The following is a 57,671-nucleotide window of genomic DNA, read 5'->3' on the forward strand; positions in this document are numbered from 1 at the left end:
CGTCACCCCGATCGTGAGGCCGCGGCAGCGCGGGCGGCCGCGCTCGAGATCGTGGACCTGCGCACCGCTCGCTGCCGGATGGAGTTCTTCGACATCGGCGCGGTCGTCTACACCCTGCGCAAATGCGTCTGGTGGGTGCCCGACTTTACCGTGGAGCGGTACCGGGACACCCTCGAGCGACTGGACGCCCACATTCGCAACCACGGCGCCTTCGTGGCCCACTCGACTCGGACCCTCATCGAGGCCAGACGTGCACCCCGCTGAAACGCTCACCGAACGGCTTCCCTGAGGCTGCCGCTCGTGCCGCCGGGCGAGCGCACTGGGCAGACGCGGCTCCGAAGGCTTCTTCGCCCGGCTCGACAAGGACCGCAACCTGATGTGGATCGCGGCGCTGACCGACTCCAACCTGTTTGAGAGGGTGGAGGTGCACGGCTGGCCGGTCGCGTTCATCAACAACTGGGGGCAACTCGGTGACGGTCGACCTCAACCATCCCGACTTCGCCTGAGCCTCTGGCGCATCGGCAACTGGCGGGAGCAGGGCCGCGGGTCCGGCGGCGCCACCTCGTACCTGCTGCACATCGGCTGGTCGGCGCCGGGTGCTGCTGGACGTGGAAGGCGTCGCGAACTGTTACGCCGTCTCCTTGAGCAAAGTGGCGCGGCTCGGTTGGCGCGGTTGGGTCGAGCACCCATCGGCTGCGGTCCGGGGGCCGCGGACCGTTACGACGGCTTGACTACGGGCATCCGGACTTGCCGAGGAGAGTAGGGGTGCTCGCAGGATTTTTACTTGATGTTCGTGTGTGCTCTGGCGGGTATTGTCGTCGGGTGCCCGAGTTGATCGCATCTACCTTCCGCCTGCACGGTGCCTTGGCTTGAGGCTCATGCGGAGTGGGGTCCCGGGTTACACGAGGACGGCTTCGGGCTGGGCCCCTCCGACGAGGTGGATTCGCCGGCCGGGTTCGCGGCCTGGGTGGCGCGGCTGGCGGACCAGTCGGATCCGGCGAAGACGATCGACGTTCGCAAACGCCGTTGCACGCATCGATGGATCGTCGAGAGCGATCGCGTGCTCGGCGGGATTGCACTGCGGCACGGTAGCGACGACTACGTGCGGTGGGCCGGTCATCAGATACGGCATCCGGCCGTCCGCGCGTCGGCGCGGACTTGCCGCCTGGGCGCTGGGCCGGATACTCGTTGGGGCAGGCGGCCGACAGCCCACGGTTCATCCCGGTGCTGGGGAGGATCCGGATCCGTGGCCCAGTGGGGCGGCCTCGCACCAGGCCGGACGCGGTCGCCGGGGACAAGGCGTACTCGTCCCGCGGCAACCGCGCCCACCTGCGCAGGCGCGGCATCAAGGCCGTCATCCCGGAGAAACGGGACCAGGCCGCCAACCGGAAGACGAAGGGTCGCAAAGGGGGACGCCCCGTCGACCACGACGCCGAGTTCTACAAGGAGAGGAACACCGTCGAGCGCCTGATCAACAAGCTCAAGGCGTGGCGGGGGCATCGCGACCCGCTACGACAAGACCCCGGAAAGCTACCTCGCCGGGCTTCGGCTACGTGCCTCGGTCATCTGGATCAAAGACGTCATCCGAGTCAGAGCCGGGAGCCGCGCAGGTCATCGAGGGGCGCAGTTGTCGGGATCGCAGTTGTGGCCCTGAGCGGCAGCTGCATTCCGGGATGTCGGGATTTCCATGGCCCGCTGCCGCCCGGGGAGTGGGGATTGTGCGCCACCGGCGCGGTGCCGGCCCGCGAGTCAGATGAGGGCGGCGACCAGCAGGGCGAAGGCGGCGATGATGACGGCGACGCGGACGTAGTGGAAGCGGTCCCAGCGGTTCATCTGCTGCTTCCAGTCGGCGGGCCGGTTGTCAGGGGTCCACGTCTTGCCCCGGTTGTTGATCGGGACGAGCAGCAGGATCGACATGATCACGCTGAGGATCAGCAGCGCGCCGGCGGTGACGACGAGGCCGTTGCCGTGGTGGTGCCATCCGGCGATGGCCCAGACCGCGACGAGGATGAGCGAGGTGATGTACCAGACCGGCATCACGGCGCCGAGCATCCGGCCTCCGTGGGCGCGGCCGAGTTGGCCGCTGTCACCGGGGAGTGCGTTGAGGATCGGGTTGATGACGAAGGCGACGGAGAACTCCACCCCCACCATCAGGCCGACGACCACGATGGTGAAGACCTCGAGTGCGTTGAGCATGAAACCCTCCCGGTATCTAGTGTTGCTAGACGATAAGGCAACGCTAATACTGCTGCCGCTTGATTGTCTAGCGGTGCTAGGATCGAATCATGTCGGTACAGGAACGCAAGGAGCGCGAACGGGCGGCGCGCGAGCGCCTCATCGTGGCGACAGCCCGCGAACTCGCCGAGCAGCAGGGCTGGGACGCGGTCACGACCCGCCGGCTCGCAGAGCGCATCGAATACAGCCAGCCCGTCCTCTACAGCCACTTCCGCGGCAAACGCGAGATCATCGGCGCAGTCGCCCTCGACGGCGCCGCCGAGATGGCCGCGGCACTGCGGGCCGCGACCTCCACCGCGGACGGCCCACGCGCCCGGGTCACCGCCCTCGCCCGCACCTACCTCGACTTCGCCGCACGCAACCCGGCGGTCTATGACGCCATGTTCGAGCTCGACGGCGGCCTGGCCTTCGCGAGCGAGGACACCCCACAACCTCTTAAGGAGGCCTTCGCCGCCCTGCTGGAAAGCCTCGGCGAGGTCGCCGGGGACGGCGTCCACCCGGCACTGTTCACCGAGGTGTTCTGGGCGGCCGTGCATGGGCTGGCCACTCTGACCCGAGCGGGACGGCTGCCGCCGGAGGACACCGAGCCGAGGGTGGAGTTGCTGGTGGACCGGCTCGCCATGGTCTGACACACCATCCCGGCGGGCATGCAGCCGGGGCCCTCGGGCCCCGCCGCTGCCTGCCTGCGGCATCGCTTCCGGTCACTCGCGCCCACACGGCGCAGCCGCAAATCGCCGGGCCCCGTACTCCAGACGGGCACCGCCCCGGAAGCTGCGATGCTCATTGATCACGACCCGATACGCGCCCTTAAGTCGATCGAGCGGTGTGGCGGCGTCTTTGAGGGCATCCGGGACACCAAGTTCCGCCCCGCCCGGCGTTACTGGATCGAGATTTAGCGATAGGGCCAGGCGTGCGTATCTGCCACCAGTCGAGCGAGACCCGCCGTGACCGTACGTCGAGCCGGTGTGTGCGCGGACGTGCCGATCAGAGAACGAACGGCATCGGCCCCGGTGGCCGGGTATCGAGTACGTCTGATTCCTTCTGTGGCAGCATCGGGGCCGGGTGGCTGCCTTTTCGACACGTTGACGGTGTTTGGCGAACTCCTGCCCACGTATTGCGGCGCGGGGCTGGACCGTTCTGTGGGAGGTAGGAGGATGCATGGCACTGGGGCGAGTGCTGGTGGTCGGTCTCGATCCCGTCAGGATCCCGGGCTGGGATCCTGAGCCGGTTGCGGCGGCGATAGCGCGCGGTCAGGCCCGTTTCGGCGATCACGGCATCGAGGCCGACCTGTGTTTGGTGGCGCCCGACGAAGATCCCGAGGGAGCGATCATCGAGGCGTTGACCCGCAAGGACTACGCCTGCGTGGTGGTCGGTGGCGGCATCCGCAAGCACGAGCCGTTGCTCGAGCTTTTCGAGAAGGTGATCAACCTGGTCCGGCAGCATGCTCCCGGCGCGGCCATCGCCTTCAACAGCAGCCCCGAGGATACCGCCGACGCCGCGCTGCGGTGGCTGCGGTAGGCCGGCAAAGGCACCGCGTCCGGCCCGCGCCATCGATGCCGGTCGACGCCGTGCAAGGCGGGGATGCGATGCGCTCCCATGACCCGGAGGCCGGAATCTCGGCAGGCCTGGACGCAGGAGACTCGCGCCGGTTGGGCAGTGACCCGCGGCGGGGGTGAGGTGCTGGGCGGGGTGACACTGGAGCCAGCGGATTGAGTGCTCGACCGAGTCTTCCGGCCACGGCCTCCGTGCCGCATGGTGAGGTGCCGAGGAGCCGTCCAGGCTCGGATCGCACACGGCGGTCCTGACCACCCCGGGACTGGTCAGGACCGCCGTGTCGTGCGGTCGCTGCGCTAGGCAGCGGCGGCTCGCTCGGCCGCGTCGGAGGCGATGATGTAGCCGAACACCAGGCCCTGGCCGATGGTGGCGCCGGCGCCGGGGTAGACGGCTCCGAACACGTTGGCGGCGGTGTTGCCCTGGGCGTAGAGGCCCTCGATCGGCTCGCCGGCCTCGGTGAGCACCCGGCCGCGGCCGTCGGCGATCAGGCCGCCGCAGGTGCCGAGGTCGGAGAGCACGACCTTGACGGCATAGTAGAGGCGGCCGTCGAGGGGGCGCAGGTTGGGGTTCGGCACGACGGTGGGGTCACCGTAGTAGCGGTCGTACGCCGAGTTGCCCCGGCCGAAGTCCTCGTCGGTGCCGGCGCCGGCGTTCGCGTTGAAGCGGGCGACGGTCGCCTCGAAGGCGGACTCCGGGACGCCCATGGCGCGCGCGAGCTCGGCAGGGGTGGCGGCCTTGTGGGCGATGCCCGCCTCGTACCACTCCTTCGGGAGCGGCATCCGCGGGAAGGAGCCGCCCGCGAAGACGTAGCTGTTGCGGTAGGTCTGGTCGAAGACCAGCCACATCTCGCCGACCGGGTCGCCGTCGCGCTCGCGCTGCAGCACGGTCTGGCCGAAGGTCATGTAGTCGGTGGACTCGTTGATGAAGCGCTTGCCCTGGGAGTCGATCATGAAGGAGCCGGGCAGCGACCGCTCGGCCAGCAGGATCGAGGGCATCGCGCCGTCGGTGACCGGGTGCACGGCCGGGAACCACCACGACTGCTCCATGTTGCCGATCGCTGCGCCGCTCTCCTGGGCGATCCGGATCACCTCGCCGGTGTTGCCGACGGCGCCGAGGCTCACGTCCTCGACCAGCGAGGGCGACTGGTACTGCTGGCGCATCGCCATGTTGTGGTCGAAGCCGCCGGCGGCCAGCACTACGCCGAGACGGGCGGTCACGGTGACCTCGCGGCCTCGCTGGGTGAGTACGGCGCCGGTGACGCGGCCGTCCTCGACGACGAGACGGGTCAGTGCGGTCTCGGTCCAGATCGGTACGCCGGCCTCGATGAGTCCGGCGTACATGCCGCCGGCGATCGCCTGACCGCCGGCGACGTACTCACGACCAATGACCTTGCCGCCCACGCCCTGCAGGACCCGCCTGATCGCCTTCGGGAAGCCCTTGCCCGGCTTCTTCGCCATCAGGTTGAGCCACTTGTAGTCGGCGCCGGTGATCGGCATCGGCAGCGGCGCCTCCATCGTGGCCGGCTGGAAGCGGCCGCGCTCCTTGCCCAGCTTGTTCAGGTTGAACGCCCGCGACTCGACCGAGCGACCGGCGGCGCTGCCGCCTGGCTTCTCGGGGTGGTAGTCGGAGTAGCCCTTGGCCCAGAACAGCTTCAGTGGTGTGGTGCGCTCGAGCATCCGCACGGTCTCGGCGCCGTTGTCGATGAAGGGCTGCCAGCGCTCGCGCGGGCTGGAGCCGGCGACCACGGCCTCGACGTACTCGGCGCCGCGCTCCTCGGAGTCGATCGCGCCGTCGCGCTCGAGCACCGGGTTGGCAGGGATCCAGAAGGCGCCGCCGGAGCGGGCCGTCGAGCCGCCGACGTGCTCGGTCTTCTCGGCGATGGCGACCTTCAGGCCCCGCTCGTGGGCGGCCAGTGCGGTCGCCATGCCGGTGCCGGAGCCGATCACCAGCAGGTCGACGGTGGTGTCCTCGACTCGGAGAGGCTCGGAGGGGTGTGGAGCACCCATGACACGGGTTCCTTTCTCGGTGGGTCGTAGCCGTGGCGCGGCGCTCTTCCCGTGGTGCCTGCCGGAACGGTGGTTCCAGGGCGTCGTGGCGAACATCGCCATCCTAGCCGTTCGGCTAGCAGGTGCTTGCCGCTAGGCTGGGAGAATGGTCACATCGAAGCCGGCCGCGCCGGGCCGCGACGGAGTCCTCGCGGCGGCGCTCGAGCTCTTCGCCGATCGCGGGATCGGCGCCACCTCGCTGCAGATGATCGCGGACCGACTCGGGGTCACGAAGGCCGCCGTCTATCACCACTTCCGGACCAAGGCCGACATCGTCATCACGGCGTTGCGACCCGGCCTGGACCAGCTCGCCGCGGCGGTGCAGCTGGCCGAGAGCCACACCGACCAGCGGGCACGGGCCGGCACGGTCATCGCCGGCATGGCCGAGTGCCTGGTCACCAATCGCCTCGGCTACCAGGTGATGATGTCGGACCCGACCGCCACGCGACTGCTGGAGTCCGACCCCGAGCTCGCGGAGCTCTTCAAGCGGGTACGCCGTGCCCTGGGCGGCCCGAACCCCGACATGACCACCCGGATCGCGGTCGCCTGCTTCCTGAGCGCCTGCCTGGGGCCGGCCACCGACCCCGGCTGTGCCGACAGCACCGACGCCGAGCTGCGCGCGGCCGTGCTCGACGCGGGGGAGCGGCTGGTCCTTAGCCGCCTCTGAGGCGGATCCGTCCCGGAGGCAGGCTCGGGGCGCACGACAAGGATGGAATCGCCTGCGAGAAGGCCTGAACTCGGTCAACCTTGCGGCCAGGTCGCCCTGAGTGGCCGACCTGGCCGGGGCGGAGATCATTCGCACCTCCGACGGTGGCGGATGCGCCTATCCGTGGCGGTGACGGCCGCGGCCGAACCCTCATCGACTCATCATCCGGGAAGTCGAGGGGAAGCCTCCGGGCAATCTGCTCCGGACTCCACGCCCGCCCCCACCGCCGGTCGGCCCGCCGCCCGTGCCTGCGCCCGATCCACCGCACCGTCGGCCCGGCCGCCGCCCATCGATGTGGTGAAGACACCTTCACGTATGCCTCGGGCGAACGCCTTTCGCGGAACGCTTCGTCCGCAGCGTCCGCGCCGAGCGCACCGACCGGGTACTGATCTACAACGAACAGCACGCCCGCACCGTGCTCCGCGCCTACGAGGACCACTACGACCGCCACCGGCCGCACCAGAGTCTGGACCAGCATCCACCGACTACGACCCCGGCGCGGGTCATTGCGATCGACAAGCCGATCCGCCGGCGACGGGTCCTCGGGGGCGCGATCAACGAATACCGCCGAGCCGCTTGATCCACTCGCAAATCCCCAGCTCACGAATGCGACACACAATTTCGGCACGGTACAGGGGCTCCGCGCGGGCGCCGACGACTACGTGGTGAAGCCGTTCTCCATGGCGGAACTGCAGGCCCGGATCGAGGCGGTGCTGCGCCCGACCGCCCGCGCCGCGCGGGCCGAGGCGACGCTGTAGGTCGCCGACCTGCGGGCCGACCTCAACGCCCGGCAGGTCTGGCTCTCCGACCGGGAGGTGAACCTGACCCGCAAGGAGTTCGACCTGCTGATGGCGTTGGCCCGGCAGGCGGGCACGGTCGTGTCCCGCGAACGGTTGCTGATGGACGTATGGCAGACCACCCAGAAGGCCGGGCACACCCTCGACGTCCACGTCGCGGCTCTACGCGGCAAGCTCGACGACGTCGGCCTGGTGGAGACCGTACGCGGGGTGGGCTACCGGCTGCGGCCGAGCTGACGACACCGGCCGATTCTCAGATCATCCTCAAGAAATCGCGCCCCGTCGGCCGCTGGCGGCACGGCTGGCGTGTGCTGTCGCCACCGTGTCATCCCCCTGTTCTGGAGCTTCTATGAGAGACAGACGGACGGCCATCTTCTCCGTCCTGCTCGCCGCGGCCCTCGCGGCGACCGTTGCGCCCACACCCCACGCGTCCGCGGCCGGCCCCGGCGAGGAGCGCTTCCAGCCGAGTGTCACCTATGACCTGTCGGTGACCGACGCCGAGCGCGACGCGATCCACGCGGAAGTCGAGGCGTTGGCTGGACGCGTCAACAGCGCGCGGGCGGGAGACGGCAGCTACGACCCGCTCACTCTGGTCGGGGCGATGCTGGACGGGTCGAGCTACGACTCCATCTCCCGGGGCGGCACGGCCGCGACGGCGTACCCCTTCCCGGTCAGCAACACCGAAGCCAACCAGCACGAGTACGACCGCAAGGTCGCCAAGCTCGCCTGGGTGGTCAAGCTGGCCACCGACCTGGGTTTCCCGGTGGTCGTCCAACGCCAGCCCGACAAGTACGTCTACGCGGAGATCGGTGACCCGGACGCCCCGGAGATGGTCATGGCGTTGAGTCACCTCGACTCGCCGACGGCTTCCGTTTCGCCGGCCCAGCTGGCGCGCTGGCGGGACGCCGATGGCAACCTCGGCACTCCTGGCGCGTACCACTCGCCCTATGTCCAGGACGGTTGGGTCTACGGGGCGGGCATCCAGGACGACAGCGGCCCGACGCTGGCGACGCTGCTCGCGGCCAAGGCGCTACTCGAGGCGGGGTTGCCCCTCGACCGACGCATCCGCATCGTCATGGGAATCTACGAAGACGGCGGTCCCGGCACGCCCTCGACGACGAACACCGCCACCTTCCAGTCCATCCCGTACAACTCGAACCCGAGTTTCTACGACAACTGGGCCTACAAGAACCTGAACCGCGAGGAGATCCCGATCGCGGCCTACACCTCCGACTCGCGGTTCCCGGTCATCGTCGGCAACTCCGGATCGGTGACCCCGTCGGTGTCGATGAGCCTGTCCGCGGATAGCACCAAGGCCTTCCGGCTGACGGCTGCCACAGCTGGCGTCACCCTGCGCGAAGGCGACCCGACGCTCAAGGACATCGCCTACGGCAGCACCACGCAGATCGCCTCGCGGGCCATTTTCACCCTCGACGTGGCGGGGGCCGGCTCCGCCGAGCGCGGCCGGTTCGTGTCGGCGATCACCGCTGCCGCGACCACGAAGGGTTGGCTCCCGGCTGCTTCCGGCACCACCCCCAAGGTGCAGACCACGATCACCGGCGACTCGCTCACGCTGGAGATCAACACCGATGTGGCGATGGAGATGCCGACCCCGCAGTACGGCAAGAATGCCGTCGTGTGGGGGATGTTCCTCCTCTCCCAGGGCCTCGGCGCACTGGGAAGCACGGCCGCCGACCTGCAACTGAAGAAGGCCGCCGACGGCATCACCGACCTGTTCTTCCGCGACGGTGTCGAAGGCGAGGCCTATATCGGCAAGTACATGGGCATCCCGGCGAATCTGTTGCGCAACCCGAGCAACGGCACGCCGAACCTCACCTTCGCCCTCATGGGCGGCATCAATTCAGAGACCCCGACGAGCTTCTACACGGACGCCTCCGGCAGCCTCAGCATGCCGATGTACGTGCGCAGCATGCACGTCACCGCGGCTGACTCCGGCCAGGCGGCGGCGGCGGTCACGGCCGCCTTCCAGGCGAAGGGGTTCACCATCGGCAACCTCGGCTCGCCCGTCGGCGCCGGGTTGTACGTCACGCACGACAACCCGCTGACCGCTCTTCAGTTCGGGAGCTACCAAGCCTCGATCAACCGCAACCCGGGGGCGTTCCCCGATCCGTATTCCCTCCGGGACGTGGTCTATCCGCAGGGCACGACCGGTGGCACCCTGGCCAGCAGCTTCCGCAACAAGATGACCGCCTTCGGCGCCGTCATCCCGGGTAACGAGCGCTGGTGGCACACGGCCAACGAGCGGATGAAGGTCGACTCGGCAGTGCAGATGACCAAGATCATGGCCGATGGCATGCTGGAGATGGCCCGGTACTCCGGGCCCGCCGGTGCCAAGTTCATGTGGGCGGACATGCCGGGGCTGAACGCCGACCGGGCCGACCTCGACCTGCTCGACGTCACGATCGGAACCTACAAGGACGCGTCGGCCGCTGTCGGCACGAGCCAGTTGGGCAACCAGGCCCTGCTCGGCGCCACCTCGTTCAACATCCCGATGTGGAACGGACGCGGCAACTCGACCCCGACGGCGTCGGCTTTCGCACTGGGGCACGCCCCGGGAGGGGTCTACCTGCCCCTGACCGACCCCGAGTACCAGAACAGCACGTACGTGGCGCCGATGCGTCTGGAGTTCAAGGTGGAGCGCCCCGACTACATGTCGGACGCGGCTTGGGCGAAGTTCGTGGCCGGCGGCTACGGCGACTTCCAGTTCAACATTCTCGTCGGCGACAAGGTCGTGCCGCTGGCCGTTCCTGCGGGGCAGAGTGCGGACAAGTACTTCTCCTCGCGCATCTCGGCCAACAACCCCGACGCCATCTACCTGTCGGTCAACCTCGCGATCACCGATGCCCCGTACGCCGGGGTGCAGGCCGTCCTCGCGGATTCCAAGACGGACCTGTACACGGTCAATCCGACGTACTTGGCCTCAAACCCGGATCCGTTCCCGGGGCGCGGGGCCATCGAACAACGGGGCTTCTTCCTGTTCGGTGATGGGCAGAAGAACGCGGAGTTCTCTTCGCCCGACGCGGTCTACGTGACAGTCGCCAACGCGGTCATCGACGCGAAGCCGTCGGCGGTGGTGAAGAAGTTGAAGGGCGACACGAACGAGTTGACCATCACGGTGAAGCAGACCCACATCGACGGCAGCGAGTCTCCTGTGACGGCCACGTTCACCATCGACAACAACGCTGCTGGCACTTACACCGTCGGCGATTACAAGGTATACGTCGATACCAAGGGCAACACCCAGGTGCGGTCGATCTCCATCGTGTGACGCGTGTGAACAGGAAGTTCAGCGCGCGCACGAGGAGGTGCATACTACGGTAAAAGGCCCTCCGGCTGACGAAGTTTGTTCGCCCGTTTCTGGTGCAACGAGCCGTGGGTCAGGTGTGGAAACAGACGTGGTGGCTCCCCGTTCGGCGGGGAGTCACCACGTGTTTCTGCGAGCAAGAAACCGTACGTATGCAATTGGATCCCGACTCCTTGGCCGGCACGTCGTAAGCCGCGTGCCTAACGGCATGACCTCGTGGAAAGCCTGGTGTGGTGAAATTGTGCGCCGTTTCACTCGGCGCTGGATTGTCTGGCCTTCGGGCCTGCTGAGGCAATTCACCAACGGCCGCTTCGGGTACGTCCTGGCGTCGGAGCCGACCTGTGGTGCGCTGGAGGAGGTCGATCTGTTCGCTCCGGCCGACGCCAAGGAGATCGGCACGGTCGAGCAGCAGCGTGTCTCGGCTCTCCGGTTCTACGGACTGCGCCATCAGTGCAGCTGAAGAAGGTAGCGCGCCGGGCCATCCACGGGCCGGTAACCGTGGCGCGCAGCGGTCATGAGCGGCGGCAAACCCCTGGCCGAGCACCAGCTCGTCGCCCGACACGTGGCGCAGCTGCTGGCCGCGGAGCAGACCGCGACGAGGACGTGCGCACGCCAGCCACTGCTGGGACAGCCGGCCGCCTGAGATGGTGTCGGCGACGGTGCTGGCGAAGTACCTGAGCTCCCGGCACGCCGCGGCGGGCGCCGCGACCGCAGTCCAGGTGCTCGCCTCCGCGGGCGCGCGGGACAGCCACCCCGTCGCACGGGCGTACCGCGGCGCCAAGCTGATGGAGATCATCGAGGGCAGCAACTGAGGTCGAGCCAGGGGCAGGACACACGCCTCCACCAGGTCGTCGGTGTGGATGAGTTCGTGCACCTCGCGGATGGCGACGGTGTCCGGATCGTCGGCGGTCGGATCGATGACCCGACCGAAGAGCAACGTGTTGTCGATCGGGTGCCCGACCAGGCCCACCTCAGGCGTCGGGCACGTCGAGCTGACTCAGCCGGGCGGCGGGGTGGGAGGTCACCTGTTCCAGTAGGCGTTCCAGGCCGCCCGCGAGGCGTTCGACGGTTTCCCGGTGGAACAGGTCGACGCGGTACTCCACGGAGCCGAGCACCCCCTGCGGCCGGCCGTCCGCGTCGCGCCGTTCCGCGAACCGGTACGACAGATCGAACGCCGCGGTGTGGTTGCCGACCGGTTCCGCCTCCACGCCGAGCCCGGCTAGGGCGACGCCGGATGAGATCGCGGGTTGGGTCCCCGTCCTGACCTGGGCCAGCGGGTGCCGGCCGGCCGGGTGCACCGGGTCGAGCTGCTCGACCAGCCGTTCGAAGGGCAGATCCTGGTGCTGGTACGCGGCCAGGTCCGTGGTCCGTACCCGGACCAGCAGTTCCGCGAAGGTCGGGTCCCCGGCGGTGTCGACCCGAGTGACCAGCGTGTTGGCGAAGCGTCCGACGAGCCGTTCCAGGGCGGCCTCGGCCCGACCGGACCCCGTGACCGCGAACGGCAGATCGGTGCCCGCCCCGAACCGGGTCAGCAGTGCGGCCACCGCCGCCTTGAGCACCATGCTGACGGTCGTGCCGCTGGCCCCGGCCAGTCCGGCGAGCCGGACATGCAGGTCGGCGTCGATGTCGACCGGGACCAGGCCGACGTGTGACCGCGAGTCGGCCGGCCGGGCCCGGTCGAACGGCAGCACGAGTGCGTGCGGTATGCCGTCCAGGTATCCCTTCCAGAAGGTCAACTGCCGCGCCGTGACGCTGTCCGGGTCGTCGACGTCGCCCAGCAGATCCCGCTGCCACAGGACGTGGTCGGCGTACTCCACGGGCAACGGCTGCCAGCGCGGCGCAAGGCCGGCGAGCCGGGCACCGTACGCCTCGGTCAGGTCGCGCAGCAGTGGATGCCATGACCACTCGTCGGCGGCGATGTGGTGCAGGACGAGCACGAGCGCCGAGCGGTCCTCGTCCACGAGGAACAGCCTGGCCCGTATGGCGGGCTCCCGCTGGAGGTCGAAGGGCTCCAGGGCGACGGCCGTGACGGAGTCGGCCAGCTTCTCCGCGCTCACGTGTTCGACGACCAGGGGCGGCTGGACCGAGGTGGCGTCGACGATCCGCGCGACAGGTGCCCCCTGGTGCTGCGGGAACAGGGTGCGGAGCACGGCGTGCCGGCGTACGACATCGGTGAGCGCGGCGTCGAGCGCCGCCACGTCGACCCGACCGCTCAGGTGGAGAAGGTACGCCCCTTGATCGGCTGGGGAGGTGCCGGGCGCCTGATGCCGGAACCAGAGATGTCGCTGCGCGTGCGACAGGGGCACCACGTCACCGTCGGTACGTCGGGTCAGTGGCGGACGACCGGTCGCGGCGGTGATCTTCGCGGTGATCGCGGCGACGGTGGGCGACTCGAACAGCTCCTGGATGCTCACCTCCAGCCCGAGGACCGCTCTGATCCGCGTGACCAGGCGGACAGCGGTGAGCGAGTGTCCCCCCAGTACGAAGAAGTTGTCGTCCGGGTCCACCACGGGATGGCCGAGCGCCTGGGCGAAGAGCTGGCAGAGCAGTTCCTCCACCAGCGACCGTGGCGCGCGACCGGTGGTGGCGGCGAGGGTCGGCTCCGGCAGGGCCGACCGGTCGAGTTTTCCGTTGACGGTGTGGGGCAGCGCGTCCAGCAGCACGAATGCCGCCGGCACCATGTAGCCGGGCAGGACCAGCGAGAGATCGTCGCGGAGCCGGCGCTGGTCCGGCGTGGTCCCGTCGTGGGGCACGACGTATCCGACAAGGCCCTCGTCCCCGGTCGGCAGGGTGCGGACGGCCACCGCGCCGGCGCGTACCGCCGGTTGTCGGACCAGCGCCGCCTCGACCTCGCCGAGCTCGATCCGGAACCCGCGGATCTTGACCTGGTCGTCGGCCCGGCCCAGGTACTCGATGTCGCCGTCCGGTCGGAGCCGTGCGAGGTCACCTGAACGGTAGCCGCGGATTGTCCGCCCGTCGGCGTCGGTCAGCTCGACGAACCGTTGCCGGGTCAGCTCGGGCTGCGCGTGGTATCCGAGCCCGACACCCGGACCGATGACGACGATCTCGCCCGCGTCGCCTGGTGGCACCGGACGGAGCTGGTCGTCGGCCAGCAGGAACGAGGAGTTCGGCAGCGGTACCCCGATGAGGCTCGCCCCCTGGAGCAGGTCGGCCTCGCGGACCCGGCGGTAGGAGGCGTGGACGGTCGTCTCGGTGATGCCGTACATGTTGATCAGCTCGACCGCCTCGTCGCCGTACTTGGCGACCCACGGCGCAAGGCTGGCGAAGCGCAGCGCCTCGCCGCCGAACACGACCCGACGCACCGACAACCTGTCGTCGTGCCGTTGCTCCTCGGCGATCAACTGGTTGAAGGCGGTCGGCGTCTGGCTGAGCACCGTCACTCCCCGGTCCCGCAGCAGCCGCCGGAACAAGGCCGGATCCTGGACGGCGGGCTCCGGTACGACGACCACGGAACCGCCGTAGAGCAGCGCCCCCCACATCTCCCAGACAGCGACGTCGAACGCGAAGGAGTGGAACATCGACCACACGTCGTGAGCGTCGAACGCGAAGAGGGAGTCCGTCGAGTCGAACAGGTGCAGGACGTTGCCGTGGGATATCCGTACGCCCTTGGGCTGGCCGGTCGTGCCCGAAGTGAAGATCATGTACGCGCAGGCGGAGGAGTCCACCGACGGCGGTGAGTAGCGCAGGTCCCCTGGCCGATCGTGGTCCAGCCGGATCACCGCGGTGTCCGGTGGTAGGTTGCCTGCCAGGTCGCTCGTCGTGATGACCAGGGCAGGTTCGGCCACGGCGAGGATGCGTTCCAGCCGGGCCCGGGGGTTCGCCGGATCGAGCGGAACGTACGAGCAGCCCGCCTTGATCACCGCGATCGCCGCCAGGACCAGGTCGGCGGTCCGGGGCAGGAAGATGCCGACGTGGGCGCCAGGGTCGACGGCCCGGTCCTGAAGCTGCGCGGCCACCGCCTCGGCGGCCTGGTCCAGCTCGGCGTAGGTGAGCACTCGCCCGTCCGCGATGACGGCTGTCCGGTCGGGATGACGACGCACGGAGTGGGTGAAGCCGGCCAGCAGGGTCTCGGCCCAGCCGCCGACACCACGGCGCGATTCGGTTGGGGTCATGCTCATCCTTCACTCGCGGTGACGCAAGCACGGCGCTGACGGTGAGCCCGGCCAGTTCGGGGGTGCCTGCTCGGCAGTGCCGATACGGCACGGTCCAGGCGCGCACCAGAGAACAGAGGCCCGGCGATTCTCAGATCATGTCGTTGATGCATCGGCCTGTCTTCAACCGATGGTGGAGGACGTGCGCCCAGCCTCCACCATCGGTGGAGGTCCGGCACCGTGCGTGGCCGGCCGCCCCGACCGGCGACCGGCGACCGGCTCCCGCCTTCCACGCCGATTCCACGGTGTTTCCACAGCCGGGTGCTTCACTGGGCCGAGATCCATTGACGAAAGAGAGTGTGCCGCATGGCGCTGGAGCCAATAACGCGTGGGCTGTGGCGGTACCGCGGCGTTGCCGGCGAGCCCAGCCGCCCTGCCGCCCGTACCGTGGTGGTGGCGCCGTACGGCGGCGGCAGCGCCTACTCCGTACACGAGTTGCTGCGGCACGTGGCACCCACCGCCGACGAGACGCTCGTCCTCCAGTACTCGGGACGGGGACCACGTATCGGTGAGCCGCCCACGGCCAGCCTGCACGATCTCGCCGACCAGTTGGCACAGGACATCGACCAGCACACTGTCGGCAACCTGGTGCTCCTCGGGCACAGCCTGGGCGGGCTGCTCTGCTTCGAGCTGGCACACCGGCTCACCCGCTCCGGCCGCCACGTCGAACTCGTGGTGATCTCCTCGGCCCAGCCGACGGCGTTCAAGACACTGTGCGCCGACGAGATCCAATCACGCGGTGTCGAACAGTGGGTCGCCGTCCTCCGGGAGGAGAACGCCGTCACCGAGGAGATCCTCGACGACCCGGAGATGCGGCGCCTCGCGATCCAGGCGATCCGCTCCGACACGCTGCTGGCCGCGCGGCACGTCGCGTCACCCCAGCCCCTGCCCTGCCCGATGTTGATCGTCGGAGGCGACGCCGACCCCGACATCACTCCCGAGCACCTGCGTGGCTGGGAGGACCTGACCCTCGGGCCGGCGACCACCATCCTGCTGCCCGGTGGCCACTTCTACTACCGCGACCGGGAAGCGGAGCTCGGCGAACTCATCCGCCGGCAGCTACCCCTGCCGTGCGGGACCGGCTCGGCACCGATGTGCCCGACGCGGGGAGAACGAGGATGACCCAGTCGTCCGACCGCGCGGACGGTTGCCGCCGGAGGGGAGGCGAGTCGTGAAGCGCAACCGCTGGCTGCTGCGCGACCCGTCCGACGAGTCCGTCGGCCGCATCTTCTGCTTCCCGTACTCCGGCATGGGCGCGTCGATGTTCAACCGGTGGCCCCGCTGGATCGACGGGATCGAGGTCTGCCTCGTGCAACTACCCGGTCGGGAGAACCGCGTGCGTGAGCCCCACTACCGCAGCTACGCGCAGTTGGCGGACGTACTGTCCGAACAACTCCTACCGCTGCTCGACCGACCGTTCGCCTTCTTCGGTCACTGCGCCGGCGCGTTGCCGGCGTACGAGACGGCGCGCCGCCTGCCCGTCGACCGGCTGCCGCACCCGGCCAGCCTCGTGGTCTCGGCCCAGGTCGCGCCGCACCACTGTCCGCACGACCGGTTCCTGGCCCTCACCGACGAGGAACTCCTCGACGAACTGGCCGACCTCGCGGTGCGGCGCGGCGGGCAACCGGATCCCGCGATGCTGGCACTGAGCATGGCGGTGCTGCGCGAGGACCTGGAGGCCAACCGCCACTACCGACGCGACGAGCCGGCGCCGGTCCCGATGAACATCTCGGTGCTGCACTGGGCCGACGACCCCGAGGTGACCGAGGCCGAACTGCGGGGCTGGGAGCACTACAGCGACGACGTGCGGTTCGACGTCCTCGCGGGGGGCCACTACGAGTTCCTGAACGCACCCGAGACACTGCTTGCCCTGCTGTCGGCGCAACTACAGGAGCGTGCCCCGCGATGATCGACGAGCTGTTCCGGCAGATCGCCCCACGGCACTCCGCCCGGACGGCGGTACGGGCCTGGGACGGCGAGTTGACCTACCACGAGCTGCACCGGCGCGCCGACCAGCTCGCCCACCGGTTGCAGCAGGCGGGCACGGCCCCGGGGGCGGTGGTCGGAGTGCACCTGCCACGTTCCGCCGCGGCCGTGGTCGGCCTGCTGGCGATCCTCCGGTCCGGCGCCGCGTACGTCGCGCTCGACGACCGCTACCCGTCGGAGCGCCGCGATGCCATCCTGCGGGACGCGGCCGTCGACCTGGTCCTCACCACACCCTCCGGACTGCCGGACCTGCCGACCGGCTGCCGGGCCCTGACGGTGCCGGACGCCCTGGACGACGGGCCGGCAGCCCCGTCCGTGGTCCGGGCCGGCCCGGACCACCTCGCCTACCTTGCCTACACCTCGGGCTCCACCGGCCGGCCCAAGGGGGTGTGCGTACCGCATCGGGCCGTCGTCCGCCTGGTGGTGGAGAACGGCTTCCTGCCGATCCGCGACGACGACGTGTTCGTCCAGTACGCGCCGCTGGCGTTCGACGCGTCCACGCTGGAGGTGTGGGGCCCGCTGCTCAACGGGGCCTGCCTCGTCATCCCGCCGCCGGGCGATCTCTCGCCGGAGGAAATCTGCGCCTACGTCGCCGCACAGCGCGTTACGGTGCTGTGGCTCACCGCCGGCCTGTTCCACCGGGCGGTCGAGGCCGGCCTCGACAACCTGCGTGGACTGCGGCACCTGCTGGCCGGCGGGGACGTCCTCTCCGTACCGCACGTGAACCGCGCCGTGGCGGCGCTGCCCGACACCGTACTGATCAACGGGTACGGGCCGACGGAGAACACCACCTTCAGCACCTGCCACCGGATGACTTCCGTGGTCACCGGCAGCACCGTCCCGATCGGGCAGCCGATCCACGGCAGCACGGCGTACGTCCTGGACGATCGGCTCAGGCCGGTGGACGACGGTCAGGTCGGCGAACTCTACGTCGGCGGGACGGGCATCGCCCACGGATACCTCGGTGACCCCGCGCTCACCGCGACCCGCTTCGTCCCCGACCCCTTCGCCGCCACCCCCGGCTCGCGCATGTATCGCTCCGGCGACCTCGTCCGGCGGACCGGGGAGCAGCTCGAGTTCGTCGGCCGGCGGGACCGGCAGGTCAAGATCCGGGGCTTCCGGGTCGAGCCGGCGGAGGTGGAGGCCGTGGCGGTCGGGGCGCCGGGCGTGACCGACGTCGCGGTCGTGGTGCAGGACGACGCGCGCGGGAGCAGGCGCCTGGCGGCCTTCTTCACCGGGACCGCATCCGTGCTGGAGCTCCGCAGACGGCTGAGCGAGGTGCTGCCGTCGTACGCCGTCCCTGCTCGGGTGACCAGGCTGGACGCGCTGCCGCTGACCGCGAACGGCAAGGTCGACCGGACGGATCTGGCTGGCCGGGAGTCCCACAGCCGTCCCGAGGTCAGCGCCGATCACCGGAAACCGGCTACGGAGCTGGGGCTGAGCATCACGCAGTTGTGGGAGGACCTCATGGACCTCGACGGCATCGGTGCCGACGACGACTTTTTCGAACTCGGCGGCCACTCGCTCCTCGGGGTGCAGATCCTCGCGGAACTCCGGCAGGCGCACGGCGTCGAGGTGTCCCCGCTGGCGTTCTATCTGGACCCGACCCCGGCCGGACTGGCCCGCAGCGTGCAGGCCGCCCACCAGATGCAGGAGATCCGGTGAGGATCTCCAGCGGCGCCCAACCCCTGACGACGCCGGTGGCGGACGTCGACCTGTTCGCCCCCGACTTCTACGCCACGGGTGACCCGCACCCGGTGTGGGCCGAGATGCGGGCCCGGCACCCGCTGCACCGGCAGGAACTGCCGGACGGCCGGACCTTCCTGTCGGTCACCAGGTACCGGGACGCCTGCCGGGTGCTCAGCGACCACCGCGAGTTCACCTCGGAGCAGGGCAGCCTCCTGCAACAGTTGGGCCACGGCGACCAGGCGGCCGGACTGATGTTGGTGTCGACCGACCCGCCCCGGCACACCGAGCTGCGCACCCCGCTCAACCGCGTGCTGACCGCCAGGGCGGTGCGCGACCTCGAACCGGACGTCGTCCGGGCGGTCCGCCGGATCCTGCTGCCCGTGCTCGATCGTGCGGAATGGGATCTCGCCGAGTGCGTCGCCCAGCTGCCGATGGCGGTCGCCGGGATGCTCATGGGAGTTCCCGAACCAGACTGGGCCGAGCTGACGCGGTGGACCGCGATGGCTGCCGCGCCAGCGGACCCCGGGCTGTGTGTGCGTCATCCGGCCGCAACCCTGGCCATCGCCCACCACAGCCTGTTCGACTACTTCGCCAGGCAGTTGCGCGACGGCGGATGCCAGCGACGGGACGACCTGATCGGGCACCTGGCCAGCATGCTGGCCGGTGGTCGGCGGCTGACCACCGAAGAGGTCATCTACAACTGCTACAGCCTGCTGCTCGGCGCGAACGCCACCACCCCGCACGCCGTCACCGGCACCGTCCTCGCGCTGATCGAACACCCGGCGCAGGCCGTCGCCGCACCGGAGGCACTGACCGGCCTGGTGGAGGAGGGCCTGCGGTGGACCTCGCCGGCCAACAGCTTCCTGCGCCACGCCCGGCAGGACGTGGAACTCAGCGGCGGCCTGGTCCGTCAGGGCGAGGCGGTCGCGGTCTGGGTCGGGTCGGCCAACCGGGACGGGGAGGTCTTCACCGATCCCTACCGGTTCGAAATCACCCGCCCGGACAATCGGCACATCGCCTTCGGATTCGGCCCGCACTACTGCCTGGGCGCACCGCTGGCGCGGATGACGCTGGCCATCTTCTTCGCCGAGTTGTTCCGGGCGTTCGAACGGATCGAGCTCAACGGTCCGGTGGAGCACCTGGCATCGAACTTCATCGCCGGCATCACACACCTGCCCGTGCTGACCCGGCGGCGCACGGCATCCCCGAGGGAGTTCGCCGAATGAGCGACACGACGCAGGCCATGGTGGAGATCTGGCGGAGGCACCTCGATGACCAGCCGATCGGCCCGGATGACGACTTCTACGCCCTCGGCGGGGACTCGCTGATCGCCCTACGGGTCGTCGCGGACGCCAACGCGCGGGGCATTCCGGTCGAGCTGCGCGACCTGATGTTCTTTCCGACCGTCAGCGAGTTGGTGGCGGCGGTGGCCGGTCGTGACGGACGTGCCGACGGGGTGGGGGACTACCAGCCGTTCAGCCTCCTGGACCCCTACGACCGGGCGCTGATGCCGGCGGAGGTACGCGACGCCTGGCCCACCTCGGTCCTTCAGGTGGGGCTCATCTACCTGAGCGAGGCGTCGGGCGACCCCCGTCTCTACCAGGACCTCATCGGTGTCGAGGTGACCGGGCCGTTCGACAAGGCGTTGTTCACGGCCGCGCTCGACGAGCTGTGCGGCCGACACCAGGCCCTGCGCTCCTCCTTCGACCTGGGCGGTTTCAGCGTCCCCGCGCAACTGCTGTGGTCCTCGGTGGACCCGCCGTTGACCGTCGAGTACGCCACCACAACCGAACCGGTCACCCGCTGGCGTGAGACACAGCTGTCCCAGGCCATCGACTGGGGCCGTCCACCGGTCCTCCGTTGCCACGTGGTGGCACTCGAGGGCTGCTTCCACGTCACCCTCACGCTCCACCACGCCCTCCTCGACGGCTGGAGCTACGCGCGACTCTGCTACGAGCTTCTCGCGCTGTACGACGCGAAGCTCACCGGCCGGCCGGCGGACCTGCCGCTGCCACCGGCCTCCGGGCAACGGGAGTTCCTCCGGCTGGAACGGGAGGCCATCGACAACCGGGAGGCCGCCGACTTCTGGCACGCCGAGGCGGACGTGCCCGGGCTGCTGCTCGACCGTGGGCGTTTCGGCGGCGCGGCCGACCCCCGGGAGATGCTCACCTTCGAGGTCGGGGAGACCCTGCTGGAGGGCCTCAGAGCGGTGGCCGGCACCATCGGCGTCCCCCTGAAGAGTCTGGTTCTCGGCTGTCACGTCCGGGCCCTGAGCACCTGGACCGGTCGGGACCGCGACGTGGTGACCGGGTTGACGGTCAACGGGCGGCCGGAGATCGCTGGCGCGGACCTCCTCGTCGGACTGTTCCTCAACACTGTTCCCATCCGGGTGCCGGTGGTGCCCGAGGACCAGGTGGAACTGTGGCGCAGCGCCCTCGCCGCCGAGCAGCGGGGGATGCGTCACCGGCGGTACCCGCTGGCCATGATCGAGCAACGGCTGGGCCGGCCACCGTTCGACACGGCGTTCAACTTCACCCACTTTCACGTGTACGACCAACTGGAGCAGTTGACCGCGATCAGGCCCGGCGCGTGGTGGGCCTTCGACAAGACCAGCTTCCCGTTCATGGTCGACTTCATGATCAACTCGCGTGACCTGGGCACCGCCGTCGCGGTGGCCTACGATCCCGACCTGTTCGACAAGGCGCAGGTGACGACGTACCTGGAGTTGTACCGTGGTGCGCTGCACGCGGCGGCGGGGATGCCCGACTGATGGCCGGCCCGCTGGTTGTCGTGTACGACCGTGGCGCCGCGTCGGCCGCGGAGATCGCCGTCGGACTGGGGACGCTCGGCCCGGTGGCGTTCCTGGTCAACCCGAGCGGATACACCGACCGGACCGGGGAGGTGCTGCGCCGGCTGGGTGACGTCGTACCGTTGACCGGCGACCGCGAGGCGGATCTGGCGGCGGTGCGTCGGCTCACCCCGGCGGCGGTCCTGACCTTCTCCGAGCCGATGCTGCCGGTCACCGCGTGGCTGGCCGACGCGCTCGGCCTGCCGTTTCACCCGATCGCCACGACCGGGCTGCTGACCAGCAAGGTGCGGCAACGTGAGCGCCTGCGTGTGCGCGGCGTCGACGACGTACGTAGCCGCCCGATCTCCTCGATCGACGAGTGGGCCGCCGCCCGGGACCACGTCGGCCTGCCCGCCGTGGTCAAGCCCGTCTACGGCCAGGGCAGCCGGAACACGTACGTGATCACTGACGACGCGGCGGCGCACCGGGTGCTCGCCCCACTCCTGCCGGCGGGCCGTGCGTCCACAGTGGTGGTCGAAGAGCTGCTCGTGGGCCGGTCGGGCGGACCGTACGGCGACTACGTGTCGGTGGAGAGCTACCACGGGCCGCAGGGGCTGCGGCATCTCGCCGTCACCGGGAAACTCCCGCTGGTGCCGCCCTTCCGGGAGACAGGGCAGTTCTGGCCGGCGGCGGTGACCGACGTCGAGCGGAAGGAGATCCTCGATCTCGCCACGCGTGCCCTCACCGCGTTCGACCTGGGCCCCGGTCTGACCCACACCGAGATCAAGCTGACCGAGCGCGGGCCACGGATCATCGAGGTGAACGGTCGCCTGGGCGGCCACATCGGCGCACTGGCCCGGCACTGCGCCGGCTTCGACGTGGTCCGTCTCGCCGGGCAGCTGGCACTCGGCCAACCGGTGACCGTGCCCCCGATCGACCAGCCGGACAGGGTCCACTTCCAATACCACACGTTGGCCCCGGTCGAGCCCTGCGAACTCATCTCGATCAGCGGCGCGGCCGACGTCCGCCAGGTCGACGGCATCGACGGCTTCCGGGCGTACGCACGGGTGGGCGACGTCCTCGACGCCGACGTGATGACCCGGCATCTCGACCTGCACTGGGGGCGTTGTGACCGGCCTGCCGACCTGGCCGCGCTCATCGCCGCGGCGCAGCGTCGGATCTGTTACGAGTTCCGGTTCCGCGACGGGACCCGGCGACTGAGCGCAGCCGAGCTGCATCGGGAGGTGCCGGTATGACGGTGGTCCAGGATGCGACGCGCCAGTTCCGGTCGCGATCGAAGGCCGACGGTGGCGAGACCCGCGCCAGGATGCGGACCCGGGTCCTGGTCGCGGACCACGATCCGCTCTGGCGTCACCTGCTGTACGACGTGCTGAACGGCGACAGCCAGCTCGACGTCGTGGCCGAGGTGGACAGCCGCCGACCGCTGGCGGACTGGCCGCTGCAACGTGTCGAGGTGGCCGTCCTCGGAGCCAGCCACGGGGAACCGATGGTCGGTGCGATCCGACAGTTGACCGCCCGGCGGATCAGGGTCGTCCTCCTCTGCCTGGACTGGTCCCGGCGCAGTCTCGACGCCGCGGTGGCGGCCGGCGCCGCCGGCTGCCTGGTGAAGGAGACCGATCTCAGCGGTGTGGCCGGCAGCGTGCAGGCGGTCGCCGGCAGGAACCGGGTGTTCTCCGCTGCCCTGCTGAACTTTTACGTCGACCCGGCCGGGGTGAACCGGCCGTCCCAGGACGCGGTGCAGAAGCTGACCGCCCGGGAACGCGAGGTGCTCTGCCGCCTCGGCGAGGGACTCACCACCGCCGAGGCGGCGGAACTCTGTGGGGTCTCGAGCGCCACCGTCAAGAGCCACGTCTCGCACGCCCTGGCCAAGCTCGGCGCCCGTAACCGCCTGGAGGCGGTCCTCATGGTGCGTGACACTCTGGGCGCCCCGGCGCCGGGGGCGTACTGGGCCCCGGATGCCGCCGCGGGCTGACCGCGTGGAGCCGGGTTGTCGAACACGATCAGCAGCCGACGGTCGACGAGCAGGCTGCGGCACAGCGCCAACTGGCCGTCCACACCGACTGGCGCGTCCCGACGGAAACCGTACGTCGCAGGATCCTACGTTGGAGTTCGTGAAGGTCGGGTGCGTCGAGGCCACGGCACGCCAACAGGGTCAGCCCCTCCCGACAGACCTCAGCCGCCTCGTCCACCCGCTGGTCGGCATAGAGCGCCAGCGCCAGCAGGCGCCGCACCTTCTCGTTGTACGGGTCGACGGCGATCATGCCGGCGAGTTCGCCCGTGGCCTCCAGGTAACTGCCGATCTCGACCAGTGCCTCGGCGCGGATCTGCATCGCGGAACGGCGCAGCGCGTCCAGACGGTTGATCTCGGCCGTGGCGCCCCACCAGTGGGCGATGTCCGCGAAGGCGGTGCCCCGCCACAGAGCCAGCCCGTCCCGGAGCAGCTTCGCCGCCTGCCGCACCTCGGTGGTACCGCCGGTTCGCAGCAGCCGGCTGCCCTCCACCACCGCGCTCTCGAAGACCTGTGCGTCGATGCTGCCCGGCGCCACCTCCAGCAGGTAGCCCCGGCTGGCCGGCGTGCCCACGGTCCGCACCGTGGCCACCGGACCGCCCTGGCCGGGCGGGAGTCCGAGCTTCTGGCGCAGGTGTGAGACGTGGCTGCGGAGAGTCGTCTCGGCTGCCGCGGAGGCGGACTTTCCCCACAGCAGGTCGACGAGTTGGCCCGCGTCGACCGGTCGGCCGGCGTGGAGCACCAGTGCCGAGAGGAGACCGGAGACCTTCGGCCCGAGTTGCACGGTGTGATCGAGGTGATCGAGGCGCAACGGCCCGAGGACGGAGATCCTCGTCGTCGCCGACCCGGACCGGTGGGCGGGTGCGGATCTTTCCTGACTGAGGTCCGTGTTCATACAGAGATCAGGATCCGACGACGGGTCGCGTGCGTCGCCTCGGCGGACGAGCAGGCGCAGACGAGCGAACAGACCATTTCCGCCCTCACAATCGGTGGCTGTGCGGCACTGGTTCTCTCCAGGGGTCACATCCGGAGCGGCCAGTGGGTACGGCGGTGGAGCAGGACTGCGAATCAGTGGTCAGGCGGTGGCACGGGTTACCCGCGCCGGCAGGTCGACGCGGCTGGCCGTGTCGACGGTACGGGTGGTGTACCGGTTGATATCGATCTCCGGCCCGGCGCCGAAGACGTGGCTGGTCAGGCGTGGGGTGCTGGCGGCGGCGTGGGAGTCGCCGTCGGCGTAACCCAGCACGACCACGGGTGTGGTCAGTGCCTCGACCGACAGCAGCAGGTCGGCGAAGTCGCCCGCCGGGGCCCGACCGATGGGCTTGGCGGGTACCGGTTCGAAGCCGAGGCGGGTCTTGAACAGGAACAGGCCGGGCTTGGCGACGTGTCCGTAGAGGTTGGGGTCGTTGCCCAGGGTCACCTCGGGAAATCCGCGCCTGCGGGTCTCCTCGAAGGCGTGCAGGTAGATGACCCGGGCGAGGCTGTGTTCCCGCCAGCGGGCCTCGACGGCGGAGAAGAGCAGCCACACCGAGTTGTCCTGCGGGAACTCCCGGCACAGGCAGCCGCCGACCAGTTCACCCTTCTCGTAGGCGAACACGCCGAAGGTCGTCGGATTGTCGATCATGCCGGCGCGCATCGGGCCGGCCAACGAGAGGCCGAAGGTCATGCCGTTGACCCGGTTCTCGTACAGGGTGAGGAACGGGTCGAGTTGGTCGGCGCTGAGCGTCTGGTGCACCTCGATGTGCACGTCGGCGTTGGCCGCCCGGTCGATGGCTCGGCGGAGGTCCTGGCGGGCCTTGCGGGCGAGCCGGGCGGCGTAGTCGTCGACCGAGCGTGGAGTGGGCGCCCGCCAGCTCAGCCAGATCGGCTTGCGGATGAACCCGGCGTGGGCGAGGTCCGCCCAGGTGTCGCGGGGCGGTTCGGGAACCCTGATGAGGGCGACCGGGGGTAGAGCGCCGGCGCGGTGTGCGGCGAGTGCCTCGTGCGCGTCTGCTTCGGCGATGGGAAGCCCGTAGTCGTCTCGAACGTGCATGTCGTGGGCGCCTTCCGCAGTGTTGACCGGTCGCGTATGGATCGGGGAGGGGGACTGTCGGGGGTTGCCGGCAGCTTGCCGGGCCGGGCGACGCGCGCCGTGCCGGGCGGCCCGGCCGCGGACGCCGGGAACGGTAGCGATCGGGTGGCCACGGTGGTCTTCACGTCCGGACCGGTTCGGTGGTGTTGGCCATGGTGGGCGGTGGTTCGTCCAGGCGGCGCCACCGGGCGGGGCGTAGCACCAGGGTGAGCGCCACCATCAGGTACAGCAGTCCGCTCAGGGTGATCGCGGCGGTCAGTCCGAGGGCGGACGCGGCCCAGCCGCCGAGCACGCCGCCGATCGGGATGCTGGCCCAGGAGAACGCGGTGGCCAGGCCGAACATCCGGGCCTGCAAGGGTGGCGGGGTGCGTTCCAGGATGGTCGCGGCGATGATCGGGTTGACGGAGGACAGCGCCACGCCGCAGACGAAGGTGATGGCGGTCACCACCAGCAGGTCGTGGCTGAACGCCATGACCAGGAAGCGCGGGGCCCCACCGACGAGCAGCCCGATCGTGAAGGTGACGTAGCGGGGCAGCCGGGTGGCGGCGATGGAGAAGCCGATGTTGCCGACGATCGCGCCGAGGGCGAGCGCACCGCTGACCGCGCCGAGCGCGGCCGGGTTGTCGAGCACCTGGTCGACCCAGAGCGGGATGTAGACGGCGACGCTGGCCTGGTTGAACAGGTTGATGATGAACATCACCGCGAAGATCCCGACGGCGACCTGGTCCTGTCGCAGGTGGCGCAGCCCGATGCCCAGCGCCTTCAGGTACGGTTCCCGCTCCGTCGTGGCGTCGTGGATGGGCCGTCCGATGGACGCCGGGATCAGCGCCGTCACGACGGCGGCGGCCACGGCGAAGGTTGCCGCGTCGACGAGGATGGCCTGGGTGATGCCGAACCAGGCGATGATCACACCGGCGACCGGTGCGCCGACGAGGATGCTCATCCGGTGCAGGCCGTCGTCGATGGCGCTGACCCGCGCCATCGAAGCGCCCGCCGCGGCGATGGTGGCGTGCGCCATCGCCCGTTTGGCGTTGTCGCCAAGACCCCGGACGACGCCGATGACGGCGACCAGGCCGAGCAGCAGGGCGAACCCGAGTTGGTAGGTGGCGGCCAGCAGCACCATGCCGGCGGCGCTGGCCAGGTCGGCCGTGATGGAGACCCGACGGGCACCGAGCCGGTCCACCAGCGGCGGGCCCAGCGCGCTGGTCAGCACGTAGGGCAGCATCTCGGCCGCGACGACCAGGCCCATCCGGGTGGGGCTGCCGGTGCTGACCAGGACCAGCCAGGGCAGCGTCACCGTGGACACCCGGGTGCCGGTGTCGGAGATCGTTCCGGCGGTGAGCAGCCCGACGAGGGCGGCCCGGGGCCGGTTGGACACCGTCACTCCGGTGAACCGACTGCCGCGCCGGTACGGGCGAGATAGCGGTCACGCAGTGTGCGTTTGTCGACCTTCCCGTAGCCGATCATGGGCAACGTGTCGACGAACTCCACGTCACGCGGCGTCCAGTTGGTGTCGAGGCGTTCGGTGATCAGGTCGCGGAGTTGCTCAGGGGTGACGGTGGCACCCGGTACGGGCACGACGAAGGCGTACGCCGCCTCACCGTAGGCGTCGTCGGGCACGGCGACGACGGCCGCGTCGTGGACGTCGGGGTGGGCGGTCAGGACATCCTCGATCGGTCCCGGGTAGACGTTGACGGCGCCGGGACCGGTGACGATGAGCTCCTGGTCGCGTCCCACCAGGTAGAGGTAGCCGTCCTCGTCGAGGTGCCCGGTGTCCCCGGTGCGCAGCCAGCCGTCGACCAGTGTCCCGGCGGTCAGCTCCGGCTGTCCCCAGTACCCGGCCATCACCAGCGACCCGGTGATCCACACCTGGCCGTGGTGCCCGGGCGGCAACTCCCGTCCGGCCTCGTCCCGGATGGCGATGCGTACGTCACCGTAGGCACGCCCGCAGGAGCGCAGCAGGTGGGGCCGGCTCGGGTCGTGCTCGTCGCCGTTGAGTTCGGTGATCAGGGGCGCCTCGCTCATCCCGTACGCGACGCGCACGATGGGCCCGAAGCGTTCGAGTGCCTGGGTCAGCCGGGCGGGGGCGACGGTCGAGCCGCCCAGGGTGATCATCTCCAGGCTGCTCAGGTCAGTCCGGCCGAGCAGCGGGCAGTCCAGCAGCTCGTACAGGCGGGGTGAGGCGGCGTTCGTGCTGGTGATGCGCTCCTGCTCGATGAGCGTGAAGAACTGCCCGGCGTCGAAGGAGTCGCACATCACCTGCGTCCCGCCGGCGAACAGCATGCCCATGACGCCCAGTTGTGAGCTGACGTGCCAGAAGACGCCGTAGTAGAGGTGGCGGGTCGGGCGGCCCTCGCCCGCCCACCTGGTGGCGAGTTCCAGGATTGTCTGGAACAGCACGTTGCGGTGGTGGACCAGCTTGGGGCGTCCGGTCGTACCGCTGGTCTGGAACACCGACGCGGGTTCGCCCGTGGCGTCGGCCGGGTCCAGGGCCCGCCGGGGTGCCTGCCACAGGTCGGTGCCCAGGGCGGCGGGGCCGAGGCTGAACACGGCCGGGGCAGCCGACCGTCGGGCGAGTTCGACGCCGGCCTCGGCGTGGGTGCGGGGGTCGTACACCAGCGCGTCCGGGCGGGCCTGGCCGAGGAAGTCCAACTGGTGTTCCAGCGGCGCGTGGGCCACCCAGATGGACCGGCAGCCCAGCAGGTGCAGGGCGAAGTGCAACATGACCACGTCCGGGTGGTTGTTGGCGACCACCGCCACCGCCCGGCCCGCGACCATTCCCTGCCCGTTCAGGGCCTCGGCCAGGTGCAGGACGCCGTGCCGCAGGTCGGCGTAGGTCAGCCGGCGGCCCTGGTGCACGATCGCCTCCGCCGGACCGTACTTCTCGAACAGCGCCAACGCCTGCGGGACGTAGTTGGCGGGTACAGCGGTTGGGGTGTCCACGGGGCGATCTCCTCGGGCCGGAAGCTCGGTGTGTGGGGGCGCTAGGACGACTCTGAGCCGAGCCGGATCGCGCGCGCGACCTGCTCCCGGCGCAGCCTGTCGACCTCGTCGGCGACGTTCTCGTCCTCGGTCATCAACCGGTCGAGGTTGGCGTCCTGGTAGCTGAGCACTCCCATGTCGGCGAAGGCCCGCTGCAGTTTCGGGCCGAACAGGCCGATGTCCTTGAGTGTGGGCACGATCCGGGAAAACAGCTTGGATCGGAAGTACTGGTAGTGCTCGGAATCGCGCATGAAGGCCATGCACTCGGCGGCGTCCAGGTCGAGCGCGGTCCAGACCTCCTCGCCGACGAAGCGTTGCTGGAGCATGTGGCAGGCCTCGATGCAGAACTCCTCACGTTCGTCGCGCTCGGCCTGGGTCAGCTCGGGGTAGTAGTCGCGCAGGGCCAGCCGACCGAAGGCCACGTGACGCGCCTCGTCTTGCATGACGTAGGCGTTGAGCGCCTGGGCGAGTGGTTCCTTGGAGTAGTCGCGGATCTGCCCGAAAGCGGCCAGGGCGAGACCCTCGATGAGGACCTGCATGCCCAGGTAGGTCATGTCCCAGCGGGAGTCGGAGATGATGTCGTTGAGCAGGTCCTTGAAGTGCGGATTGATGGGGTAGGCGAAGCCGATCTTCTCCCGCAGGTAGCGGGAGTACGCCTCGACGTGGCGGGCCTCGTCGACGACCTGGGTCGCGGCGTAGAACTTGGAGTCGATGTCCGGTACGGTCTGCACGATCTTGGCAGAGCAGATGAGGGCACCCTGTTCACCGTGGAGAAATTGGGAGAACTGCCACGAGTTCATGTGTAGCCGGACGTTGGCCTTTTCTCTGCGGTTCATTGATTGCCAGGTGCGCGACCCGTAGATGGCCACCGACTCTTCCGGTATGCCCATCGGGTCGTCATGATCGATTTCGATGGTCCAGTCGAGTCGTTCCGCCGCGTTCCACTGCCGCTGTTTGCCCTTTTCGTAAAGGGTGAGCAGTTTGTCCCGGCTCTCGTCGTAGTCCCAGTCGAATACGGTGGTGTTCCCTGCCTTGATGTGCCAGCCCGTCTGGTCGACGGGGAGGGCGTACAGCCGGGTGCTCAATGATGCCTCCGCCTCATAAATGGCTAACGTCGATTATGGACTTGTGGTTGTTTGTCGGGCACTGGGGAGTTCCCTAGGATCAGGGGCATCCGTAGGTCCGGGTCTGCTGCGTGCTGCGGCTTTTGCGTCGAGAGTCATCTCACAAGGGCCAATCGAATCCTGCTAATGTCCTATTGGTGATGGCGGCGTATCGTCGAAGACGGGAGTCGATCTAGAATGGCCGGTCCCGGGGTTACGTGGAAACCAGTCGGTGGCAGCGGGTATGCGTCGGGACAGTGGTGCTGATGCCCCCGTTCGTGGGTCGTGACCCCGAACTTGCAGTCCTGTGCAGCGCCTTGGAGGCGACAGGCCGAGCCGGCGTCCGGGTCGTGGCGGTGACCGGTGATCCCGGCATCGGCAAGACCCGGCTGCTCAGCGAGTTCGGTGAGCTCGCCCGTCGCCGGGGAGCCCGGGTGGTGTCCAGTTCGGCCACCCGGGGCCAGCGGTCACAACCGTTGGCCCCGCTGCTCGACGCGCTGGTCGACTGCGACCGCTGCGCGAACCGGAAGACCGACCCGGGTGAGGCGCCGACGGGGGCCACCGCCTCGATCCAACTGGTGCGCGATCTCGTCAACCGGACGGGCGACGCGGACGCCAACAGCCTGGTCGTCCTCGTCGACGACATGCACTGGGCCGACGAGGCGACCATCGCGCTGCTGACCCAGCTCGTGCGTACCCCGTCGCCGGTGCCACTGCTGGTCGTGCTGGCCTACCGGCCCCGCCAGGCCCCGGTACGCCTGCACGCCGCGCTGGTCGGCGCGCCGGGTGACGAGTGGGTGCGGGAGGTGCCGCTCGGGCCGATCAGCGAGCAGGACGCGCAGATCCTGCTCGGTCCACAGTGCAGGACGTCGTGGCAGTGGGCGGTCTACCGACACAGCGGCGGCAACCCGTTGCACCTGCACGCGCTGGCCGCCGCCGCCACCGGGCTGTGCAGCACCGCCTCGGTGGTCGTCGGCGAGCTGCCCGTCACTCTGCGGATGAGGCTGGTCGGGGAGCTGGAAGCCGTCTCCCCGCTGAGCCGCATCGTCCTCGACGCGGCGGCGGTGGCGGGAGAGGTGTTCGAGCCGGCGCTGGTCGCGCAGATCGGCCAGTGCCGTGACGCCGAGGTGCACCGCGCGTTGGACGAACTGGCCGAACTGGACATTGTCCGCCCGGTCGCCGGTGGCCGGCTGATCAGCTTCCGGCATGCCGTGTTGTGGCGGGCCGTCTACGACGCGGTCAGCCCGGGTTGGCAGCTGGCCGCGCACGACCGGGCGGCGGCCGCGCTGTGCCGGCGCGGCGCCCCGCCCGAGGCGCTGGCCCCACACGTCGCCCGCACCGCCCGCCCCGGCGATCTGACTGCGGTGTCGATACTGCACCGGGCCGCCATGGCGGCGCAGCACCACGCCCCGGTCACCGCGGCGCACTGGCTCCGTGTGGCCCTGCGGCTGCTGCCGCATCGACCCGACCACGACCTGCGACGCGTGGTGCTGCTGGTTCGCCTCGCCCAGTTGGCCGCCGTCGTCGGTGACCTGCTGGCGAGCCGCAACGCGCTGCACGAGGCGCTCAAGATGCGCCAACGTCGCCCGACGACCCGTCGCGCCCATGCGGTGGCCCTCTGCGTCATGGTGGAGCTGTCGCTGTCCCGACGTGCCGAGGCGGGCGCGTTGGCCCGGGCGGAGCTGGCCACGTTGCCCGCCGCCCAGAGCATCGGACGGGCCATGCTCAGCTTCGAACTCGCCTGTCTGGAGTTGGCCGCGGGCCGCGCCGACGTCGCCCGCGAACTCGCTGCCGTGGCGTACACGGCGGCCCAGCGCCATCAGGCCCGCTCGGCGGAGGCCACCACGCTCGCCCTGCTGGCGGTGGCGGACACCGCCGCGCTGGACATGCCGGCCGCGCGTCGCCGCCTGGATCAGGCGGTCGACCTGCTCGACGCGATGCTCGACGGCGAGTTCGTTCGCAGTCTGCGGGCCGCCAAATGGGTGATCGAGGCGGAGATACTGCACGAGCGCTTCGACGACGCGCTACGCCACCTGGACCGGGCGGTCTCCGGCGCCCAGCACAGCGGGCAGCTGCTGCTGCTGGCCCGGCTCTACGCGGCCCTGGTGGTGACGTTGCAGGTCAAAGGAAGGCTGCCGCAGGCACAGGAGTGCGTGCAGCGGGCGGCGGAGGTGGCCACCGCGGTCGGCGGGGAGCGGGAGATCGCCGTGGCCCGCATCCTGCGGGCATGGTTGGACAGCCAGGTGCGGGCGACGGCGGAGACCTACCCGGAGGTGGATGCCCTGCCGGTGCTGCCCGACGGACCGTACTCGCTGTTGGCCCGCCGGTTGCTGGTGGAGATCGGGCTGGCCGGCGGGAACGTGGCCGCGTACCTGACCCGCACGCAGCTCGGTGACAGCCCCGGCCCGTCCGCTTCCGACCTGTGCTCGCAGGCCAGTTGGTGCGAGGCGATGACGCGGGCGGAACTCGCCGCCGGTCGGACCGAGGTCGCGGCGCACTGGGCCGACCGCGCCGACGCGGTCGCCGCCGTGCTCGACCTGCCAGGCCACACCGGTCTGGCCCTGCTCGCCAGGGCACAGGTGCTGGCCACCGACGACCCGGCGCGGGCGGTGGCCACCGCGCAGGTGGCGGCACGGGAACTGGCCGCCGCCGGCATGGTGGTGGACGCTGCCCGGGCCCGGATGGTCGCCGTCGGACCGCTGGCCGCACTCGGCCTGGTCGACGACAGCTACCGGGAGATCAAGGCGGTGCAGGCCGCGTTCGAGGGGTGGGGCGCGCACCGGCTGGCTCGACAGGCCGCGTTGGAGCGGCGTCGCCTCGCGGCGCGTTCGTCGCGCCGTACGGGCCGGGACGACCGCGAGGAGTCGGCTGGCCTGAACCTGCTCACGCGTCGGGAACGGCAGGTCGCCGTGCTGGTCAGCCAAGGTCTGACGAACCGGCGCGTGGCGCAGGAGCTGTTCGTGACCGAGAAGACGGTGGAGATGCACCTGGCGAACATCTTCGCCAAGCTCGGCGTGTCCTCCCGAGCGGTGGTAGCCCGTCTCATCGGGGCCACCGGGCAGCCGGTCGGTGCGGCGGTGCCGGCCGGGGAGGCGGCAGCGACCTGAGGGTGGTCCGGGCCGTCGGTGCACCCGTGGCCGGCGGCCTTCCGCCGAGGCCCCGGGTCCCCGGACCGTCACCGCGGACGTGGCCCCGCCGCGCCGTGGCGGCGTCCCCGGCGTGGGGACTGAACACGGCGTGGTTGGTATCCCCGGCGCCAAGGGCGGCCGGTCACAGCGGGATGTTGCCGTGCTTCTTGGCCGGACCGATGACCCGCTTTTCGACCAGGGCGCGCAGTGCGCGGACGACCGTGGGTCGGGTCTCCGACGGCAGGATCAGGTCGTCGACGCAGCCGTGCTCGGCGGCCCGGTAGGGCGTGAGCAACCGGTCCTCGTACTCGTGGACGAGAACCTGCCGCAACAGCGCGGGGTCGTCGGCCTGGGCGAGGGTGCGCTGGTGCAGCAGCGCGACCCCGCCCGCCGCGCCCATCACGCCGATCTGCGCGGTCGGCCAGGCGAAGCACAGGTCGGCGCCCAGCTCCCTGGATCCCATGACCGCGTACCCGCCACCGAAGGCCCGCCGTACCACGATGGTGATCTTCGGTACCGTCGCCTCGATGTAGGCGAACGCGAGTTTCGCACCCCTGCGGATGATGCCCTGGTGCTCCTGGGCGGTACCGGGCAGGTAACCGGGCACGTCGACGAGGGTGAGCACGGGGATGTTGAACGAGTCGCAGAAGCGGACGAACCGCGCGGCCTTCTCCGCGGCGTCGATGTCGATGGCACCGGCCAGGTGCAGCGGCTGGTTGGCGACCACCCCCACCGTGACGCCGTCGACGCGGGCGAAGCCGCAGATGATGTTGGGGGCGAAGTCGGGGTGCACCGGCAGCAGGTCGCCGTCGTCGACGATCCGCCTGAGCACCTCGTGCATGTCGAACGGGGTGGTGGCCCGATCGGGTACGAGCGTGTCGAGTTCCCGGTCGGCGGCGGTGGGCTCCAGCAGGGACGCCGGTGGCCAGACCGGGGCCGGGTCGAGGTTGTTGGCCGGCAGGTAGGACAACAGGTCCCGGACGTAGTCGATGGCCTCGGCCTCGCTCGCGGCGGCGTAGTGGGCGTTCCCGCTCCGGGTGGCGTGCACCGTGGCGCCGCCCAGGGCCTCCATGCTGACCCGTTCCCCGGTCACCGCCCGGATGACGTCCGGGCCGGTGACGAACATGTGCGAGGTGTTCTCCACCATGACCACGAAGTCGGTGAACGCCGGGGTGTAGACGGCCCCGCCCGCGCAGACACCCATGATGAGGGAGATCTGCGGGATCACCCCGGAGGCGGTCACCATCCGACGGGCCACCTCGCCGTACGCGGCCAGCGCCAGCACCCCCTCCTCCACCCGGGCGCCGCTGGAGTCGTTGATGCCGACCACCGGGCAACCGACGTGCAGGGCGTGGTCGAGGATCTTGCAGACCTTGGCGCCGAAGACCGCCCCCGCGCTACCACCCCGGTGGGTCGCGTCGTGCGCGTAGACACACACCTGGCGGCCGTCGACCGTGCCGAAACCGGTGATGACACCGTCGCCGGGCGGCTGCGGCCCGGCGTACCCCTCGACGTCCCGGCGGGCCAGCCGGTCGGTCTCGACGAACGAGTCGGGGTCGAGCAGCGCCAGGATCCGCTCCCGCGCGGTCATCCGGCCCCGGGCAGCCAGCCGGCGGGCGGCCCGCGGGGAGCCGGGCTGCTCCGCCTCGGCGCGTCGGCGGCGCAGCTCGGTTACCTTCTCGGCGGTGGTCGGGGCGCGCAGGTCGGCGACGGCGCCGGCTGGCCGGCCGTTGGCCCGGGCTGGCCCCGCAGCGGCGGTCATCGGCGGGTGTCCGCGCGGCGCCGGGGTCACTTGCGGGTGTCCTTGACGATCTCGCCGTCGCGGACGACGAGGACGACCCGGTCCGGGTCCTCGAACAGGTGCGGCTCGCTGAGCGGATCGAAGTCCACCGCGACGAGATCGGCCAGCTTGCCCACCTCGACCGACCCGACCCGGTCGGCGACCCGCATGATGCGGGCGTTGACGGAGGTGGCCGAGACGATCGCCGCCATGGGCCCCAGGACGCGGGCCTTGAGCGCGAGCTCCAGTCCGCGGTGGTTCTGGTCGGGTCCGATCAGGTCGGAGCCGGAGCCGACCAGCACGCCGGCCTCGCGGGCCAGCAGCATGGCGTCGATCATGCGTTGCGCGGTGTCGCCGACCCGGTCCCGGAAGCCGGGTGCGAGTCCCTGCCGCGCGGAGTCGGTACGCATCGTCTCGGCGATGGCCAGGGTGGGCACCAGGTGCACGCCGTGGGCACCCATCAACGCGGCGGTGGCCTCGTCGATGCCGGTACCGTGTTCGACGCAGCCCACGCCCGCCTCGACGGCGTTGCGGATACCGGCGCCGTTGTGGGCGTGCACGGTGACGTAGGTGTTGCGGGCGCGGGCCTCGGCGACGGCGACCGCGATCTCCTCGACGGTGTACTGGGTGTCCTCCAACGAGTCGGACACCGAGATGACCCCGCCGGTGACGGCCATCTTCAGGAACGACGCGCCCTGACGGAAGCACTCGCGGGCGGCTCGGCGGACCTCCTCGACGCCGTCGGCGTTGGGGGTCATCCCGGTCAGGCCGCGTACCGACAGGGGCGACGGGCCCGCCGGGGCCAGCGGCGAACCCAGCCGGCCGTGACCGCCGGTCTGGGACAGCGCGACCGCGGCGGCCCAGATCCGGGGGCCGGGTACCAGTCCTCGGCGCACCGTACGCAGCACCCCGAGGTCGAGGCCACCGCAGTCACGGATCGTGGTGAAACCGGCGTCCACGGTCTCGCGCAGGTTGCGGAAGATGTCGGCGGCCCGTTCGGCCACCGACAGCTGCCCGTTGAGCATCGCGCGGACGTCGCTGGAGTAGCCCACGTGGGTGTGCGCGTCGATCAGCCCCGGCAGCAGGGTCAGCCCGCTCAGGTCGACCAGGTCGGCGCCGTCGGCCTGAACCCGGGTCCCCACCTGCGTGATCCGGTCGGCGTCGATCCGTACGGCCCGGTCGGTCACCGGTTCGTCGCCGAGCCCGTCGATGAGCGTGGCGCCGGTCAACAGCATGGTCATGTGAGCAGGTCCTCCTGGGCGGCGGCGGGGGAAACGGCCGGCGTCGTGCCGGGACGGTCCGGACCGGCGTCCGGCGGCGCGGGCAGGACCCCGCCCCGGGCGAGGAAACCCAGCATCCGCGCGAACAACGCGGCGTCCAGCTCCGGTGGACGGGCCAGGTCGGCCGGCAGCGCCGACCAGACGTTGTCGCAGCGCATCCGGGGCATGTCCCGGTCCGGGGTGTCGCCGAGCATCGCCATCAGCGGGGCGAGGTTGTTCGACGTCTCGTCGGCCTCGATCTGTTCGGTGAGTTGGTGGTGCCAGCGTTGCCAGTCGACGCTCGGCACCCGGTAGCCGCAGGTCCGCAGGTGGGTGAACATGTCGTTCCAGTCCAGCGGGTCGGGGTTGACGGTGTGGAAGGTGCCGCCGAGGGTCTCCGGCCGCAGGGACAGGGCGACCACGGTGCGCGCGACGTAGTCGACGCTGGCGGCGGCGAAGGCGTACCGGCGGGCAGGGGCCAGACCGAGGTCCAGGCAGCCCTGGATGACCTTGGTGACGTAGTCCTCCCGGTTGGTCGCGCCGGTGCGGCTGTCCCCGAGCACGGCACCGGCCCGGTAGACCGACACGGGTACGCCACGTTCCCGGGCGAGGCCGATGAGACCCTCGGCGACCCACTTGCTCTGGCTGTAGGCGGTGTCGTGCCCCACCGGCGGCGGGAGCGGGTCGTCCTCGTGGATCTGCCCGACGCCGGCGGCGACGGCTCCGGCGAGCACGGCCAGGGTGGAGATGTGGTGCACCGGCGTCGGCCGGCCCCGGGTGGACAGCCGCAGTACCTCCTCGGTGCCGCGCACGTTCGTGGCCTTGAGGGACCGGTAGGGGCGCACGAAGTTGACCCAGGCGCCACAGTGGTAGATCGCGTCGACCTCGTCGGCGAGGGCGTCGAAATCGGCCGGTGCCAGGCCGAGTCGGGGTCTGGCCAGGTCGGCGGGGACGACGCGCAGCCGGTGCGCGGGTGGCATCGGCAGGCCGTAGGAGGTCAGGGCGGCGTGCAGGCGTTCGGTGCCCTCCTCGGGGTTGGCGGCCCGGACCAGGCAGACGATCTCGGCGCTGGTCTGCCGGGCCAGTTCGGCGCAGAGGAACGCGCCGACGAACCCGGTGGCACCGGTGAGCAGCACCACCCGAGGGGGCCCGGTGCGGGCCGGCGCGTCCTCGTCAGGGGCGACCGCCGGGTCGAGGACGACCTCGGCGGCGAGGTCGGGGCCGTTGCCGCGCACCTCGATCAGCGGTCGCCCGGACACGGCGGCCTCGATCCGGGCGGCCAGCCCGGCGACGGTGGGGCTGGCCAGGACGTCGCGGGCGGTGAGCTGGGGCGCGCCGAGACGGCGTAGTTCCCGGGCGGCCTGCGTGATCATCAGGGAGTGGGCGCCGCAGTCGAACAGGTCGTCGGTGACGCTGACGCGGTCCACGCCGAGCAGGTCGCACCACACCCGCGCGACCTGACGTTCCCGTTCGTCACGGGGGCCGAGGTAGCCGTCGTCCGGTGCGTCGTCCGGGTCGACGCCGGAGGCCGAGGCGGCGGAGACGTCGGGGGTGGCGGCCGGTCCGGCGTCGGCGCCGACGGCGGTCGCCCCCGGCTCCACCCAGTACCGGCGGCGCTGGAACGGGTAGCCGGGCAGGCTGACCCGTCGGGCCGGCCGCGCGGTGTGCAGCGCCGGCCAGTCCACGCTCACCCCGGCCTGCCAGAGCCGGCCCACCGCGGCCATCAGGTGCGCGGTGTCCGGCAGCCGGTCGCGGGGGTGGCCCAGCGAGGCGACCGCGGTCGGGGTGGGGGCGAGCCGCTGTCCGGGTACCAGCGCGGTCAGCGCCCGCCCGGGCCCGACCTCCAGCAGCACCCGGTCGGGAGTGGCCAGGACGGTCCGCAGCGCGTCGGCGAAGCGTACGGGTTGACGCAGGTGACGCGCCCAGTAGTGCGGGTCGGTGGCGTCCTCGGCGCGGATCCAGGTGCCGGTGACACAGGAGACGAACGGGGTGTGCGGTGGACGCAGGTCGCACTCCTTCACCCGGGCGGTGAACTCGTCGAGCATCGGTTCGACCAGCCAGGAATGGCTCGCCGCCGGTACGTTGATCCGCCCGCAGTCCACGCCCCGGCCGGCCAGCATCCGGTCGAGGGCGGCGACGTCGTCGTCCGGGCCGGCCACCACGGTCAGCTCCGGTGTGTTCACCGCCGCGATCGACAGCCTCTCGTCGAGCAGCTCCGCGACCTGTGCCTCGGGCAGCGGTACGGCGAGCATCCGGCCCGGGGCCATTCGGGCGAACAACTCACCACGGGCGTAGGTGACGGCGAGCGCGTCGCCGAGGGTGAACACCCCGGACAGACAGGCGGCGACGTACTCGCCGAGACTGTGGCCGAGCAGGGCGACCGGCTCCACGCCCCAGGACATCCACAGCTTCGCCAGCGCGTACTCCACGGCGAACAGCGCGGTGACCACGCCGGGTCCCTCGGCGCGGCCGAGCGCGCGTCCCCGTCCCGACCCGCCACCGCCCGGGAACAGCAGCGCGGTGAGGTCGACGTCGAGCCGGTCGCGGAGCAGGGCGGCGCAGCGGTCGATCTCCTCGCGGAACACCGGCTGGCTGCGGTAGAGGTCGACACCCATGTCCCGGTGTTGGTTGCCGCCGCCGGGGAACATGAACACCGCCCGGTGGACGGACTCCGGGGCGGTGCGGGTGACCAGCCGGTGCGGGTCCTCCCCCCGCAGCACGGCCACCAGGTCGGTCAGGTCGGCGCAGGCAGCGAACCGGCGTACCGAAAAGGCGTGCCGCCCGTCCTGGAGGGTGAAGGCGACGTCGGCCAGGTCGAGGTCCGGGTGGTCCTCCAGATGGTCGGCCAGCCGGCGGGTGGCGGCGTCGACGGCGGTGCGGCTGCGCGCGGACAGCGGTACCAGGTGCCAGCCGGTCGCGGGCGCCGTGCCGGCCGGGTCGGGGATGGGCGGTGGCTGTTCCAGGACCACGTGGGCGTTGGTGCCGCCGACCCCGAAGGCGCTCACCCCGGCGCGGCGTGGTCCGGCACCGGCCGACCATTCGGTGACGCGGGTCGGCACGTAGAAGGGCGACGTGTCCAGGTCGAGGTCGGGGTTGGGGGAGCGGAAGTTCCGCATGGGCGGGATCCGTCCGTGCTGTACCGCCAGGGCGGCGCGCATCAGGCCGGCGGCTCCGGCGGCGGCGTCGAGGTGGCCGATGTTGGCCTTGACGGAGCCGAGGGCGCAGAAGCCCCGCCGAACGGTGCCGAGGCGGAACGCCTGGGTGAGCGCGGCGACCTCGATCGGGTCGCCCACCTGGGTGGCAGTGCCGTGGGCCTCCAGGTAGCCGATGCTGCCCGGCGAGACCGCCGCCAGGGCGTGCGCGGCGGTGACGACGCGGGCCTGCCCGTCAACGCTCGGCGCGGTGAAACCGGCCTTGACCGCGCCGTCGTTGTTGACCGCGCTGGCCCGGATCACCGCGTAGATGTGGTCCCGGTCGGCCAGGGCGTCGGAGAGCCGGCGCAGCACCAGGGCCACGGCGCCGTTGCCCGGTACGGTCCCCTCGGCGTCGGCGTCGAAGGGCCGGCACTGCCCGTCGGGGCTGAACACCCCGCCGTAGGTGTGCGAGTAGCCGGCCTTCAGCGGCAGGTTGATCGCCACCCCGCCGGCGAGCGCCAGATCCGACTCGTAGGTCAGCAGGGACTGGCAGGCCAGGTGGGTGGCGACCAGGGAGGTCGAGCAGGCGGTCTGCACGGTGTACGCGGGGCCGTCCAGGTCGAGGAGGTACGCCACCCGGGTGGCCAGGAAGTCCTTGTCGTTGAAGATGCGGGCCAGGGGTGCCATCGCCGAACGTTGGAAGCGGGGGTTGGTGGCGAGGTTGGCCATCAGGTACTTGTTCATGAACATGCCGGCGAACACGCCGACGGCGCCGTCGGTGCGGTCCGGGGTGTGTCCACTGTCCTCCAGGGCCGCCCAGGCGGTCTCGCAGAAGACCCGCTGCTGCGGATCCATCGTCTCGGCCTCGGCGGCGTTGTAGCCGAAGAACTCCGCGTCGAAGTGGTCGGCGTCGTCGATCATCGCGCCCGCCGGAACGTACTCGGGGTCGGCGAGCAGGTGCGGGTCCACGCCGGCGGCGCGAAGTTCGTCGGGGGTGAAGCGGGTGATCGAGCCGACGCCGTCGAGCATGTTGGCCCAGAAGCCGGCGACGGTGTCGGCACCGGGTACCCGGCAGGCCATGCCGATGATCGCGATCGGTTCGACCCCGTCGGGCGGACCGCCGTCCGGGGCGGTTCCGGTGCTGTCCAGGTGTGCGGTCACGGCCGGTCAGCTCCTTCGCGCCCGGCGTGAGACGGCGGCGGACAGGGCGGCGGCGCGTCGCCCGGCGGCCTGCTGGGTCCCGGCCAGCGCGTCGGGGCGGTCGCCGGTGGTGGCGCAGGCGGTGGCGAGCGCGCGTACCGACGGGTAGCGGAACAGGTCCACCAGGGACAACCCGGTCACGTCGCGGGCCAACAGCCGGGCCCTGGCCTGGACCGCCAGCAGCGAGTTGCCGCCGAGGTGGAAGAAGTTGTCGTCGAGACCGACCCGGTCGCGGCCGAGTAGTTGAGCCCACACCTCGGCGATGGTCTGCTCGATGCCGGTCCGCGGAGCCAGGTAGCGGTGGGGCCCGGCGGTGTGCGGGTCGGGCAGCCGGTTGCGGTCGATCTTGCCGTTGGAGGTCAGCGGCAGCTCGTCGAGGACGGTGACGGTGGCCGGCACCATGTAGTCCGGCAGTGCGCGGGCCAGCGCGGCCCGCAGGGCAGCCGGGTCGGGTGCGGGGTTGCCGGCGCGGGCCGGCTGGCAGTAGGCGGCCAGGCTGCGGCGGGCACCGTCACCGCGTACGACGACCACGGCGGCACGGACCTCCGGCTGGGCGGCCAGCACACTCTCGATCTCGCCGAGTTCGATGCGATGGCCGTGGATCTTCACCTGGTGGTCCAGCCGACCGAGGAACTCCAGCGTGCCGTCGGGGCGCCAACGGGCCAGGTCGCCGGTGCGGTACAGGCGGGAACCGTCGGCGGCGAACGGGTCGGGAACGAAGCGTTCCGCGGTCAGCGCGGGGCGGCCGTGGTAGCCACGGGTGACGCCCGGACCACCGAGCAGCAGTTCACCGGGCACGTTGACCGGAGTGGGCCGCAGGTCCGCGTTTACGACGTAGGCGCGTACGTCGGCCAGAGGACGGCCGATCGGCACGGTCGCGGCGACCGGCCGGTCACCGGTGACCCGCTGGGTGCTCGCCCACACGGTCGCCTCGGTCGGGCCGTACATGTTGTGCACGCCGCCACTGACCAGGCCGGCGAGGTCGGCGCCGAGCGCGGCGGGCAGCGCCTCCCCACCGACGACCAGGCGGCGCAGGGCACGCAGCGCCGCGCGGGTGTCGGGATCCTCGGCCAGCACACCGGCCAGCGACGGGGTGCACTGCAGGTGGGTGACGCGGTGGCGGCGCAGTTGCGCGGCGACGGGCTCGTCGGCCAACGCCACCCGACGGCGGTCCTCGCTGATGTCCCGGGCGGCCCGCAGGTGCGGTAGGGCGGCCAGCACGTGGTCGTGGTCGACCCCGAAGTCGATCAGGCAGGCGACCTCGTCCACCTCGATCGCCTTGAGCCGGTCCACCAGGTCCGCGGCGGCCTCGGGGGTGCCCAGCAGGGCGGCGGTGTCGAAGAACCGGTCGAAGGCCTGCTCGACCAGGGCGTCGAGTTCCTCCTCGGGCAGGGCGCGGAAGTCGCTGCTGCTGCCGGACACCGCGCCGAGACCGGAGAGCAGGTCGAAGGAGCTCTTCAGGTATCCGCACAGCGGCACGCGGACCAGCTCGCGCACGTGCTCGGTGTCGGTGCCGAGGAAGGTGTGCAGCATCAGGGTGACGTGGCCGGAGCCGGCGTGGCCGGCCTCGCGCCAGGCCCTGCGGTAGATGGTGATCTTCTCGCCGAGTTCTTCGACCGAATGGCCGAGCAGGTGCGTGAGCAGCCCAGCCCCGATCTCACCGGCCATCCGGAAGGTGTCGGGGCTGCGCGCGCTGGTGACCCAGACGGGCAGTTCGGGCTGCACCGGTGGCGGGTACACGCGCACGCTGACGTGGTCGCCACCGGGACGCGGACGGCTGACCGTTTCGCCCCGCCAGAGCCGGCGTACCTCGTCGATGCCCGCCAGCATCAGGTTCTTCCGGTCGGCGTACCGCTCCGGAGCGAGGACGAAGTCGTTCGGTTGCCATCCGGAGGCGACCGACATGCCGACCCGCCCGCCGGAGAGGTTGTCCACCACGGCCCACTCCTCGGCGACCCGGAGCGGGTCGTGCAGCGGTACGACGACACTGCCGGCCCGGATCTGCACCCGTTCGGTGATGGTGGCGATGGCGGCGGCGGTGACCGACGGGTTCGGGTAGAGCCCGCCGAAGTCGTGGAAGTGCCGTTCCGGGGTCCACACGGCGGTGAACCCGTGCCGGTCGGCGAAGCGGGCGCCCTCGACGAGCAGCCGGTACCGGTTGTCGGCGGCGCCGCCCCGGTCACCGCCGAAGTAGAAGAGGCTGAAGTCCATCGGCCGGGCCTGCACCTCGGCGGGCACCGGGGCGCCGGTGGCCGTCGCGGCGCCGGAGGTGGGTTCGTCACCCCGGACGACGACCTCGAAGCCACGGGTAAGGGTCCACAGCAGCTCCAGCACGGAGATGTCGAAGGAGGCGCTGGTCACCGCCAGCCAGGTCGGCCCGATCTCGTCCCGGCCGCCGTCGGCGTCCGGACCGAACTCGCGGTCCATCCCCGCGAAGAAGGTACTCACGTTGCGGTGGGTGACCAGCACACCCTTGGGACGTCCGGTGGAACCGGAGGTGTAGATGACATAGGCCAGGTCGTCGGCGCGCGCCGGCCCGGCCGCCCCGGTCGGTGCCGGGTCGGCGGGCGGGGTGCCGGGGGCGACGGTGGTGACCGGCAGGCCGCCCAGCCGGCCGGCGAGGTGGTCGGTGGTGACCACCACCCGGGTACCGGAGTCGGCGACCATGAAGGTGAGCCGGTCGGCCGGCAGGGCGGCATCCAGCGGCAGGTATGCTCCGCCGGCCTTGAGGATGGCCAGCAGGGTCACCACCAGGTCGGTGCCGCGGTGCAGCAGGACACCGACCGGCACGTCCGCGCCGACGCCGTGGCCGCGCAACGTGGCGGCGAAGCGTTCGGCGCGCTCGTCGAGTTCGCGGTACGTCAGCCCGGGCTGGTCGCCGGGGCCGGCGTCCCGCACGGCGACCCGGTCGGGGGTGCGCCGGGTCTGCGCGGCGACGAGGTCGTGGACGAGCACGTCGGTGCGGCGTTCGACGCCGGTGGCGTTCCACTCGGTGAGCAGCCGGTGGCGCTCGTCCGGGGTCAGGACGTCGAGCTGGCCGACCGGGGTGTCCGGACGGGCCAGAGCCGCGGCGAGGACCTGACGGAAGCGGGCGGCCATCCGTTCGGCGCTGTCGGGATCGAACAGGTCGGTGCTGTACTCCAGGCGACCAGTCAGGTCCGGCCCGCGCCGGGTGAGGGACAGGGTGAGGTCGAACTTCGCGGTGGCGGTGTCACCGGGGACCGGGGTGACCGTGCAGCCGGGCAGGGCCAGCCCCGCCGCGTCGGTGTCGTGGTAGCTGAAAAGCACCTGGAACAGCGGGTTGTGGGCCAGGTCCCGGCTCGGGTGCAACTCCTCGACGAGCTTTTCGAACGGCAGCTCCTGGTGAGCCAGGGCATCGCGGGTCTCGTCGCGGGTCCGCTCGACGAGCTGCCGGAAGGTCGGGGCGCCGCTCAGGTCGATGCGCTGGACCAGGGTGTTGGCGAAGAAGCCGACCAGTGGCTGGATCTCGGCGCGCTGCCGGCCCGCCACCGGCGAGCCGACGACGACCTGCGCCGTACCGGTGTGGGCCCGCACGACGATGGCGAAGGCGGCCAGCAGCACCGCGAACGGGGTCGCGGCGGCCTGCCGGGCCAGCGCGGTCACCGCCCCGGTGACATCGGAGTCGAAGCGCAGGTCCAGGTGCGCGCCGCGGTAGGTCTGCGTGGGCGGTCGGGGCCGGTCGGTGGGCAGGCTGGCCAGCAGCGGTACGTCGGCGAGCCGGTCCCGCCAGTGGTCGACGAGCCGGTCGAGGGTGGCACCGGTCAGGTGACCGCTCTGCCATTCGGCGAAGTCGGCGTACTGGACGGGCAGGTCGGGCAGCTGGCGTCCGGTGTAGGCGGCGGTCAGTTCCCGCTCGATGATGGAAAGCGACCAACCGTCGCAGACGATGTGGTGGACGGTGAGGCACAGCCAGTGGTCCTCCGGGCCCAGCCGCAACAGGGTGGCCCGCAGCACCGGCCCGTTGACCAGGTCGAAGCGGGTACGCGCCTCGGCCCCGGCCAGCGCCTCTGCCTCGGCGGCGTCGGCCACGTCGAGCACGGCCAGGGGTGTCTCCGCCGGTGGTAGCACGACCTGGCGCGGCTCGCCGTCCACCGCCCGGAACACGGTACGCAGCACCTCGTGCCGCCGTACCACCGTGGTCAGGGCCTGCCGCAGGGCGTCGATGTCGAGTCGGCCACGGATGCGGTAGCCCAGCGGGATGTTGTAGACGGGGTTGTCGGGGGTGAGCTGGTCGAGGAACCACAGCCGTTGCTGCGGGTAGGACAGCGGGTGGCTGCGCTGGGCCAGCCGTCGGGTCAGGTGTTGGGCCAGCAGGGCCCGCCGCGCGTCGGTGCCGGTGTCACTCATCGGTCCGCCTCGTTGTCCGCGAAGTCGTGCAGCAACTGGTCGACCTGCTCGGGGGTGAGTTGGTCGAGGTTCTGCAACAGGTCCTCCATCTGGTGCCAGTTACCGGCTGCGATGCCGCCCGGCCCAGCCGCACCGCCGTTCGGCGTACGGGTGTCGAGGGCGGCGACCAGATCGGCGACGGTGGGGGTCCGCAGGAAACGGGCCAGTGCCACGTCGGTGCCGAACGTTTCGTTCACCCGGGCCACCAGCCGCATGGCGAGCAGGGACTGCCCACCGAGGGCGAAGAAGTCGTCGTCGAGGCCGACCTGGTCGAGCCCGATCAGGTCGGCGCAGATCGCGGCGACGGTCCGCTCGGTGTCGGTTCGTGGTGGACGGAAGGCCACCCGCAGGCTGATGCGTTCGACCTCGGCGGCGGGCAGGGCCGCCCGGTCGAGTTTGCCGTGCTCCGTGAGGGGGAGGGCGGCCAGGGACACGTACGCCGCGGGCACCAGGTAGGGCGGCAGCCGCTCGGCGAGCCAGGCCCGCAGGTCCGTGGCGCTCGGCTCGGCCTGGCCGGCTGCGGGAACGACGTAGGCGACCAGGCGTCGACCGGCCTGGCTGTCGACGACGACCGCCGTGCCGGCCACCGCCGGGTGGTCGAGCAGGGTGTTCTCCACCTCGCCCGGCTCGACGCGGAAGCCGGAGATCTTGACCTGGCTGTCGATCCGACCGAGGAACTCCAGTACCCCTCCGGTGCGCCAGCGCACCACGTCACCGGTGTCGTAGAGGCGGGAGCCGTCGGCGTCGAACGGATCGGGGACGAACCGCTGCGCGGTCAGCGCGGGCCGGCCGGCATAGCCCCGGGCAAGACCGGGACCACCGAGGTAGAGCTGACCGGGTACGCCCTCGGGCACCGGGCGCAGCTCGTCGTCGAGCACGTACGCGGTGGTGTTGGCGATGGGGCGGCCGATGGGGACGGAGGTGGCCTCGTCGGGCAGGTCGGTGATGTGGTGCACCACGGCGAAGGTGGTGGTCTCGGTGGGGCCGTAGCCGTTGAGCAGCCGGGCCGGGGCGTGCGGGCTGCGCAGTAGTTGACGGATGCGGACCGGGTTCAGCGCGTCCCCGCCGACGAGCAGGTTGGTCATGGTGGCGAAGCTGTCCGGCCGATGCGCCATGACCTCGTTGAACAGGGCCGAGGTGAGGAACATGGTGGTGATGGCGGACCGACGCAGCTCGTCGCCCAGGTGACCCGGGCTCAGGATGGTGTCGCGGGGGATGACGCAGACGGTGCCGCCGTGCAGCAGGGCGCCCCACACCTCGAAGGTGATCGCGTCGAAGGACGCGTCGGCGACCTGGGCGATGCGTTCGTGCGGGCCGAACCGGACGAAGTCGGTGCCGCAGACCAGGCGCAGGATCGCGTGGTGTGCGACGGCCACTCCCTTGGGTCGGCCGGTGGAGCCGGAGGTGTAGAGGACGTAGGCGGCGCTGTCCGGGCGGGCGGGGGAGTCCGGGACCGCGTCGAGCTGGTCCTCCGGCCCGGCCTGCGGGTCGTCGCCGGTGACCACGTCCACGTCGTCGGTGGGCAGCAGCCCGGCCAGGTCGGTCCGGGTGACCACCACGCGGGCCCCGGAGTCCGCCAGCAGCCAGCGCAGCCGTTGCGCCGGGTAGCCGGGGTCGAGCGGGACGTACGCGCCGCCGGCCTTGAGGACGGCCAGGAAAGCGGTGATCAGGTCACTGCCGCGTTCGTACATGACACCAACCGGGGTGTCGGTGCGGACACCCCGGCGGCGCAGCAGCCGGGCCAGCCGGTCGGCGCGGGCGTCGAGGTCGGCGTAGCTGAGGGTCTGCCCGGCGGACTCGACGGCGGGGGCGTCCGGTCGCCGGGCCACCTGTTCGGCGAACAGTTCGGGCACGGTACGGTCCGCGGGGAAGGCGGCGGCGGTCCGGTTGTACGTGTGGACGATCCGGTCCTGCTCCGCCGTGTCGAGCAGTGGCAACCGGCCGACCGGCTGGTCGGGGTCGGTCATGGCCGCGTCGAGCAGCCGGATGTAGTGCCCGGTCATCCGTCGCATGGTCGACGCGTCGAACAGGGCGGTGGCGTACTCCCAGATCAGGGTGATCGCCGCGGTGTCGTCGCGGTGGCCGTGCCCGGCGTGCTGTTCCGCGCGGGGCAGGACCACGATGTTCAGGTCGGTCTTGGCGGTGCCGTTGTGGCGTTCCAGGACGGTGCCGGTCAGCCCGGCGAAGCTCAGTCGCGGCATGGGGGAGTCGTGGAAGCTGAACATGGCCTGGAACAGCGGGTTGCGGGACGGGTCGCGCACCGGGCCGATGGCCTCCACCAACCGGTCCAGCGGCACGTCGGCCCACTCGTAGGCACGCGCGGCGCGGGTGTGCACCCGGCGGACCAGATCGGTGAAGCTGGGACGGCCGGACAGGTCGACGCGCAGCGGCAGGGTGTTGACGACCATCCCGATCATGCGTTCGGTCTCGGCGAGCCGCCGGTTCGCCACGCCACTGCCGATGATCATGTCGTCCTGGCGGGCGTAGCGGCTCAGCAGGGCGGCGAAGCCGGCGAGCATGGTGGCGTAGAGGGTGACCCCGTGCCGGCGGCTGTACGCGCGCAGCCGCGCACACAACTCGCCGGCCAGGTCGATCCGCAGTGACGCGCCGGTGAAGCTCTGGGTCAGCGGGCGAGCCCGGTCCAGGGGCAGCGCCAGCTCGTGCGGTGCGCCGGCCAGTTCCCGGGTCCAGTGCGACAGGTGCTGGTCGAGCGTCTCGCCCCGCATCCACCCGCGCTGCCAGAGCGTGAAGTCGCGGTAGCGGCAGACCACCGGCGGCAGGTCCGGCTCCCGCCCGGCGGCGTAGCTGCCGTAGAGGGCGGTGAGCTCGTCGATGAAGACGGCGAAGGACCAGCCGTCGTGGACCAGGTGGTGTTCGACGTGGACCAGGGTGTGGTCGTCAACGGCGTGCCGGATCAGCGCCCACCGGGCAAGCGGTGGGCTGGCCAGGTCGAATGGTTCGCGCAGGTACTCGGCCACGGTCTGCTCGGCCCGCTGGCCGCGTTCCGGCTCGTCGTACGCGGACAGGTCGACCACCGGGAGATCGATGGCGCAGTGGGCCGCGGTGCGTTGCTCGGGACCGTCCGGACCGGCGACGAAACCGGTACGGAAGATGTCGTGCCGGCGGATGATCTCGTTGAGCGCGGCCCGTAGTGCCGCCCGGTCGAGCTGCCCGCGCAGCCGGATGGTGGCCTGGGCGTGGTACGCCCGGTTACCGGGGTCGAGTTGGTCGAGGAACCAGATCCGCTCCTGGGGCAGGGACAGCGGCACGACCGCGTCGGGTGCGGCCGGGCGCAGCGGCGGTGGGCTGGGTGCGCGCTCGGTGTCGTCGGCGTCGTCGAGCGCGGCGGCCATGGCGGCGACGGTGGGGGATCGGTAGATGACCCCGACCGGCAGTTCACCACCGAGCTCGGCGCGGACCCGCGCGGCGAGCCGGCCGGCCATCAGCGAGTTGGCGCCGAGGGCGAAGATGTCGTCGTGCACGCCGAGGCGCTGGTCGGCCGGCGCGGCGTCCGTGGCGCTGGTATGGCCGAGCAGGTCGGCGACGAACCCGGCGAGGAGCTGCTCGGTGCCGGTGCGCGGGACGGCGACGATGTCGGTGAGGCCGGCACTGGCCCGGTCGGGTTCGGGCAGGGCGGACCGGTCGATCTTGCCGCTGACGGTCAGCGGCAGCGCGTCGAGGGTGACCACCACGTCCGGCACGAGGTACGCGGGCAGCCGTTCGGTGAGGTAGGCGCGCAGCCCGGTCGGGTCGTGGTCGCTGGCGGCGTACCCGACCAGGCGGGTGCCGTCGCCGGAGCCCCGGGCGACCACGATCGCGTCGGTGACGGCGGGATGCCCGGCCAGCACGGCCGTCACCTCGTCCGGTTCGACCCGGTGCCCCCGTAGCTTGATCTGGTGGTCGATGCGGCCGACGTAATCGAGGGTGCCGTCGGGGTGGCGGCGCACCTGGTCGCCGCTGCGGTACCCGCGTGCGCCGGGCGGACCGTCCAGGTCGGGGACGAACCGCTCGGCGGTCAGCGCGGGCCGGGCATGGTAGCCCCGGGCGACGCCGGCTCCGCAGATGACCAGCTCACCGACCTCGCCGTCGGGTACCGGACGGCCGTCGGGGTCGACCACGGCGACGTGAACGCCGGTGACCGGTACGCCGATGGACGGTCGTCGGCCGTCGGCGTACACCTGTGCCAGGGTGGCCCAGACGGTGGCCTCGGTGGGGCCGTAGGCGTTGTACATGCGCCGGCCGGGAGCCCAACGCCGCACCAGCGACGCGGGGAGCGCCTCACCGGCGCAGATCAGCACGGCCAGGTCGGGCAGGGGCTCGTCGGGCAGGACGGCCAGTACCGACGGGGGCAGCGTGAGGTGGCTGATCCGGCGCGTCCGCAGGGTGGCGACCAGGTCCGGTCCGGGGGCGATGGCGGCCCGGTCCGCCAGGACCAGGGTGGCACCCGTGGCCAGCGCCATGGTGGTCTCGAACACCGAGGCGTCGAAGCTGGACGGGGCGAACTGGAGGACCCGGTCGCCGGGGCCCACCCCGAACGCGTCGGTCTGGGCTCGGACCAGGTTGGCCAGGCCGCCGTGACTGAGCAGGACTCCCTTGGGACGCCCGGTGGATCCCGAGGTGTAGATCGAGTAGGCGAGGTGCCGACCGGTAGGCGGCTGCGGCGGCGGATCGGGCGTCGGCCCGGAGTCCGCCACCGCCTCGGCCGGGTCGACGCGGCGTACCCGCCCGGCGGGCAGCCGATCCATCGTGGACCTCGTTGCGACGACCAGGCCCACGCCGGAGTCGGTGAGCATGTAGGACAGCCGCTCGGCGGGGTAGGACGGGTCGAGCGGCACCCAGGCGCCGCCGGCCAGCAGGGTGCCGAGCACCGCGACGACGGATTCGATCGACCGGTCCAGGGCGATCCCGACCGGTACGTCGGGCCCTACGCCGTGGCGGCGCAGGTGGCGTGCCATGCCGTGGGCGTGCGTGACCAGTTCGGCGTAGCTCAGCGACCGGTCGGCGGACTCCACCGCGATCGCGTCGGGGGTACGGGCGGCGTGTGCGAGGACCGCCTCGTGGAACAGCACAGAATCGCCGGGCATCGACGTACCTATCCTCCGGCCGGTGGGGTGAACGTCCAGTGGGCGGTGCCGTCCTGCCGTAGGACCAACCGCGAGGTGCGGCCGAAGACGAACTCCTGGTGCCGCTGCGGTGCCTCGTGCAGGTCCGTGGTGATGTCGAGAACCCCCTCGGGGGCGGTGGCCGAGCCGACGAGGGTGATGTCGACGCCCGGGCCGGTGATCCGGTACGTCGGGCCGGTGTCGGAGGCGGCATCACCGGTGAGCCCGGACGGGGCGGGCGTGAGCCGGTAGCCCATCGCGGTGAGCGCGTCGGCCATCCGGGCGGCCCGCTGCGGGCGGGCCCGCAGGGTGACCGCGGTGATGTCGCGCAGCCACCGCCGGTCGTGGGTCCCGGCGCCGAAGGCCGCGTCGAGGTAGCCGCTGCGCAGCAGTTCCCCGTCGGGTCCCCGGCGGGCGGAGACCGAGTCGAAGTACTCCCCGGTGACCTCGTTGAGGAACATCAGCAGCGGGCTGTCCTCGCCGAGGTCGACCCGAAGCATGTGGTACCAGGGCCTGGCCTCGCCGGTGTCGGCGCTGCTGCGGTGCACCAGTTCGTAGCGACCGCCGGGGCCGGCGTCCAGCACCTCCCGGGCCCGCTGCACAGAGCCGGGGTGTTCGAAGGAGAAAACCAGCCCGCCGGTGAGGCGGTGCGATCCGGGAAGCGCGCCGTCGAACAACTCCAGCAGGGTGTTCTCGCCAGCCACCCCGAGTGCCGAGTACTGCCCGGCGACCGAGCTGGTGACGTTCTTCGGTTTCACCCGGGCGAACTGTTCGCGCAGCATGTCGCAGGCGAATATCTCTTGGAAGGTGACCCCGTCGAGCAATACCACGACGTGGTCCAGTAGTGGGGCGGAAATGGCGTGCGCATGGCCCTGCGCGAATGGCACGGCGATTTCCTCTCGTCGTTCTACGGACGCTCCACCATGGGATTAAGGCGTGATCAGCCTAATTTCGCCGCCGGTCCTTCGAGTACTGGGGGAAACCCCACCGGGCAGAACCTAGGGGGCGCGGTGCGGGTGTCGCGGTGTTAACTGGCTAGTGGCTGGAACCCAAAGAGATGCAAGGGATTCAATATGAGTCTGCCTGTTCGGCGGGTACCGTGACGACCCGGTCGGCCGTGCTCGCCGGGGTGGGTGGCTGGGTGCCGCCGCGCGTGGTCACCAATGCGGACCTCTCCGCAAGACTGGACACCTCGGACGAGTGGATCCGGTCCCGTACCGGCATCGCGCAACGCCACCTCGTCGATCCCGGCATGTCCACGGCGGACCTGGCAGTCGAGGCCGCCCGGCGGGCCCTGGCCTCCGCCGGGACGCCCGGCGTCGACGCCGTCGTGGTCGCCACCATGACGCCCGACCGGTCCTGCCCGGCCATCGCACCCGAGGTCGCCTCCCGACTGGGGCTGACCGGGGTGGCCGCCTACGACCTGAGTGCGGTCTGCAGCGGGTTCGTCTACTCCCTGGCCACCGCCGCCGGCCTGATCGCCACCGAACTCGCCGACCAGGTCCTGGTCATCGGCGCCGATGCGCTCTCCAGCGTGACCAACCCGGCCGACCGCACCACCGCCGTGGTCCTGGCCGACGGCGCGGGGGCGGTCGTGCTGCGCGCGGGCGGACGCGCCGAGCCCGGCGCACTCGGCCCCTTCGACCTCGGCAGCGACGGAGACGGAAGCGACCTGATCCAGGTGGCTGCCGGTGGAGCCCGGCAGCGACTGTCCGGTCGACCGACCGACCCGGCCGACTTCTACTTCACCATGGACGGACGCGAGGTGTTCCGCAACGCGGTCACCCGGATGGCTGCCTCGTCCCGCACCGTCGTGCGGCGCGTCGGCTGGCAGCTCGACGAGGTCGACCGGGTGGTCAGCCACCAGGCCAACATCCGCATCCTCAGCGCCCTCGCCGACGAACTCGATCTGGACCGCAAGCGAATCGTGTCCAACATCGACCGGGTCGGCAACACCGGTGCCGCCTCCATCCCGCTGGCCATCGCCGACGCCGACGCCACCGGCGTGCTCACCGCTGGCGATCGAGTCCTGCTCACCGCCTTCGGCGGAGGCCTGACCTGGGGATCGACGGTACTCGTCTGGCCCCGGTTGCGGCCCGTCGAGCGGCCGGAAGATCCACCGAGACCCGCCGCCGCGACGGACCCGGCCAGCGCCAGGACGGACCCCGCCCCGGCACTGCACCAACCGACGTCCGAGCCGTCGATCATCGGCCCGGCCACGCGGCGACCCACGGACCACGAGGAGCGTGTGACATGACCGACGTCTACCAGCAGATGGTGGAGATCCTCACCACCCGCTTCGAGACGGAGCCCGACGAACTAGGTCCGGACGTGACCTTCGAGGAACTGGACCTGGACTCGCTGTTCATGGTGGAACTGGCCCTGGTCCTGCAGAAGGAGTTCAACATCAGGATCGCCGACGAGGACGCCACGCCGCGTACCACCATCGGCGCGCTCGCCGGCGTCATCGAAGCCTCGTTGGCCCGCGCGGCGTGACCGGGATGGAGACCGCCGTCACCGGCCTGGGACTGGTCACCCCGGGCGGGATTGGCGTGGCGCGGACCTGGCAGACGGTCTGCGCCGGGGTCTCCACGGCGACCCACGACCCCCACCTGGCCGGTACACCCGTCGACCTCTCCTGCCGGGTGCCCGACTTCGACCCGCGCGCCGCACTCGGCCGACGCCACTGGCAGTACGACCCGATCGTGCAGTTCGCGTTGGTGGCGGCCCGGGAGGCGGTGGCCGACGCCGGCCTCGACCCCGCGACCTGGGACGGCGCCCGGGTCGGCGTGGTGATCGGCTGCGGTATGTGGGGGGTGTCCACCACGACCGCCCAGCATGGCGTCCTCGCCGCCGAGGGGCCGCACCGGGTCTCCGCGCTGACGCTGCCGATGATGCTGTCCAACATGGCCGCCGGCCACGTCGGCATGGACCTGCGCGCGGGCGGTCCCAACCTGGTCACCGCCACGGCCTGCGCCTCCGGCAGCACCGCCATCGGGATGGCCCATGACCTGCTGCGCAGCCGGACCTGCGACGTGGTGGTGGCCGGAGGCACCGAGGCCGGCATCACCCCGCTCGTCGTCGCCGGGTTCGCGCAGATGGGAGCACTGTCGAAGCGCGCCGACCCGACCGCGTCCCGGCCGTTCGACGTCGGCCGGGACGGCTTCGTTCTCGGTGAGGGATGCGGCCTGCTGGTCCTGGAACGCGCCGAGGACGCCGCCGCCCGGGGTGCCCGGGTACGGGCCCGGCTGCTCGGCTTCGGCGCCAGCGCCGACGCGTACCACCCCACCACCCCCGATCCAGAGGGCCGTGGTGTCGAGCGGGCCGTGCGCGTCGCGTTGACCGGAGCCGGTCTCGTACCGGGCGACGTGGACCACGTCAACGCGCACGCCACCGGCACGCCCGCCGGTGACCTGGCCGAGGCGCGGGTACTCCACCGCCTACTCGGCCCGTCGCCGGTGGTGACCGCGAGCAAGGGGGCCCTCGGCCACGCCCTGGGTGCCGCCGGTGGGATCGAGGCGGCCCTGACCGTGCTGGCGGTGCAACACGGTCTCGTCCCGCCGACCGCGAACCTCGACGAACAGGACAGCGCCGTCGACCTGGACGTGGTCACCAAGGCAGCCCGAGCGCAGCGCATCGAGGTTGCCCTCAGCAACTCGTTCGGCTTCGGCGGCCAGAACGCCGTCCTGGTGCTGGCCGCCGCCTGACACCACACGTCGCCCGGCGGGCACCTGCCGGGCGGAAAGGGGCAACACACGTGACAGCGACACCTGCGGGCGCCGATGTCGTCGTCGTCGGTGCCGGATCCGCTGGCTGCGCTCTGGCCCGCCGGCTGGTCGAGCGCGGACTGCGCGTGGTCGTACTCGAGGCCGGCGGTGAGGACACCAACCCCGACATCGGTACGCCCGGACGGCTGGCCTACCTCTGGTTCGCCGAGGAGGACTGGGCGTATCACACCGTGGCGCAGCCGCACGCCGGGCACCGGCGACTGCACTGGCCGCGCGGACGGGTTCTCGGCGGCTCCAGCGCGCTCAACGGCATGATCTGGGCACGGGGCGCCGCCGCCGACTACGACCACTGGGCGTACCTCGGCAACGACGGATGGTCGTGGACGGACGTCCTGCCGGTGTACCGGCGCATGGAGGACTTCGACGCCTTGTCCCCGCTGCGCGGCACCGGCGGACCGATCCACGTCATGTCCCAGTACCGCCCGGATGCGATCTTCGAGTCCTGCATCAAGGCGGCGCAGGAGATCGGGGTCGGGATCAACCCCGACTACAACTCCGGCGAACTGGACGGGGTGTCGCAGACCCAATTGACCATCCGGGACGGCCAACGGCAGAGCGCCGCCGCCGGTTACCTGCGTCCCATCCTCGACCATCCGGGGCTAACCGTCGTCACCCGTGCGCACGCCCGCCGGTTGCTGTTCAGCCAGGACCGCTGCACCGGGGTCGAGTGGGAGCGCGACGGGCTCACCCACACCACCCACGCCGGCGTGGAGGTGATCGTCTCCGCAGGCACCATCGAATCGCCCCGGCTGCTGATGCTCTCCGGCATCGGTGACGCCGCCGAACTGCGTCGGCACGACATCGACGTCCGGGTGCACCTGCCCGGGGTGGGCCGCAACCTGCACGACCACCTGCTCAGCCCCGTCATCTTCAGTACCACCCGCCAGGTCGGACGCTCTCCCGACCTGACGCCGATGCAGAGCCACCTGTTCTGGCGTACGCGGTCCGGCCTGCCGGTACCCGACGTGGAGGCGCTGCACTTCCCGGTCCCGATGTACCAGCCGGGGATGTCCGGCCCATCCGACGGGTTCACCCTCCAGGCCGGCCTCGTCCGCCCGGTGAGCAGGGGACGGATCAGCCTCGTCGGCGGCGACCCGCACGCCGGGCTCGACATCGACCCCGCGGCGCTGGCGTGCGCGCAGGACGTCGACGCGCTCGTCGAGGCGGTGATCCTGTGCCGGGAGATGGGTGCCGGTTCAGCCCTGGCCGGCGGGTGGGGTGCGCGGGAGGTCTATCCGGGCCCGACGGTGCGTACTCTCGACGACCTGCGCGCCTACGTACGCGCCACCGCCGGTACCTTCCACCACCAGGTCGGCACCTGCAAGATGGGTGCCGACGACCAGGCGGTGGTCGACGCCCGGCTGCGGGTGCACGGTGTGCGGGGACTACGCGTCGCCGACGCGTCGATCATGCCGGCGGTGACCACCGCCAACACCCATGCCCCGGCGGTCCTCATCGGCGAACTGGCGGCCGACTTCGTCACCGCCGGCCACCACACCCGGCAGGAGCAGTCGTGACCCCGGCGACGATGACCGACCAGGTGTGCCAGCTGTTCATCGACGGCGACTGGCTCGAGACGGCACCGGGCGGGTACGGCACCTCGCTGGACCCTGCGACCGGGCAACCGCTGGCCCGCTATGCCCAGGCCGGCCCGGCGGACGTCGACGCGGCGGTGGCCGCGGCCCGCGCCGCGCTCACCGCCCCCGCCTGGGCCCTGATGACGGCCGCCGCGCGGGCCCGGCTGCTGTGGCGGGTCGCCGACCTGATCGACGAGCATGCGGACACGCTGGCCGAACTGGAGACCCGCGACCAGGGTCAGCCGCTGCGCGCCGCCCGTGGCTGCGTGGCCGCCGCGGCCGAGCACCTGCGCTACTTCGCCGGCTGGTGCACCAGGATCGAGGGCAGCACGGTGCCGGTGTCCTACCCGGACACGCTGCACTACACCCGCCGGGAACCGGTGGGCGTGTGTGCCCTGATCGTGCCGTGGAACTTCCCGCTGCTGATCGCGGTCTGGAAACTCGCCCCGGCCCTCGCCTGCGGCAACGCCGTCGTGCTCAAGCCGGCCGAGCAGACTCCGCTCACCGCCGCGTACCTCGTGGAGTTGTGCCGGCAGGCTGGCGTACCGGCCGGTGTGGTCAACCTCGTCACGGGCGGGCCGGACACGGGCCGCGGCCTGGTCGCCCACCCCGGGGTGGACAAGGTGTCGTTCACCGGTTCCACCGCTGTCGGCCGGGAGATCGGGCGGGTCTGCGGCGAGCAGCTCAAGCGGGTGACGCTGGAACTCGGCGGCAAGGCGCCGGTGATCATCGCCGGAGACGCTGACCTTGCCGCCGCCGCAGCTGGCTGCCTCAGCGGCGGGCTGGTCAACAGCGGCCAGTCCTGCACCGCCTACACCCGGCTGTACGTGCAGCGGACGCGGGCCGACGAGTTCGCCGAGAAGCTCGCCACCATGGCCGGGAAGGTGCGTGTCGGTCCCGGCCTGGCCCCCGACAGTCAGCTCGGTCCGCTCATCTCCGCCCAGCAGTTGCGGCGGGTGGACGACCTCGTGCGCACCGGTACCGCCGAGGGCGCCCACCTGGTCACCGGGGGAGGGCGGATCACCGCCGGCCCCCTCACCGCGGGCTTCTTCTACCAGCCGACCGTGTTCAGCGGGGTAACCGACGAGATGACCATCGCCCGGACGGAGATCTTCGGGCCGGTGCTGTGCGTCCTGCCGTACGACGACCCGGCGGAACTCGTCGATCGGGCCAACGACAGCGACTACGGCCTGTCCGCCGCGGTGTGGACCCGGGACCTGGCCACCGCTCACCGGCTCGCCGGGGCGATCCGGGCCGGGGCGGTCTTCGTCAACATGCCGCCACAGCCGGATCCGGCCGGGCCGTGGGGCGGCGTCAAGGCCAGCGGGATGGGCCGCGAGATGGGCGCCGCCGCGATCGAGGCCTACACCGAGATCAAGGGGGTGTGGCTGCACACACCCGCCGCCGACCACCCCTGACCGGGCCACCCGGCGGGGTGCCGAGCAGAGGCGGGTGGCGGCTCGAGATCAACCTGCCCGCGCGTACGCCGACGCCGCGAACTGCCGCTGCCGCCGCCGGAACACCGACTGCGGGCCGTTGCCGGTGTACGGGAGAACCATCCGTACGAGCGGCGGGTGGCAGACCCGACCGTCCAGCACCCAGCACCGGGGAGGAACACCATGACCGAGCCCGTCGATGACTCTCCGCCGGTTCGCGCCGATCCGGACACCCTGCGGGCGGTGCTGCGCCACCAGGCCAGCACCGTCACCGTGGTCACCGCTCCCGGCGCCTCGGCGGTCGGCTTCACCGCCACGTCGTTCACCTCGGTGTCACTGCGGCCGCCAATCGTCCTGTTCTGCCTGGATCTCAGTTCGTCGAGTTGGCCCACCGTCTCCCGGGCCCGGCATGTTGGCGTGCACCTGCTCACCCGCCAGCAACAGGAACTTGCCCAGAGGTTCGCCACCAGCGGGATCGACCGGTTCGCGGCGCCGACCCGTTGGCGGCACGGGCCCGAGGGGGTGCCGATCCTCGACGACACCCTGGCCTGGCTGCTGTGCCGGGTGATCGACCGGGTGGTCGCGGGTGACCATGCGATCATGCTGGCCGAGCCGGAGCTGCTGCGGCACAGTGAGGTCGACTCGCCGCTGCTCTACCATCGGGGCCGGTACGCGGACCTGGCCAAGCGACCCGAGCCGGTCGCCGGGCGAGCGGCCTGAGCCGCCGACGTGGGCAGTTTCAGCGCTGGCTCCGGGCGGAACCGATCCTCGCGCCTGCCGGGCGTCCGAGGGCCAGCGTGCCGTGACCGTACCGGAGCCGCCAGCAGCCACCTGAAAATCGCCAACAGTGAAGTCGACACCCGGATCCTCGTGACCTTGATTTACCGTAATGGATGTGATTGGTGGCTTCGCCTCCGTGTGGGGCGATCAATTGGATTTTTGTGATGGCCGCCGATGGGGTAACGCATCGGGTGGTTGGTCGATATAATACTCATGTCTAATCTGTGGACACCGCCACACCTGGAGAGCAGTGATGGAAGCAACTGAGGACCTGCGCCGATACCACGTCGTGGTAAACGACGAGGAACAATATTCGATCTGGTTGGAGGGATCGGAGATTCCGGCTGGGTGGCGGGCGGTAGGCGTTACCGGCGACCGGGCGACCTGCCTGGCGCACATCGACGAGATCTGGACCGACCTGCGTCCGCGCAGCCTACGGGAGCATTTGGAAACGCAGGGCTGATCCCCGACACCACCGCACCATTGCCGCCTGCCGGGAACCGGTGTGCCCGCCTTTGGGCCGATCTACGTGGTCGCGTTCGACGGCGGCAACTCCCTGCTGGCAACCGGCAGCGCCGACAAGACGGCCCGGCTGTGG

At 71.1% G+C, this 57,671-nt stretch carries 36 protein-coding genes and 5 pseudogenes; 26 read left to right on the forward strand and 15 right to left on the reverse strand.

What is annotated here, in order from left to right:
• Together ABT006_RS30425 and ABT006_RS30430 are read left to right on the forward strand one after the other, a co-directional pair.
• Positions 1-264 (forward strand): annotated as a pseudogene (locus ABT006_RS30425) (SAM-dependent methyltransferase); the annotation flags it as partial.
• Between the two features lie 927 nt (positions 265-1,191).
• Positions 1,192-1,654: pseudogene (locus ABT006_RS30430) on the forward strand (transposase); the annotation flags it as partial.
• 95 nt (positions 1,655-1,749) lie between these two features.
• On the opposite strand, the gene ABT006_RS30435 reads toward ABT006_RS30430, so the two are convergent.
• Entirely contained in the window at positions 1,750-2,196 is a 447-nt protein-coding gene (locus tag ABT006_RS30435; RefSeq protein ID WP_350711912.1) for an anthrone oxygenase family protein, read from the reverse strand.
• A gap of 89 nt (positions 2,197-2,285) precedes the next feature.
• Between ABT006_RS30435 and ABT006_RS30440 the strand changes: the two genes are divergently transcribed.
• Together ABT006_RS30440 and ABT006_RS30445 are read left to right on the forward strand one after the other, a co-directional pair.
• On the forward strand, positions 2,286-2,864 hold the full coding sequence (locus ABT006_RS30440; RefSeq protein WP_350711913.1) for a TetR/AcrR family transcriptional regulator: 579 nt from the start codon (positions 2,286-2,288) through the stop codon (positions 2,862-2,864).
• A gap of 529 nt (positions 2,865-3,393) precedes the next feature.
• Entirely contained in the window at positions 3,394-3,753 is a 360-nt protein-coding gene (locus ABT006_RS30445; RefSeq protein WP_350711914.1) for a hypothetical protein, read from the forward strand.
• 332 nt (positions 3,754-4,085) lie between these two features.
• Here the strand turns inward: ABT006_RS30445 and ABT006_RS30450 are convergent, their stop codons facing one another.
• Complete coding sequence (locus ABT006_RS30450) at positions 4,086-5,795, reverse strand: 3-ketosteroid-delta-1-dehydrogenase (protein WP_350711915.1); 1,710 nt, start codon at positions 5,793-5,795, stop codon at positions 4,086-4,088.
• Positions 5,796-5,940: 145 nt separating this feature from the next.
• Here ABT006_RS30450 and ABT006_RS30455 point away from each other — a divergent pair, with 145 nt between their 5' ends.
• Positions 5,941-6,501, forward strand: coding sequence for a TetR/AcrR family transcriptional regulator (locus ABT006_RS30455; protein ID WP_350711916.1), 561 nt, complete (start codon positions 5,941-5,943; stop codon positions 6,499-6,501).
• A gap of 184 nt (positions 6,502-6,685) precedes the next feature.
• Here ABT006_RS30455 and ABT006_RS35180 read toward each other — a convergent pair.
• A pseudogene (locus ABT006_RS35180) lies at positions 6,686-6,823 on the reverse strand (IS30 family transposase); the annotation flags it as partial.
• A 63-nt stretch (positions 6,824-6,886) separates the two neighbouring features.
• Between ABT006_RS35180 and ABT006_RS30460 the strand changes: the two are divergent.
• The 6 genes and pseudogenes from ABT006_RS30460 to ABT006_RS30485 all read left to right on the forward strand — a co-directional run.
• Positions 6,887-7,120, forward strand: a pseudogene (locus ABT006_RS30460) (integrase core domain-containing protein); the annotation flags it as partial.
• Positions 7,047-7,574 (forward strand): annotated as a pseudogene (locus ABT006_RS30465) (winged helix-turn-helix domain-containing protein). The pseudogenes ABT006_RS30460 and ABT006_RS30465, both read left to right, overlap by 74 nt.
• Before the next feature lie 112 nt (positions 7,575-7,686).
• Positions 7,687-10,626 carry a zinc-binding metallopeptidase family protein gene (locus ABT006_RS30470; RefSeq protein ID WP_350711917.1) on the forward strand — a complete coding sequence of 980 codons (2,940 nt, stop codon included), beginning with the start codon at positions 7,687-7,689 and terminating at the stop codon, positions 10,624-10,626.
• 232 nt (positions 10,627-10,858) lie between these two features.
• Positions 10,859-11,122 (forward strand): hypothetical protein, encoded by a 264-nt coding sequence (locus tag ABT006_RS30475; protein WP_350711918.1) that lies wholly within the window; start codon positions 10,859-10,861, stop codon positions 11,120-11,122.
• Positions 11,123-11,176: 54 nt separating this feature from the next.
• Entirely contained in the window at positions 11,177-11,305 is a 129-nt protein-coding gene (locus ABT006_RS30480; RefSeq protein ID WP_350711919.1) for a hypothetical protein, read from the forward strand.
• Positions 11,306-11,321: 16 nt separating this feature from the next.
• The gene (locus ABT006_RS30485; protein WP_350711920.1) at positions 11,322-11,474 is read left to right on the forward strand and encodes an acyl-CoA dehydrogenase family protein; all 153 of its coding nucleotides are present in this window, start codon (positions 11,322-11,324) and stop codon (positions 11,472-11,474) included.
• A 159-nt stretch (positions 11,475-11,633) separates the two neighbouring features.
• Here ABT006_RS30485 and ABT006_RS30490 read toward each other — a convergent pair whose 3' ends face one another.
• Complete coding sequence (locus ABT006_RS30490) at positions 11,634-14,795, reverse strand: non-ribosomal peptide synthetase (protein ID WP_350711921.1); 3,162 nt, start codon at positions 14,793-14,795, stop codon at positions 11,634-11,636.
• Positions 14,796-15,140: 345 nt separating this feature from the next.
• Here ABT006_RS30490 and ABT006_RS30495 point away from each other — a divergent pair, with 345 nt between their 5' ends.
• The 7 genes from ABT006_RS30495 to ABT006_RS30525 are packed head-to-tail and all read left to right on the forward strand — an operon-like array spanning position 15,141 to position 23,290.
• Complete coding sequence (locus ABT006_RS30495) at positions 15,141-15,956, forward strand: thioesterase II family protein (protein ID WP_350711922.1); 816 nt, start codon at positions 15,141-15,143, stop codon at positions 15,954-15,956.
• A gap of 49 nt (positions 15,957-16,005) precedes the next feature.
• Positions 16,006-16,743, forward strand: a complete 738-nt coding sequence (locus tag ABT006_RS30500) for a thioesterase II family protein (protein WP_350711923.1) — start codon at positions 16,006-16,008, stop codon at positions 16,741-16,743.
• Positions 16,740-18,485 (forward strand): non-ribosomal peptide synthetase, encoded by a 1,746-nt coding sequence (locus ABT006_RS30505; RefSeq protein WP_350711924.1) that lies wholly within the window; start codon positions 16,740-16,742, stop codon positions 18,483-18,485. The genes ABT006_RS30500 and ABT006_RS30505 overlap by 4 nt, the downstream gene beginning before the upstream one ends.
• Positions 18,482-19,735 carry a cytochrome P450 gene (locus ABT006_RS30510; protein WP_350711925.1) on the forward strand — a complete coding sequence of 418 codons (1,254 nt, stop codon included), beginning with the start codon at positions 18,482-18,484 and terminating at the stop codon, positions 19,733-19,735. The genes ABT006_RS30505 and ABT006_RS30510 overlap by 4 nt, the downstream gene beginning before the upstream one ends.
• A complete protein-coding gene (locus tag ABT006_RS30515) occupies positions 19,732-21,279 on the forward strand; it encodes a condensation domain-containing protein (protein WP_350711926.1) in 1,548 nt (515 codons plus the stop codon). The genes ABT006_RS30510 and ABT006_RS30515 overlap by 4 nt, the downstream gene beginning before the upstream one ends.
• On the forward strand, positions 21,279-22,553 hold the full coding sequence (locus ABT006_RS30520) for an ATP-grasp domain-containing protein (RefSeq protein ID WP_350711927.1): 1,275 nt from the start codon (positions 21,279-21,281) through the stop codon (positions 22,551-22,553). The genes ABT006_RS30515 and ABT006_RS30520 overlap by 1 nt, the downstream gene beginning before the upstream one ends.
• Positions 22,550-23,290 carry a helix-turn-helix transcriptional regulator gene (locus tag ABT006_RS30525; protein WP_350711928.1) on the forward strand — a complete coding sequence of 247 codons (741 nt, stop codon included), beginning with the start codon at positions 22,550-22,552 and terminating at the stop codon, positions 23,288-23,290. Before ABT006_RS30520 ends, ABT006_RS30525 begins: the two co-directional genes overlap by 4 nt.
• Before the next feature lie 28 nt (positions 23,291-23,318).
• Here the strand turns inward: ABT006_RS30525 and ABT006_RS30530 are convergent, their stop codons facing one another.
• From ABT006_RS30530 to ABT006_RS30550, 5 genes are all read right to left on the reverse strand, one after another.
• Positions 23,319-24,221 (reverse strand): AfsR/SARP family transcriptional regulator, encoded by a 903-nt coding sequence (locus ABT006_RS30530; protein WP_350711929.1) that lies wholly within the window; start codon positions 24,219-24,221, stop codon positions 23,319-23,321.
• A gap of 180 nt (positions 24,222-24,401) precedes the next feature.
• Positions 24,402-25,358, reverse strand: coding sequence for a GNAT family N-acetyltransferase (locus tag ABT006_RS30535; RefSeq protein WP_350711930.1), 957 nt, complete (start codon positions 25,356-25,358; stop codon positions 24,402-24,404).
• A 160-nt stretch (positions 25,359-25,518) separates the two neighbouring features.
• The gene (locus ABT006_RS30540) at positions 25,519-26,775 is read right to left on the reverse strand and encodes an MFS transporter (protein ID WP_350711931.1); all 1,257 of its coding nucleotides are present in this window, start codon (positions 26,773-26,775) and stop codon (positions 25,519-25,521) included.
• A 2-nt stretch (positions 26,776-26,777) separates the two neighbouring features.
• Positions 26,778-28,340: an AMP-binding protein gene (locus tag ABT006_RS30545; RefSeq protein WP_350711932.1), complete on the reverse strand. Its 1,563-nt coding sequence runs from the start codon at positions 28,338-28,340 to the stop codon at positions 26,778-26,780.
• A gap of 41 nt (positions 28,341-28,381) precedes the next feature.
• Entirely contained in the window at positions 28,382-29,464 is a 1,083-nt protein-coding gene (locus tag ABT006_RS30550) for a ferritin-like domain-containing protein (RefSeq protein WP_350711933.1), read from the reverse strand.
• A gap of 284 nt (positions 29,465-29,748) precedes the next feature.
• On the opposite strand from ABT006_RS30550, the gene ABT006_RS30555 reads away from it, so the two are divergent.
• Entirely contained in the window at positions 29,749-32,589 is a 2,841-nt protein-coding gene (locus ABT006_RS30555) for a helix-turn-helix transcriptional regulator (RefSeq protein ID WP_350711934.1), read from the forward strand.
• Positions 32,590-32,752: 163 nt separating this feature from the next.
• Here the strand turns inward: ABT006_RS30555 and ABT006_RS30560 are convergent, their stop codons facing one another.
• From ABT006_RS30560 to ABT006_RS30585, 6 genes are read right to left on the reverse strand one after another with little or no spacing between them, the layout of a single operon-like run.
• On the reverse strand, positions 32,753-34,372 hold the full coding sequence (locus ABT006_RS30560; RefSeq protein ID WP_350711935.1) for an acyl-CoA carboxylase subunit beta: 1,620 nt from the start codon (positions 34,370-34,372) through the stop codon (positions 32,753-32,755).
• Between the two features lie 26 nt (positions 34,373-34,398).
• A complete protein-coding gene (locus ABT006_RS30565; RefSeq protein WP_350711936.1) occupies positions 34,399-35,631 on the reverse strand; it encodes a metal-dependent hydrolase family protein in 1,233 nt (410 codons plus the stop codon).
• Positions 35,628-39,944, reverse strand: coding sequence for a type I polyketide synthase (locus tag ABT006_RS30570; protein WP_350711937.1), 4,317 nt, complete (start codon positions 39,942-39,944; stop codon positions 35,628-35,630). The genes ABT006_RS30565 and ABT006_RS30570 overlap by 4 nt, the downstream gene beginning before the upstream one ends.
• Positions 39,945-39,950: 6 nt before the next feature.
• Positions 39,951-44,351 carry a MupA/Atu3671 family FMN-dependent luciferase-like monooxygenase gene (locus tag ABT006_RS30575; RefSeq protein WP_350711938.1) on the reverse strand — a complete coding sequence of 1,467 codons (4,401 nt, stop codon included), beginning with the start codon at positions 44,349-44,351 and terminating at the stop codon, positions 39,951-39,953.
• Positions 44,348-49,474: a non-ribosomal peptide synthetase gene (locus ABT006_RS30580; protein ID WP_350711939.1), complete on the reverse strand. Its 5,127-nt coding sequence runs from the start codon at positions 49,472-49,474 to the stop codon at positions 44,348-44,350. The genes ABT006_RS30575 and ABT006_RS30580 overlap by 4 nt, the downstream gene beginning before the upstream one ends.
• An 8-nt stretch (positions 49,475-49,482) precedes the next feature.
• Positions 49,483-50,379, reverse strand: a complete 897-nt coding sequence (locus ABT006_RS30585; RefSeq protein ID WP_350711940.1) for a DUF5829 family protein — start codon at positions 50,377-50,379, stop codon at positions 49,483-49,485.
• A 170-nt stretch (positions 50,380-50,549) separates the two neighbouring features.
• Here ABT006_RS30585 and ABT006_RS30590 point away from each other — a divergent pair, with 170 nt between their 5' ends.
• The 7 genes from ABT006_RS30590 (at position 50,550) to ABT006_RS30620 (ending at position 57,536) form a co-directional block, all read left to right on the forward strand.
• Entirely contained in the window at positions 50,550-51,749 is a 1,200-nt protein-coding gene (locus tag ABT006_RS30590; RefSeq protein ID WP_466024994.1) for a beta-ketoacyl-ACP synthase III, read from the forward strand.
• On the forward strand, positions 51,746-51,988 hold the full coding sequence (locus ABT006_RS30595) for an acyl carrier protein (RefSeq protein WP_350711942.1): 243 nt from the start codon (positions 51,746-51,748) through the stop codon (positions 51,986-51,988). The genes ABT006_RS30590 and ABT006_RS30595 overlap by 4 nt, the downstream gene beginning before the upstream one ends.
• Positions 51,985-53,199, forward strand: coding sequence for a beta-ketoacyl-[acyl-carrier-protein] synthase family protein (locus tag ABT006_RS30600; RefSeq protein ID WP_350711943.1), 1,215 nt, complete (start codon positions 51,985-51,987; stop codon positions 53,197-53,199). The genes ABT006_RS30595 and ABT006_RS30600 overlap by 4 nt, the downstream gene beginning before the upstream one ends.
• A gap of 50 nt (positions 53,200-53,249) precedes the next feature.
• Entirely contained in the window at positions 53,250-54,797 is a 1,548-nt protein-coding gene (locus ABT006_RS30605; protein ID WP_350711944.1) for a GMC family oxidoreductase, read from the forward strand.
• Entirely contained in the window at positions 54,794-56,275 is a 1,482-nt protein-coding gene (locus ABT006_RS30610) for an aldehyde dehydrogenase family protein (protein WP_350711945.1), read from the forward strand. Before ABT006_RS30605 ends, ABT006_RS30610 begins: the two co-directional genes overlap by 4 nt.
• 201 nt (positions 56,276-56,476) lie before the next feature.
• Positions 56,477-57,013 (forward strand): flavin reductase family protein, encoded by a 537-nt coding sequence (locus tag ABT006_RS30615; protein WP_350711946.1) that lies wholly within the window; start codon positions 56,477-56,479, stop codon positions 57,011-57,013.
• 313 nt (positions 57,014-57,326) lie between these two features.
• A complete protein-coding gene (locus tag ABT006_RS30620; RefSeq protein ID WP_350711947.1) occupies positions 57,327-57,536 on the forward strand; it encodes an MbtH family protein in 210 nt (69 codons plus the stop codon).
• Positions 57,537-57,671: the final 135 nt, after the last annotated feature.

Origin of the sequence: Micromonospora sp. NPDC002717 (genome assembly GCF_040295705.1) — a bacterium.
Lineage (GTDB): Bacteria > Actinomycetota > Actinomycetes > Mycobacteriales > Micromonosporaceae > Micromonospora.

What these genes read in the sequence shown, in the direction of transcription:
- ABT006_RS30435 (WP_350711912.1), bottom strand. Translation starts at nt 2,196, where the DNA reads ATGCTCAACGCACTCGAGGTCTTCACCATCGTGGTCGTCGGCCTGATG.
- ABT006_RS30440 (WP_350711913.1), top strand. Translation starts at nt 2,286, where the DNA reads ATGTCGGTACAGGAACGCAAGGAGCGCGAACGGGCGGCGCGCGAGCGC.
- ABT006_RS30445 (WP_350711914.1), top strand. Translation starts at nt 3,394, where the DNA reads ATGGCACTGGGGCGAGTGCTGGTGGTCGGTCTCGATCCCGTCAGGATC.
- ABT006_RS30450 (WP_350711915.1), bottom strand. Translation starts at nt 5,795, where the DNA reads ATGGGTGCTCCACACCCCTCCGAGCCTCTCCGAGTCGAGGACACCACC.
- ABT006_RS30455 (WP_350711916.1), top strand. Translation starts at nt 5,941, where the DNA reads ATGGTCACATCGAAGCCGGCCGCGCCGGGCCGCGACGGAGTCCTCGCG.
- ABT006_RS30470 (WP_350711917.1), top strand. Translation starts at nt 7,687, where the DNA reads ATGAGAGACAGACGGACGGCCATCTTCTCCGTCCTGCTCGCCGCGGCC.
- ABT006_RS30480 (WP_350711919.1), top strand. Translation starts at nt 11,177, where the DNA reads ATGAGCGGCGGCAAACCCCTGGCCGAGCACCAGCTCGTCGCCCGACAC.
- ABT006_RS30490 (WP_350711921.1), bottom strand. Translation starts at nt 14,795, where the DNA reads ATGACCCCAACCGAATCGCGCCGTGGTGTCGGCGGCTGGGCCGAGACC.
- ABT006_RS30495 (WP_350711922.1), top strand. Translation starts at nt 15,141, where the DNA reads ATGGCGCTGGAGCCAATAACGCGTGGGCTGTGGCGGTACCGCGGCGTT.
- ABT006_RS30505 (WP_350711924.1), top strand. Translation starts at nt 16,740, where the DNA reads ATGATCGACGAGCTGTTCCGGCAGATCGCCCCACGGCACTCCGCCCGG.
- ABT006_RS30515 (WP_350711926.1), top strand. Translation starts at nt 19,732, where the DNA reads ATGAGCGACACGACGCAGGCCATGGTGGAGATCTGGCGGAGGCACCTC.
- ABT006_RS30520 (WP_350711927.1), top strand. Translation starts at nt 21,279, where the DNA reads ATGGCCGGCCCGCTGGTTGTCGTGTACGACCGTGGCGCCGCGTCGGCC.
- ABT006_RS30525 (WP_350711928.1), top strand. Translation starts at nt 22,550, where the DNA reads ATGACGGTGGTCCAGGATGCGACGCGCCAGTTCCGGTCGCGATCGAAG.
- ABT006_RS30530 (WP_350711929.1), bottom strand. Translation starts at nt 24,221, where the DNA reads ATGAACACGGACCTCAGTCAGGAAAGATCCGCACCCGCCCACCGGTCC.
- ABT006_RS30535 (WP_350711930.1), bottom strand. Translation starts at nt 25,358, where the DNA reads ATGCACGTTCGAGACGACTACGGGCTTCCCATCGCCGAAGCAGACGCG.
- ABT006_RS30555 (WP_350711934.1), top strand. Translation starts at nt 29,749, where the DNA reads ATGCCCCCGTTCGTGGGTCGTGACCCCGAACTTGCAGTCCTGTGCAGC.
- ABT006_RS30560 (WP_350711935.1), bottom strand. Translation starts at nt 34,372, where the DNA reads ATGACCGCCGCTGCGGGGCCAGCCCGGGCCAACGGCCGGCCAGCCGGC.
- ABT006_RS30565 (WP_350711936.1), bottom strand. Translation starts at nt 35,631, where the DNA reads ATGACCATGCTGTTGACCGGCGCCACGCTCATCGACGGGCTCGGCGAC.
- ABT006_RS30575 (WP_350711938.1), bottom strand. Translation starts at nt 44,351, where the DNA reads ATGAGTGACACCGGCACCGACGCGCGGCGGGCCCTGCTGGCCCAACAC.
- ABT006_RS30580 (WP_350711939.1), bottom strand. Translation starts at nt 49,474, where the DNA reads ATGCCCGGCGATTCTGTGCTGTTCCACGAGGCGGTCCTCGCACACGCC.
- ABT006_RS30590 (WP_466024994.1), top strand. Translation starts at nt 50,550, where the DNA reads ATGCAAGGGATTCAATATGAGTCTGCCTGTTCGGCGGGTACCGTGACG.
- ABT006_RS30595 (WP_350711942.1), top strand. Translation starts at nt 51,746, where the DNA reads ATGACCGACGTCTACCAGCAGATGGTGGAGATCCTCACCACCCGCTTC.
- ABT006_RS30615 (WP_350711946.1), top strand. Translation starts at nt 56,477, where the DNA reads ATGACCGAGCCCGTCGATGACTCTCCGCCGGTTCGCGCCGATCCGGAC.
- ABT006_RS30620 (WP_350711947.1), top strand. Translation starts at nt 57,327, where the DNA reads ATGGAAGCAACTGAGGACCTGCGCCGATACCACGTCGTGGTAAACGAC.